Here is a 44,485-nt window from a genome sequence, read left to right as displayed (position 1 = left end):
GAGGCGGGCCGATCACGTTACTGTCGGCCGCATGGCGCGTCAACGTGCACCGGGCTATATCGGCGGTCGGAGGCGCTGAGGCACAAGCGCTTGTAGGCGACCGGAACGGGACGGCATGGACGCGAAACTGCATCTTCTGAAACTTTCGGTCGGATCGGAAAGCGTCGAGGGGCTGATCGACTGGCAGCGCAACCGCTCTGAGCAGCGGATCGGCGGACGCTATTACCATCTGACGCGGATGTGGCCGCGCCGACAGGCCGAATTGCTGGCAGGAGGGTCGATCTTCTGGGTGATCCAGGGGCTGATCCTGGCCCGCCAGCGCGTCCTGTCGCTGCACGAGGTGACGGGGCAGGACGGCATCCGGCGCTGCGGGCTGGTGCTGGACGCCGAAGTGGTGCGGACCGAACCCGTGGCGCGACGCCCCTTTCAGGGCTGGCGCTATCTGGAAGCGGCCGATGCCCCGGCGGACCTGGGTGGCGCGCGCGGTGGCGATGCGGACCTGCCGCCGTCGCTAATGGCAGCACTGGCGGAAATCGGCGTGCGGTGACGGTGAACAAAAGTTTCCGTGAGGGCGGCTGTCTTGACGAAAAGTTAGTCTAGCTTGTGACGACGTGACAGTTTGTCACCGACTTTCAGGGAGACTTTTGATGAAAAGCTACAGGATGACGGCGGTTCTGGCGGCGGCCACATTGGCGCTGACGGTTCCCGTGACCGGCTGGGCCGCGACCTTCAAGGCGGCGTTGACGGAACTGAACGGTTCGGGCGTCAGCGGATCGGTGATCTTCGATGTGGACCGCACCGCAAACACGCTGCGCGCCCGGGCCGAGATCTTCGGCTTGACGCCGGACCGGCTGCATGTCAATCACATCCATGGCCGCTTCAACGACGACGGAACGCCGCGCGATTCGATCCTGCCGACGATGGACCTGGACGATGACGGCGACGGGTTCGTCGAGGTGCTGGAAGCCGCGCCGAATTATGGCGACATTCTGCTGTCCCTCGAACCGGCGCTGGCGCTTCCCGATCCCGACCCGAGCGCCGTCCATTCGGGGCCGTTCGCCGATGCCAGCGGCGTGCTGCGATACGACCTGCTGTTCGACCTGACCGACGATTCCATTTTCTTCAGCCCGGTTCTGGGCAACGACTATACCTCGGCGGACATCTTTCCGCTGCATCTGCGGGAATATGTGATCCACGGGCTGATCGTGCCCGGAGGCATCGACCCGTCGGCGCCTGACGGCGGCTTTGTCGCGACGATGCCCGTGGCCGCCGCCGAGATTTCGCCGGTGCCGCTTCCGGGTGCGGCCGGTCTGCTGCTGCTTGGCCTGTCGGGAATGGGCATCCTTGGCCGTCGCCGGATGAAGCGCCCGGCCTGACGCCCCGCACGGACCGTCAGGCGTCGAGGCCGAGGCGCTTCTTCAGCCTTTGCAGCGTCTGACGGTCTTCGTCGGTCCATGCCGCGTTGCGCGCGCGATAGAGCGTGGCCTGACTGGCATGGACCAGCCCGTCGGCCAGCGGCCGGAGATGGTTGTCGCGCAGCGTCTCGCCGGACGACGTGATGTCGGCGACGGCCTCGGCGGTGCCGTTGCGCACGGTGCCTTCGGTGGCGCCCTGGCTGTCGATCAGCCGGTAATCGGCGACGCCGTGGTGGCGCAGATGGTTGCGGACCAGGCGGTGATACTTGGTGGCGATGCGCATGCGAAAGCCATGATCGCGCCGGAAGGCCGCCGCCGCCGCGTCGAGATCGTCGAGCGTTTCCACATCCGTCCAGAAGGTCGGGACGGCGATCACCAGGTCGGCCTGACCGAAACCCATCCTCGCCAGCTCCTCGACCTGCGCATCCCAGGCGACCAGCCGGTCGCGCACCAGATCGGATCCGGTGACGCCTAGATGGATCCGCCCGGCGGCCAGATCGCGCGGGATCTCGGCGGCGCTGAGCAGAACCAGTTGCAGATCGGCGCCGTCCACGCTGCCGGCATATTCGCGGTCGGCGCCGTCGCGGGCCATGGCAAGGCCGCGTTCGCCGAACCACTGGAACGTCTTGTCCATCAGCCGGCCCTTGGACGGCACGCCCAGTTTCAGCATGACGCCCCCCGGCCCGCCGCAAGCAGCGTCAGCGCCGGGCGGATGACGCCGCCCACGGCGCGCACGGCGCGGCCCGATCCCAGCACCCGCGTCAGCGCGTCATAGCGCCCCCCCGTCGCCACAGGCGGCAGATCGCCCCGCTGCGGCGCGCGGAACGAGAAGACGAAGCCGTCGTAATATTCCATCGTCGCACGGCCATGCGCCGTTTCGAACGGCAGGGCGGCCACGTCGATGCCGCGCGCCGTCATCGCATCCAGCCGGCGCGCCAAACCGTCGACGGCATCGGCTATCCAGGGCATATCCATCGCCATATCCTCGAGCCGGCCGAGAACGGCGGGGGCGGCATCGTGGAGTTCGAGCAATTCGTCGATCAGCCCGACCAGCGCCGGATCGAGCGGCGGTTCGTCCGCGTCGGCATTCAGGGCCGCGAGACGCGCGCGCACCTCGGCCAGGCTGCGCAGGCCGATCTGTGGTGAGTTCGACGGGGCCGGGCGGCGGGGCCGGGTCCGGTGCGAGAACCGTTCCGTCAGCGCGCGGAACCGGCGCGGCCGCCAGATGTGCCGCAGCAGCGCGGCGCGGCGCGCATCGCTGACGGGCAGCCCCGCGACGGCGGCCATCAGCAGGCCGGTATCGCCGGTGGCGATCCGCAGGCCCAGGGGCGCCAGCAGGTCGTGAAACAGCGCGAAAACCTCGGCGTCGGCGGCGGCGGGATCGTCGCCGCCGAAAAGCTCGAACCCCGTTTGAAGGTATTCGGGCGCGCGGTCGGACAGGTCTTCTTGACGGCGGAAAACCTGCCCCGAATAGGCATAGCGCGCGATGCCGCCATCATCGGCCCCGCCGGCCATGTGCATCTGCACGATGGGCACGGTGAAATCGGGGCGCAGCATCATTTCGCCCCGCTGGGGATCGAAGGTGGTGAAGGCGCGGCCGCGGATATCCTCGCCGTAAAGGTCCAGCAACGTCTCGGCGGGTTGCAGGATGTCGGTTTCGACCGGCTGCGCGCCGGCAGCCTGAAATGCGGCGAGAAAGCGCGCGGCCTCGGCCTTTTCGGCGAGATCGGTCATTGCAGGCGCTTGGCGATCCCGGCCACCAGATCGGCGCGCGGCAATTCGAACTGCGCGGGCTGGGCGCGCCATTCCTCGTGGGTGACTTCGCCCGCCAACCGCGCCCCGAGCGCCAGATCCTTGACCTGCACCACGCCGCGCGCGCGTTCGTCGGCCCCCTGGATCACGGCCAGCGGGGACGCGCGGCGATCGGCGTATTTCAACTGGTTGCCGAAGTTTCTGGGATTTCCCAGATAGACTTCGGCGCGGATGCCGGCGCGCCGAAGCTCGGCGGCCATGGCCTGATAGTCCGACATGCGGTCGCGGTCCATGACGGTCACGATGACCGGACCCGCCGCCGCGTCGTCGACGCGCCCCCTGGCGTCCAGCGCGGCCAGCAGGCGGTCCACCCCGATTGACACGCCGGTGGCGGGCACGTCCTGGCCGGTGAAGCGGCGCACCAGATCGTCATAGCGCCCGCCCCCCGCGACGCTGCCGAATTGGCGCGGGCGCCCGTCCTCGTCCGCGATCTGGAACGTCAGCTCGGCCTCGTAGACGGGGCCGGTATAGTAGCCGAGGCCGCGCACGACCGAAGGGTCGATCACCACGCGGTCGGGGCCGTAGCCCAGCGCGGCGAGGGCGTCGGCGATCTGCGACAGCTCCTCCACCCCGTCGGCGCCGATGGCGGAATCGGCCACGAGATCGCGCAGCCGGACCAGCGTGGCGGCGTTGTCGTCGCGCCGCGCCTCGCAGAAATCGAGCAGCAGCGCCGCCTGCGCGTCGTCCAGCCCGGCGCCGCTGGTGAAGTCGCCGCTTTCGTCGCGCCGGCCCGCGCCCAGCAGATCGCGCACGCCGTCGCGGCCGAGGCGGTCCAGCTTGTCTATGGCGCGCAGGACGATGCCGCGGGCGGCGTCGTGGTCGGGCCCGGCAAGCCCCGCGACCTGCATCACACCGTTGAGGATCTTGCGGTTGTTCACGCGCACGATGTAATCGCCGCGCGCGATGCCGACCGCTTCCAGCACATCGGCGGTCAGGGCGCAGATTTCGGCATCGGCCGCCATCGAGGGCGCGCCGACCGTATCGGCATCGCATTGATAGAACTGACGAAAGCGGCCCGGACCGGGTTTTTCGTTGCGCCAGACCGGACCCATGGTGAACCGCCGGTAGGGGCTGGGCAGGGTGTCGCGGTATTGCGCGGCGACGCGGGCCAGGGGCGCCGTCATGTCGTAACGCAACGCCAGCCAGTCGCCCTTGTCGTCGGCATCCTCCTGCCAGGCGAAGACGCCGGCATTGGGGCGGTCCACATCGGGCAGAAACTTGCCCAGCGCCTCGACCGTCTCGACCGCCGAGGTTTCCAGCGCATCGAAGCCGTAAAGGTGATAGACATCCGCGATGCGGCGCAGCATCTCGGTCCGGCGGGTGACTTCGGGGCCGAAATAGTCGCGAAAGCCCTTGGGGGTGGCGGCCTTCGGTCGCGGTTGTTTCTTCGGCGCCATCACTGTCCCCGGCGTTGCAGTCGCGCGCTGCCTAGCGGATGCCCCTTGTGGGGGCAAGCCGCCGGGATGGGGCGCCGGGCGTGCAAGCCCGACGCCAAGACGCGATCAGGCGCGCGATCAGGCGGCCTTGCGCCGCCGGGCGGCCCAGCCCAGACCGCCCATCGCGGCCAGCAGCATCGGCAGCGCGGCGGGCAGCGGAACGGCCGCCACCTGAAGCGCGTCGAAGCCGCCGGAGCCGCTGTAGGTCAGGGTGAACGACTCGCCCCGGTTGATCTGGAACGGATCGAAGGCGATCGTCGCCGTCTGGCGATCCTTGGCGATGTTCGCCGAACCCAGCGTCTTGCCGCCGGCCACGACACCGAAGATGCCGTCATCGACCGCCGAGGCGCCCGAGAGCAGCAGCGCCGGACCGTCGAGCAGGGTGAAGGTGATGGTGCCCGCGGCGGCCGCGTCGTTCGGCGTCGGCTTGCCGTTGCCCGCGTCCTGAAGGATCAGGACGTTGCCGGCGACGCCGTTGTCGCCCTGGTTGCGCGGCCGCAGATCCTTGTCGTCGTTACACTTCTTGTAGCCCTTGCAGAGGGTGTCGAAGATCGCCGGCCCCTTGGACGGGCCAGTCCAGGTCAGGCCGAAGGTGAAACCGGCTTCGGTGAAGGTGGTCAGCGGCACATTCTGCATCGCGCCGGCATCCAGCCCCTCGAATCCGATGGTGGCGGCATTCGCAGCGCCGCCGAGCAATGCCGCCGCGACAAACGCGCCGGCCAGAGTTTTCTTTTTCATCGTATCACTCGCTTGAAAGGGCCGCATGAATCGACCGGCCATGGAATTGTCGGTCTGTCCGGGATACGGTCAATTTGAGACGGGTTGAAGTTTATCGCCCCAGATCAGTCAGTTGTGGCGATAATGACTGCGTGATCTGGCCTATTGTTTCTTCCGAGGACCGATGACCGATCCACGTTACAATCTAGAAGAGAAAGTCGCGCATCTTCTGCGTGTGCAGGACGAATTGTCGGATATCGTCGCCGAGCAGGCCGGCCGAATCGAGCGGCTGGAGCGGCGGATCGAGATGCTGATGCGCCGCGAGGCCGAGCGCGACCTGGACGCGGGCGGGTCGGTCCCCCTAGCCGACCAGCGCCCGCCGCATTGGTAGCTGGGCGTCAGACGTCCTCGACCTCGAACCCCAGCGATTTGATGGCGGCGCGGATGCGGGGCGAGACGGGGAAATCGGCACCCAGATCGACCTCGACCTCGCCGGGAAGGGCGGGGTCGGACAGGCACAGGGTGATGGGGCCGCGCCCGCTGCGGACGTTGCGGTCGGCGCGCGCGCCTTCCAGCAGGTCGCGCACGGCCTCGATCGCGCCCGCCTCGTCCACGAAGACGCGCAGGCCCGAGCCGCCCGCATCGGCCACGATGTCGTCCACGGCGGCGATGCTGCGGCCCAGCAGCTTGAGGGTGTCGGCCTCCATCGTCGCCTCGACCTGGACGACCACGCGGCTGCCCGCCTCGAGCAGGTCGCGCGAGGATTCGAGCACATCGGAAAAGACCGTTACTTCGCAAAGCCCGGTGGGATCGGACATCTGCACGAAGGCAAAGCGGTTGCCGCGCGCGGACTTGCGTTCCTGCCGGCCGCTGACGGCACCGGCGATGCTGGCGACATGCGGGCCCTGGGCGGCGCGCGCGCGGACCTCTTCCAGCGTCATCACCTTCTTGCGGCGCAGAGGCGCCATGTAATCGTCCAGCGGATGGCCCGAAAGGTAGAAGCCGACAGCGGCGTGTTCCTCGGCCAGACGTTCGGCGGCGGGCCAGTCATCGGCCTGCGCCAGCCGGGGTTCGGGCAGATCGTCGCCCGCCTCGCCGAACAGGCTGACCTGGTTGCTGGCCTTCTGGTCGTGGATCGCCGCCGAATAGGCCACCAGCGCATCCAGCCCGCCGAAGACGCGCCGCCGGTTGCGGTCGAGCTGGTCGAAGGCGCCGGCGCGGGCCAGCATCTCCATCGGGCGCTTGCCGACGCGTTTCAGATCGACGCGGCGCGCCATGTCGTAAAGCGTGGCGAAGGGGCGTTGGCCGCGCCCCTCGACGATCAGGCGCATCGCCTCGACGCCGACGTTCTTGAGCGCGCCCAGCGCATAGGCGATCCGGCCGTCGATGACCCGGAAGGTCGCGTCCGAGCGGTTGACGCAGGGCGGCACGATCTCGATCTTCAGGCCGCGCCGCACCTCCTCGGCATAGACGGCCAGCTTGTCGGTCAGGTGGATGTCGCAGTTCATCACGCCGGCCATGAATTCGACCGGATGGTTCGCCTTGAGCCAGGCGGTCTGATAGCTGACGACGGCATAGGCGGCGGCGTGCGACTTGTTGAAGCCGTAATTGGCGAACTTGTCGAGAAGGTTCCACACTTCGGTCGCCTTGGAAGCATCGACCCCGTTCGCCTTGGCGCCCGCCAGGAACTTGGGCTTTTCGGCATCCATCGCCGCCTGGATCTTCTTGCCCATCGCGCGGCGCAGCAGGTCGGCGCCGCCCAGCGAATAGCCGGCCATGTCCTGCGCGATCTGCATGACCTGTTCCTGATAGACGATGATGCCCTGCGTTTCGTCGAGGATGTGGTCGATGCTGGGATGCAGGCGCTCGCGGTCCGACAGGCCGTTCTTCACCTCGCAGTATTTGGGAATATTCTCCATCGGGCCGGGACGATAAAGCGCGACCAGCGCGACGATATCCTCGATGCAGGTGGGCTTCATCCGGCGCAGCGCGTCCATCATGCCGCTGCTTTCCACCTGGAACACGGCGACGGTCTTTGCACTGGCGTAAAGGCGATAGGTGGCCGGATCGTCCAGCGGGATCGCGCCGATGTCGTTCTCGGTCCCCGGAGCGGGATCGTAGAGCCGCGTTCCGTCCGGCCCGACATGCAGCGGCCGCGAGGCGCGGATCAGGTCGATGGCGTTCTGGATCACCGTCAGCGTCTTGAGACCCAGGAAGTCGAACTTGACCAGTCCCGCCTGTTCCACCCATTTCATGTTGAACTGGGTCGCGGGCATGTCGGATTTGGGGTCGCGGTAGAGCGGCACCAGCGCGTCGAGCGGCCGGTCGGCGATGACCACGCCCGCCGCATGGGTCGACGCGTTGCGCAACAACCCCTCGATCTTGCTGCCGTAATCCAGCAGGCGGCGCACGACTTCTTCGCGGGCTTCCTCGCGCAGGCGCGGTTCGTCCGCCAGCGCCTTTTCGATGCTGACGGGCTTGACCCCCTCGACCGGGATCAGCTTGGACAGCCTGTCAACCTGCATGTAGGGCAGTTGCAGAACGCGCCCCACATCGCGCACGGCCGCCTTGGACAGCAGCGCGCCGAAGGTGATGATCTGCCCCACGCGGTCGGCGCCGTAACGCTGCTGGACATAGCGGATCACCTCCTCGCGGCGGTCCATGCAGAAGTCGATGTCGAAATCGGGCATCGACACGCGTTCGGGGTTCAGGAACCGCTCGAACAGCAGCGAATAGCGCAGCGGATCGAGATCGGTTATCGTCAGCGCATACGCCACCAGCGACCCCGCGCCCGACCCCCGGCCCGGACCCACGGGAATGTCGTGGTCCTTGGCCCATTTGATGAAGTCGGCGACGATCAGGAAATAGCCGGGAAACCCCATGCCTTCGATGATGCCCAGCTCGAAATCCAGCCGGGCCTGATAATCCTCGACCGGGGCGGCGTGGGGGATGACGGCCAGCCGCGCGGCCAGACCCTCGCGCGCCTGGCGGCGCAGTTCGGCGACCTCGTTCTCGGCGAAGCGGGGCAGGATCGGGTCGCGGCGCGACACCGCGAAGGCGCAACGGCGGGCGATCTCGACGGTGTTTTCCAGCGCCTCGGGCAGATCGGCGAAAAGCGCCGCCATCTCGGCCGGGGATTTGAGGTAATGCTGCGGCGTCAGGCGGCGGCGGGGCGTGGATTGATCGACATACGCGCCTTCGGCAATGCAGATCAGCGCATCGTGCGCCTCGAACATGTCGGGCTTGGGGAAGTGCACGTCGTTGGTGGCGACCAGCGGCAGATCCATCGCATAGGCCATTTCGACATGCCCGCGCTCGGTCGCCTGTTCGGCGGGCGTCGGCTGTCCCCCCTCGCCAGGATGGCGCTGCAACTCGACGTAAAGGCGGCCCGGATAGATCGCGGCCAGCCGGGTCAGAAGCGTCTCGGCCCGCTGGCGGTGGCCGGCCTGCAACAACCGCCCCACCGGCCCGTCGGGGCCGCCCGAAAGGCAGATCAGCCCGTCGCCATGCGAAGCCAGATCGTCGGGCGTGACATGCAGCGGCCCGCCATCCGCGCGCATGTAAAGCGCGGTGTTCAGCTTCATCAGGTTGTCATAGCCCGCTTCGGACTGGGCCAGAAGCACCAGCGGCGCGGGGCGCGGCAACTGCCCGCGCGGCGGGTCTTCGCCGAAATCCAGCAGGTCGAGCTGGCAGCCGATTATGGGCTGCACGCCGCCTTCGATGGCGCCGACCGAAAATTCGAGCGCCGCGAACATGTTGTTGCTGTCGGTCACGGCGATGGCGGGCATCCCCATCGCGGCGGCCAGCCCCGGCAGCTTTTTCAGCCGCACGGCGCCTTCGAGCAGCGAATATTCGGTATGGACGCGCAGGTGGATGAATCGGGGGGCGGTCATGGCGCAGTCGTAGCCCGCCCCGCCCGTCCCCGCCAGCCCGCCGATATGCCGGATGCCCCGGAACACCGCGCCGCCCGCGCGCATTGCCGATGGACAACCGAGGAGGGAACCCATGTCCATCAAGGAAATGCTGGCCGAGCACCCCGACGTCGCGGGGCATCTGAACGAACCGCTGGCCGAGGCCGTCCGTCACGCGATGTATTGCGCGGCGATCTGCAATGCGTGCGCCGATGCCTGCGCCGCCGAGGAGGATGCCGGCGAGCGCGGACCGTGCATCCGGCTTTGCAACGATTGTTCGGACATCTGCACGGCGACCTACCGCGTGGGCTCGCGCCGCACGGGCAGCAACGAAGGCGTGCTGAAGGCGATGCTGGAGCTTTGCGCGCAGGCCTGCGACGAATGCGCCGCGATGTGCGAAAAGCACGACGATGCCCATTGCGCGCGCTGCGCCCAGATGTGCCGGGAATGCGCCGAGGATTGCCGCAAGGCGGCGCGGAACCTTTGAACGCACAAAAAACTTGCCAAGGCATGTCCGGCCCGCTTTCATGACCGGCGGGCCGCGCACTCTACGCCGCATCGACCGCGCCGCCTGCTGGGGAAGAGGGTAAGGCGGCGGACTACAGGAACATGCACGTCCGGTTTCGACTGAACGGAGATCCGGTGGCGGCCGATGTCGCCCCGACGGCGACACTTCTGGACTGGCTGCGCGAGACGCGGGGGCTGACCGGCACCAAGGAAGGCTGCAACGAGGGCGATTGCGGCGCCTGCACGGTGATCGCCACCGATGCGGACGGCGCACGGACGCTTAACGCCTGCATCCTGTTCATGGGGCAATTGGACGGCATGGCGATCCGCACGGTCGAGGGGATCGCCGGGCCGGACGGCGCGCTGCATCCCGTGCAGCAGGCGATGATCGACCATCACGGATCGCAATGCGGGTTCTGCACGCCGGGCTTTGTCGTGGCGATGGCCGCCGCGCATCTGAACGGACGCACCGACCACGACGACCAGCTTGCCGGCAACCTGTGCCGCTGCACCGGCTATGCGCCGATCCGCCGCGCCGCCGAAGCCGCCGAGGCTGCGCCGGTGCCCGACTGGATGCGGGATGCGCCGGTGAAGGGCGCGGAGGGTTCCGATGGATCCGAAGGCGGCGCGAAGGAAGCGCCGTCGCACGGCACGGTGTCCGCCGATTGGGGACACCGCGATTCCCTGGCCGCGACCGGCGCATCGGCGCAGGGCGATCCGGGCCGCGCCGGTGCGGGGTTCCGGCCCCGCAACGCCGACGCGCTGGCCGGATGGTATGCGCAAAACCCCGACGCGGTGCTGATCGCCGGGGCAACGGACGTGGGGCTTTGGGTGACGAAGGGGCTGCGCGATCTGGGCCAGGTCGCCTTTCTGAACGGCGTGACGGATTTGCAGCGGATCGAGCAGGGGCCGGACGGGCTGCGCATCGGTGCGGGCGTGACGATGACCCGGATGCTGGAGGCGATGACCGACCGCCATCCGTCCTATGCCGAGCTGATCCGCCGCTATGGCAGCGTCCAGGTTCGCAACGCCGCGACGCTCGGCGGCAACATCGCCAACGGATCGCCCATCGGCGACAACCCGCCCGCGCTGATCGCACTGAGCGCCATGCTGCATCTGCGGCGCGGGGATGCGCGCCGGTCGATTCCGCTGGAGGATTTCTTCGTCGATTACGGCAGGCAGGACCGAGGGCCGGGCGAGTTCGTCGAGGCGGTGACGATCCCCGACGGCCCGGACATCCTGCGCTGCTACAAACTGAGCAAGCGGTTCGACCAGGACATCTCGGCCGTGTGCGGGTGTTTCGCCATCGCGCGCGACGGGGGCCGCGTAACGGCGGCGCGGATCGCCTTCGGCGGCATGGCGGGCATTCCCAAGCGCGCCCGCGCGGTCGAGGACGTGCTGCTGGCGGGCGGGACGGTGGCCGAGGCGCAGGAGGCGCTGGCGCGGGACTTCACCCCGCTGTCGGACATGCGCGCCAGCGCCGCCTATCGGATCGAGGCCGCGCGCGGCATGATCGCGCGCGCCTGCGCCGACAGCCCGCTGCATGTGCTGGAGGTGCAGCCATGAGCGTCGCGCGTCCCCTGCCCCACGAAAGCGCCGCGCTGCATGTCACGGGCGCCGCGCGTTATATCGACGACCTGCCGGTGCCCGCCAACACGCTGCATCTGGCCTTCGGCCTGTCGCCCGCCGCGCATGGCGCGATCGCGGCGCTGGATCTCGAGGCAGTGCGCACCGCGCCGGGCGTCGTGCATGTGATGACGGCGGCCGACCTGCCCTTCGCCAACGACGTGGCGCCCGCCGCGCATGACGAACCGCTGCTGGCCGACGGCATCGTGCACCACATGGGCCAGCCGATCTTCGCCGTCGCCGCTGTATCGCATCTGGCGGCGCGCAAGGCGGTGCGGCAGGCCCGCCTCGAGATCGTCGAGCGGCCCGCGCTTCTGACCATCGACGACGCGCTGGCGGCGGATGCACGATACGAGGACGGGCCGCGCATCTATGCCAAGGGCGACGCCGCCGCCGCCATCGCGGACGCGCCCCGCCGACTGACCGGCCGGATCGAGATCGGCGGGCAGGAGCATTTTTATCTGGAAGGCCAGGTGGCCCTCGCCCTGCCGCAGGAGGGGGGCGAGATGGTGGTCCATTCGTCGTCCCAGCATCCGACCGAGATCCAGCACAAGGTGGCCGAGGCGCTGGGCCTGCCTATGCACGCCGTGCGCGTCGAGGTGCGGCGCATGGGCGGCGGGTTCGGCGGCAAGGAAAGCCAGGGCAACGCGCTGGCCGTCGCCTGCGCGGTGATGGCGCGGGCGACCGGGCGGCCCTGCAAGATGCGTTACGACCGCGACGACGACATGACGATCACCGGCAAGCGCCACGATTTCCGCATCGACTATGACGTGGGGTTCGACGGCGACGGGCGGGTGCGGGGCGTCGAATTCAGGCAATACGCCCGCTGCGGATGGAGCCAGGATCTGTCGCTGCCCGTCGCCGATCGCGCGATGCTGCATGCCGACAACGCCTATCGTCTGGATCATTGCCGCATCGAAAGCCACCGGCTGCGCACGCATACGCAATCGGCGACCGCCTTTCGCGGTTTCGGCGGGCCGCAGGGCATGGTCGGGATCGAGCGGGTGATGGACGAGATCGCCCATGCGCTGGGGCGCGATCCGCTGGAGGTGCGGCGCGTCAACTTCTATGCCGACGCGGATGGCGACCCCGAAGGGGGGCTGTCCGCCCCCCGGCCTTCGGCCCCCCCCGGGGGTATTTCGGGAAAGATGAAGGAGGCCGACATCGCCAGCCGCGGCGCGCTGCACGAGGTGGCCGAGCCGGTCGGTCCGGTCCACGCGCCGCCGCCCGGTGTGCAGACCACGCCCTATCACATGCCGGTCACGGATTTCATCCTGCACCGGCTGACCGCGCGGCTGGCCGAAACGGCGGATTACGACGCCCGGCGCCAGAAGGTGGCGGACTGGAACGCGGCCAACGCGGTGCTGAAGCGCGGAATCGCCCTGACGCCGGTGAAGTTCGGCATTTCCTTCACGCTGACGCATCTGAACCAGGCGGGCGCGCTGGTGCATGTCTATCAGGACGGGTCCGTGCATCTGAACCACGGCGGCACCGAGATGGGTCAGGGGCTGCATTCCAAGGTGCGGCAGGTGGCGGCCGACCGCTTCGGCATCGACGTGTCGCAGGTGCGCATAAGCGCGACCGATACCGGCAAGGTGCCCAACACATCCGCAACGGCGGCGTCTTCGGGGGCGGATCTGAACGGCATGGCGGTCAAGGCGGCCTGCGACACGATCCGCGACCGGATCGCCGCCTATCTGGCCGGGCTGCATCAGACCGATGCCGCCGCGATCCGGTTCGAGGGCGGGCAGGTGCGCGCCGGGGGCGAGGTCTATGATTTTCCGCGCGCGGTGGCCTTGGCCTATATGGGGCGCGTCAGCCTGTCCTCGACCGGGTATTACCGCACGCCCGATATCGAATGGGACCGCATCGCCGGGCGCGGGCGGCCGTTCTATTACTTCGCCTATGGCGCCGCCGTGACCGAAGTGGTCATCGACACGCTGACCGGCGAGAACCGCATCCTGCGCTGCGACATCCTGCACGACGCGGGCGCATCGCTGAACCCCGCGCTCGACATCGGCCAGATCGAGGGCGGCTATGTGCAGGGCGCGGGCTGGCTGACGACCGAGGAACTGGTCTGGGACGACAAAGGCCGGCTGACGACGCATGCGCCGTCCACCTACAAGATCCCGGCCATGTCGGACCGGCCGCGCGTCTTCAACGTGGCGCTGTGGGACGGCGAGAACCGGGCCGAGACGATCTATCGCTCGAAGGCGGTGGGCGAGCCGCCCTTGATGCTGGGGATTTCCGCGCTGATGGCGCTGAGCGATGCCTGCGCGGCCTGCGGCCCGAACTATCCCGCGCTGGACGCGCCCGCCACGGCCGAACGGGTGCTGGCGGCGGTGCGGCGGGCGCGCGGATGAGCTTCGATCTGGACGCCATCGCCGAGGCTGTCGCCCTGCACGGGCGGGTGCTGCGCGTCGCGGTGGCCGAGGCGCGCGGATCCGTCCCGCGCGAACCGGGGGCGGCGATGCTGCTTTGGGATGGCGGACAGGCGGGAACGATCGGCGGCGGCGCGCTGGAATGGCAGGCCGCGCAGGCCGCGCGTGAGGGCGCGCGGGGCGTGACGCGGCATCCGCTGGGGCCGTCGCTGGGCCAGTGCTGCGGGGGGGCGGTGACGCTGTGGACCGAAGCCTGGGACGCGGCGTCGCTGGCGCGGCTGGATACAGGCGGCGGCATCGTGGCGCGCGGGCCGGGCGAGGTTCCGTTGAGCGTCGCGCGACTGCGCAGCCGGGCGCGGGGTTCGGGGGTTCTGCCCGCGCCCGGCCTGCACGGCGGCTGGATGGTCGAGCCGCTGGCGCGGCGCACCCGGCCCGTCTGGATCTGGGGGGCCGGGCATGTCGGGCGGGCGATGGTCGCGGTCCTGTCGCCGCTGCCCGAGCTGGCGCTGACATGGATCGACACGGCGCCGGCCCGCTTTCCGGCCGCGATACCGGACGGCGTCGCGCAACTGGTGGCGGCCGACCCGGTTCTTGCCGTCCGCCATGCGCCCGACGATGCGCGCCATGTGATCGTGACCTATTCGCATGCGCTCGACCTGGCGCTGTGCGACGCGCTGCTGTCGCGGCGCTGTGGCGGGATCGGGCTGATCGGGTCGGCGACGAAATGGGCGCGGTTCCGTAAGCGGCTGCGCGATCTGGGCCATGGCAACGCCGATCTGGCGCGGATCGACTGCCCGATCGGGGATCCGTCGCTGGGCAAGCATCCGCAGACCATCGCCATCGGGGTGGCGGCACGTCTGCTGGACCGCGCCCGCCGGGCGGACGGAAGGCGCGCGCATGGCTGATATCCTGACGCTGGATGGGCTGACCAAGGCGTATCCCGGCGTCGTCGCCAACGATGCGGTGTCGTTCGGGATCGCCGAAGGCAGCACCCATGCCCTGCTGGGCGAGAACGGCGCGGGCAAGTCCACCCTGGTCAAGATGATCTACGGTCTGGTGCGGCCCGATGCCGGCACGATGCGGCTGGCGGGCGCGCCCCACGCGCCGCATTCGCCGAAAGAGGCGCGCGCGGCGGGCGTGGGGATGGTGTTCCAGCACTTTTCGCTGTTCGACGCGCTGGACGTGGCCGAGAACATCACGCTGGGGATGGATACGCCGCCGCCCCGGTCGGAACTGGCGCAGCGCATCCGCGAGGTCAGCCGCGCCTATGGCCTGCCGCTGGAGCCTGCGCGCATCGTCGGCACGCTGTCGGCGGGCGAACGCCAGCGGGTCGAGATCGTGCGCTGCCTTCTGCAATCGCCGCGCCTGCTGATCATGGACGAGCCGACCAGCGTACTGACCCCGCAGGAGGTGCGGCTGCTGTTCGACACGTTGGAAAAGCTGAGCGACGAGGGCACGGCGATCCTCTATATCTCGCACAAGCTGGAGGAGATCCGCGCGCTTTGCGACCACGCGACGATCCTGCGCGGCGGCCGTGTGGTCGCAACCTGCACCCCGGCCGATCACAGCGCCGCCGAACTGGCCGAGATGATGGTCGGCGCAAGGTTGACGGCGCCCGCCCGCATCGCGCGCGATCCGGGCGACGCGGTGCTGACGCTGGACGGTGTGGCGCTGCCTGCGACCCATGCCTTCGGGACGGCGCTGCACGATGTGTCGCTGACCCTGCGCGCGGGCGAGGTGATGGGCATCGGCGGTGTGGCCGGCAACGGTCAGGACGAATTGCTGGCGGTGATCGCGGGCGAACGCCGCGCCGCCGCGGGCCGCGTGACGCTGGCGGGGCGCGACATCACCCGCGACGGGCCGGATGCGCGGCGGCGCGCGGGGTTGCTGACCGCCCCCGAGGAACGTCTGGGCCATGCCGCCGCCCCCGCGATGAGCCTGACCGAGAACGCGCTGCTGACGGCGCACGAACGCAAGGGGTTGGCGCGGCACGGCTTCATCCGCTGGCGCGCCACACGCGATTTCGCCCGTGCCGTGATCGCCGCCTTCGACGTTCGCACGCCCGGTCCGGGCCAGGCGGCGCAGGCGCTGTCGGGCGGCAACCTGCAAAAATTCGTCATCGGGCGCGAAATCCTTCAGGCGCCGGTGGTGCTGGCCGTCAACCAGCCGACATGGGGTGTCGATGCGTCGGCCGCCGCCGCCATCCGCCAAGCGCTGCTGGATCTGGCCTCCGACGGCGCGGGCGTCATCGTCATCAGTCAGGATCTGGACGAGTTGACCGAGGTTTCGGATACGTTCGCCGCGCTGAACGCGGGCCGCCTGTCGGCGCCGCGGCCCATGCGCGGCCTGACGATGGAGGAGATCGGCCTGATGCTGGGCGGCGTCCGCGGGGAAGCGGCATGATCGCGCTGGAGCGCCGCGCAGCACCCAGCCGCGCCTGGCTTTGGGGTGCGCCGCTGCTGGCCGTGGCGCTGACGATGATCGCGGGCGGGCTGATGTTCGCGGCACTCGGAAAGGATCCGGTGGCGGCGATCCGCACGATCTTCTGGGATCCGCTGTTCGACCCGCAATTCGCCGCCTATTCCCGGCCCCAGCTTCTGGTCAAGGCGGGGCCGCTGGTGCTGATCGCCACGGGCCTTGCGCTGGGGTTCCGGGCCGGCGTTTGGAACATCGGCGCCGAGGGGCAATACATCGTCGGCGCGCTTTGCGGCGCGGGCGCGGGTCTGGCGCTTTATCCGATGGAGGCATGGTTCATCTTTCCGCTGATGGTGCTGGCCGGCGCACTGGGCGGATGGGCCTGGGCGATGATCCCCGCAATTCTCAAGACCCGGTTCAACACCAACGAAATCCTCGTATCGCTGCTGCTGGTCTATGTGGCCGAAAGCCTGCTGGCCTCGGCGGCGGTGGGCGTGCTGCGCAATCCCGAAGGCGGCGGCTTTCCCGGCAGCCGCAACCTGTCGCAATGGGCATCGTCGGCCAATCCCGAACTGATCGCGGGAACGGGCGCGCATTGGGGCGTGGTCGCGGCGCTGATCGCGGTGATCCTGGCCTATGTGGTACTGAACCGGCATCTGACGGGGTTTCACATCAAGCTGGCCGGACAGGCGCCGCGCGCCGCGCGCTTCGCGGGGGTGAACCCCGCGCGGCTGGTTCTGTTCTGCTTCGGCACCGCGGGCCTCCTTGCCGGGCTTGCCGGCGTGTTCGAGGTGACGGGCCCGGCGGGGCAGATCGGCATCGACTTCAACGTCGGTTACGGCTTCACCGCGATCATCGTCGCGTTTCTGGGGCGGCTCGACCCTTTGGGCATCCTGCTGGCCGGACTGCTGATGGCGCTGACCTATATCGGTGGCGAGTTGGCCAGCTTCATGCTGGGGATCCCCGTCGCGGCGATCCAGGCGTTTCAGGGGATGCTGCTGTTCTTCCTGCTGGCGGTGGACGTGCTGACGAACTTCCGCATCCGCGTCGGCCGCAGGGACATCGCATGACCGCGCCCTTCATCTTTCTTCAAATACCCTCGCCGAAGGCGAACGCCGCCATGCGGGGGCCGGCATGGATCTGAGCGTCATCTCGCCCACGCTGCTGGTGGCGTCGCTGATGGTGGCGTCCACCCCGCTGCTGCTGGCCGCCCTGGGCGAGCTGGTGGTCGAGAAGGCGGGCGTGCTGAACCTGGGCGTCGAAGGGATGATGATCGTCGGCGCCATCGGCGGCTTCGCCATCGCGGTCGAGACCGGATCGCCCGTCGCGGGCTTTGTCGCGGCGGCGGTGGCGGGCGCGGCGCTGGCGTCGGTCTTCGGCGTGCTGACGCAGTTCCTGCTGGCAAACCAGGTGGCGACGGGGCTGGCGACGACGCTGTTCGGCCTGGGGATTTCATCGCTGATGGGGCAATCCTACAGCGGCATCCGTCCGCCCGCCACGCCGCGTCTGGATCTCGGGCCGCTGGGCGATCTGCCCTTCGTCGGCCGCGTCGTCTTCGGCCATGACTGGGTGGTCTATTTCTCGCTGCTCCTGACCTTCGCGGTCTGGTGGTTCCTGAACCGCAGCCGGGCGGGGCTGACGCTGCGCGCGGTGGGCGAAAACCACGCGGCGGCGCATGCGCTGGGAATCAAGGTGGTGGCGATCCGCATGGCGGCCATCGCCTTCGGCGGCGCCTGCGCTGGGCTGGGCGGGGCGTATCTTTCGCTGGTGCGGGTGCCGCAATGGACCGAAGGCATGACGTCGGGCGCGGGCTGGATCGCGCTGGCCATCGTCGTCTTCGCGTCGTGGCGCGCGGGCCGGGTGCTGCTGGGCGCGTATCTGTTCGGCGGGGTCACGGTGCTGCAACTGAACCTTCAGGCGGCGGGCGTGGCGTTGCCCGTCGAATACTTGTCGATGTCCCCCTACCTGATAACGATTGCGGTGCTGGTCCTGATGTCGGCGCGCCGCAGGGGGGCCGCGGCCGCGCCCGCATCGCTGGGCCAATCATTCCACGCGTCGCAGTGACGCGATCAACAGGGGAACACGACATGATCCGCAGAACTTTCCTGGGCACCACGCTGCTCGGTGCGGCGGCGCTGGCCTTCATGCAGCCCGCCTTCGCGCAGGACGACAAGGTGAAGGTCGGCTTCGTCTATGTCGGACCGATCGGCGACGGCGGCTATACCTATGAACACGACCAGGCCCGCCTGAAGGTCGAGGAGCATTTCGGCGACAAGGTCGAGACCGTCTATCAGGAAAGCGTTCCCGAAGGCGCCGATGCCGAGCGGGTGATGACGCAGATGGCGCTGTCGGGGGCCGACCTGATCTTCGCCACGTCCTTCGGCTTCATGGATCCGACGATCAACACAGCCAAGAAGTTCCCGGACGTGAAGTTCGAACATGCCACCGGCTACAAGCGGGCAGACAACGTCGGCACCTATTCGGCGCGCTTTTACGAAGGGCGCGCGGTGCTGGGCCATATCGCCGGCAAGATGACCGAGACGAACAAGATCGGCTATATCGCGTCCTATCCCATCCCCGAGGTGATCCGCGGCATCAACGCGTCCTATATCGCCGCCAAGAAGGCCAACCCGGATGTCGAGTTCAACATCGTCTGGGCCTTCACCTGGTTCGACCCCGCCAAGGAGGCCGACGCCGCCAAGGCGCTGATCGAACAGGGCGCCGACGTGATCCTGCAACACACCGATTCGACCGCGCCCCATGCCGCCGCGGCCGAGGCGGGCAATGTCATCGCCTTCGGCCAGGCCAGCGACATGGCCGAATACAAGCCCAGCCCGCGCGTCAGCTCCATCATCGACAACTGGGCGCCCTATTACATCGACCGGGTCCAGGCGGTGATGGACGGCACTTGGGAAAGCGACGACACCTGGGACGGGATCGGCCCCGGCATGGTCGAGATCGGCGAGATCACGGCCGTCCCCGACGACGTGAAGGCCGAGGCGCTGGAGATCCGGGACAGGATCGCGGCGGGCGAATACCATCCCTTCACCGGCCCGCTGAACCGGCAGGACGGCAGCGAATGGCTGAAAGAGGGCGAGACCGCCGACGACGCGACGCTGCTGGGCATGGATTTCTATGTCGAGGGGCTGACCGGCGACATTCCCAACTGATTCCACCCCGACTGACCCTGCGACGCGGGCCGGCAGCGACGCCACAACTGGCCCGGCCCGCGATCCTGACCTAGAAGGCCCCTCAACCGAAGGAGCCTGCCATGGTCCGCCAGATTCTGCCGATCAGCGCCCTGCTGATCGGATCCGCCTTTCTGCTGTTCGCGGGCGGGATCAACGCGCTGCTGCTGCCGGTGCGCGGTTCCATCGAAGGGTTCACCGCCTTTTCGCTGGGCCTGCTGGGGACGGGATGGGCCATCGGCTATGTGTCGGGCTGCGCGCTGACATCGGGGCTGGTGGCGCGGGTCGGGCATGTGCGCGCCTTCAGCGCCATGTCGGCCATTGCGGCGGTGTCGATCCTGGGCTCGGCGCTGCTGCTGACGCCGGTGGCGTGGATCGTGCTGCGCGGCGTCTGCGGCTTCTGCTTCGCGGGCGCCGCGATGATCGTCGAAAGCTGGCTGAGCGAACGCGCCGCGCCCGAAACGCGCGGCCGTATCTTCGGCATCTATACGATGGTCAACCTGGCGGCCAGCACGGCGGGCCAGTTGATGCTGACGCTGGGCGATCCGGCGGGGTTCACCTTCTTCGCGCTTGGGGCGATCTTCTATTGCCTGGCGCTGGTGCCCACGGCGATCAGTTCGACCAGCACGCCGGCGCCGCTGGTATCGGTTCGCCTGGATCTGCGGGGATTATGGCGCAATTCGCCCGTGGCGGTCTTCGCCGTTTTCTGCGTCGGCATCTCGAACGCGGCCTTCGGCGCACTGGCGGCGGTCTATGCCGAACGGGTCGGCCTGATGCTGACCGCGGTGGCCGTCTTCACCTCGGTCCCGATTCTTGCAGGGGCCGTCGCTCAGATCCCGGTGGGGATTCTGTCGGACCGGACGGATCGCCGCAAGGTGCTGGTGGGGGTCGCGGTGCTGGCGCTGATCGCGGATCTGGCGTTCATCTTCTGGGCGCCCACGGGCCGGACCGAGAACCTGTTGCTGGCCGCGCTGCTGGGCGGGTCGATCTTCGCGCTCTATCCGATCATCGTGGCGCACGCGAACGACCACGCGGCCCCCGGCACCGCCATCCAGATTTCGGGCGGCCTGCTGCTGATCTTCGGTCTGGGGTCCGTCGTGGGGCCGCTGGTGGCCGGATGGGGCATGACGAACGTGGGCAATTCGGCGCTTTACTGGGTCACGGCCGGGGCGCACATCCTGATCATCCTCTATACGCTTTACCGCATGTCGCGGCGCGCGCCCGTGGCCGAAGCGGCGAAGGGCAGCTTTCAGCCGGTGCCGGGCGGTCGCATCTCGACCCCGCAGACGGCGCTGCTGGCCGAGACGGACCAAGGCGAGATGGCGGCGGCCCGCGACGATGCCGAGGCCGCCCACGATGCCGCCCGCCAGGACGAGAGCGAGGCGCACCCCCAGAACGCGCCCCGCTGAGGATGCGTCACTTCATGGTGATGCGGCCATCGGTGTAGGGCCGATAGGCGCCGTCCTGCGCGGCCATGTACTCGGCCGTGACATCCGCCAGGTCCGGCCCGAAATCATAGGCGTTCGCGGCATCGACGAACATGGAATACCCGTCGCCGCCGTTGCGGACATAATCGTTGCTGACCACGCCATAGGTCCTGTCCATGTCCAGCGGTTCGCCGCCCACCGTCACGTCGCTGACGCGTTCGCCCACCGGCGCGGACGGATCGACCGCATAGGTCATGCCCGCGACCTGCGCGAAGCGGCCCGCTTCCTCCTCGATCTGGCTCGCGCCGTTCTCCAGCGCCTCTTTCAGCGTGGCACCGTCGACCTGGAAGGTGGACAGCGTGTTCTGGAACGGCAGCACCGTCAGAACGTCGCCCATCGTCACCTCGCCCGCCTCGATGCTGGCGCGCAGGCCGCCCGAATTGGCGATGGCCACGTCGATGCCCTGATCGGCGACGCGGGCCAGCATCGCATCGGCCACGAGGTTGCCCATCGAACATTCCTGCACGCGGCAGATCGTGCGATCGCCCTCGATCGGCTCGGCGGCTTCGGCGACCACCTTGTTACGGATCTCGTCCAGCGGGATCGCCGCCTCGCGGATCCGCTCGACCACGGCCGGATCCTCGGCCATGGACCTGTCGATGAGGATGGGCGCGCCGCTGGCGCTGACGATCTTGCCCTCGTCGTCGAAGGTCACGTTCAGTTCGCCCAGATACTTTCCATACGCATAGGCCTGAACGATGGCGGTGTCGCCCACCATCGTCGGATAGGGCCCTTCCGCCCCCTCCATGTCGCCCAGCAGCGTGTTGGAATGACCGCCCACGATGACATCGACGCCGGTGGTGTTCTTGGCGACATCGAGGTCGGTCTTGTAGGACGAATGCGACAGCACGACGATCTTGTTGACCCCCTGCTCGGTCAGCTTGTCCACCTCGGCCTGCACCGCCTCGGCGGGGTCGGTGAACACTACGTTGGGGCCTGGGCTGGCCAGCTCGTCCGTATCCAGCGGCGTCAGGCCGATCAGGCCGATCTTCTCGCCGTTGCGCTCGATCACGGTGGATTTCTGGATGGTGTCCTTCAATAGCGGTTCGGACGTGAGATCCGCGTTCGACATCAGGATCGGGAATTCGATCGTCTCGGCGAAGGTCTTGAGCACTTCGGGTCCGTCGTCGAATTCGTGGTTGCCCACGGTCATCGCGTCATAGCCCAGCGCGTTCATCATCTCGGCCGACAGGGCGCCCTTGTAATAGGTGTAGAACAGCGTGCCCTGAAACTGGTCGCCGCCATCGACCAGCAGCGGGTTGTCCGCGCGTTCTTTGGCGTCCTGGATCGCCGTCACCAGCCGCGCCCATCCGCCGAAGCATTCGCCGGCCTCGTTATCCTCGGGCGAACAGGTGTTGTCGCGCGAGGTGATCGGCTCGAACCGGGAATGGAAGTCGTTGGTGTGCAGAATCGTCAGGTCATAGGCCGAAGCGGCGCCGGTCATCAGCGCCAGCGTCGCGGTGGTCGTCGCTAGTCGGATCATGTCTTTCCCCCCGTGTTGGAACATGCGCGCAGCGTGGCGCGCGCGACCGCCGCTGTCAAAAGGTTCGCGCCTGCCCGGCGCCCTTGTGACCCTACGGCACCCCTTCATCTTTCCCGAAATACCCCGGGGAGCGCGAGGGGCTGGCCCCTCGCCCCGCCAGATGTCAAAAGGACGCCATGCTGATCTACAAGATCCTTCGCGCCGACGAATGGGCGCAGCTTGCCGCCGATGGCCGCACGGACGGCGCGCCGGTCGATCTGGCCGACGGCTTCATCCATTTCTCGACCGCCGATCAGGTGGCCGAGACGCTGGCGCGGTATTTCGCGGGGGCGGCCGGCCTGACGATCTGCGCCTGCGACACCGACGATCTGGGCGATGCCCTGAAATGGGAGCGGTCGAGGGGCGGCGACCTCTTTCCGCATCTCTATCGCCCGCTGGGGCTGGACGAGGTGCGCTGGCATGCGCCGCTGGCTTTGTCGGGCGGCATCCACGTCCTGCCCGACGCCGTGCGATGAGCTTGCCCGAACGTCTGGCCGAACGTCTGGCGCTGCCCGCCCTGCGGCGGCTCGACCCCGAACGCGCGCATGGGCTGGCGCTGCGGGCGATCCGCGCCGGACTGGCCCCGCGCCCCGGCCCCGTCGCGTCCGACCGTCTGCGTACCCGCATCGCCGGGCTGGACCTGCCGAACCCTGTCGGGCTGGCGGCGGGGTTCGACAAGAACGCGGTCGCGGTGGCGCCGCTGTCGCAGGCGGGCTTCGGCTGGATCGAGGTCGGCGCCGCCACGCCCCGCCCCCAGCCCGGCAATCCCCGCCCGCGGCTGTTCCGCCTGCCCGAGGACGGCGCGGTCATCAACCGCTTCGGCTTCAACAACGATGGCGCCGACGCCATCGCCGCGCGGCTGGCCCGGCGGGCGCGCGGCATCCCCGTGGGCCTCAACCTCGGGGCCAACAAGGACAGCGCCGACCGGGCGGCGGATTTCGGACAGGTTTTGCGGATCGTCGGGCCGCATGTCGATTTCGCCACGATCAACGTCAGTTCGCCCAACACGGAACGGCTGCGCGACCTTCAGGGGCGCGACGCGCTGGCGGCCTTGCTGGACGGCGCGCGGGCCGCGAACGGGACGGGCATTCCGCTGATGCTGAAGATCGCCCCCGACCTCGACGAGGCGGCATTGGCCGACATTGCGGCAGTGGCCGAGGATGCCGGGCTGGCCGCCATCGTCGCCACCAACACCACACTTGCGCGCGACGGGCTGCGCAGGACGCACCGCGATCAGGCGGGCGGCCTGTCGGGACGGCCGCTTTTCGACCGGTCCACCCGCGTGCTGGCGCGGCTGTCGACGCTGACCGCGCTGCCGCTGATCGGGGTGGGCGGCATCGCCAGCGGCGCGGATGCCTATGCCAAAATTCGCGCGGGGGCGTCCGCGGTGCAACTCTATACCGCGCTGTCCTATCGTGGCCTGTCGCTTGCCGCCCGCATCGCCCGCGACCTCGACGCCGCTTTGGCGCGCGACGGGTTCGCCAATGTCGCCGATGCGGTCGGCAGCGGACGGGACGCCTGGCTTTAGCCGATGGACCGTTCCAACGCGGGGTACTTCCAGCCCAGCGTCGCGGCCCGCGCGACATAGCTGACCGACAGCGCCATCCACAGGCCGTGATTGCCGAAGACCGGCAGCAGCGCGACCAGCGCCAGCGCATAGATCGCCACCGACAGCGCCATCATGTTGCGCATGTCCTTCGTCCGCGTGGCGCCGATGAAGATGCCGTCCAGCATGAATGCCGCGACCGCCAGCACCGGGGCGGCCACCATCCACGGCAGATAGGCGCGCGCGGCCTCGCGCACCTCGGGCGATGTCGTCATCGTGTCGATCACCGCACCGCCGCCCAGCGCGAAGGCCGCGGCCAGCAGCAGGCCGCCGATGCCGCCCCAAAAGCCGGTCACGACCGCCCCGCGCCGGAACAGGTCGCGCCGCCCCGACCCGACGGCGGCGCCGACGATCGCCTCGGCGGCGAAGGCGAAACCGTCCAGCGCATAGGCGGTGATGTTCAGGAACTGGATCAGGATCTGGTTGCCCGCCAGCCGCACGTCGCCGAACCGCGCCGACAGGAACAGGAACGACACCAGCACCGATTGCAGCAGCAGCGACCGCACCAGGATGTCGCCGTTCACCTGCGCGAAACGCCGCAGGCGTGCGGGGTCCAGCACACGCGCCCGGTCGCGCCATGCGGGCGTGGCGAACGCGTCGCGGCACAGCCACAGCCCCAGCGCCAGACCCGACCATTCGGCGATGACCGTGGCGGCGGCGACGCCCCGCACGCCCCAGCCCAGACCCAGCACGAACCACAGGTCGAGCGCGATATTCGCGCCGTTCATCGCCAGCTGGATGCCCAGCACCCCGCGCGTGCGTTCCGCCGCGATCAGCCAGCCGGTGATCGCATAGATCGCGATCAGCGCGGGCGCCGACCAGACGCGGATGCCCATATAGGCGCGCGCCAGCGTCTCGACCTCGGCGCTGGCGGGGGCCACCGCGAAGGCCGCGGCGAAAAGCGGCCATTGCAGCGCGACGATGGCGCCCCCGCCCAGCGCCGCGATGGCCAGCGCGCGCGACAGGATCGCAGCGCCCTCGTCCTTATCGCCCCGTCCCAGCGCCTGCGCCGCGAATCCGGTCGTGCCCATGCGCAGGAACCCGAAGATCCAGTAGAAGGCCGTCAGGATGACCGCGCCGATCCCCACCGCGCCGATGGGGGCGGCCTGGCCCAGCTGCCCCACGACGCCGGTATCGACCGCGCCCAGGATCGGCACGGTGGCGTTCGACAGCACGATGGGCAGGGCGACGGCCAGAACCCGGCGATGCGTGACCGGACGCGGTTCAGCCATCGTCCCGCGGCGGCATCAGGAAATGCCCCGTCGCCTGCGCGAAAAGCCGGGCGCGGTTATCCTGCCACGCCTCGACATTCACGCTGGCATAGCGGCGTCCCGACCGGTTGACCGTCGCCCGCGCATAGGCGTCGCGCGGCAGGCCCGACCGCAGGTAATCCACGGTGAAGTCGATGGTCTTGGGCAGTCGCGGCATGGCTTCGGGCGCGCCGTGCTCGGGGGCGCCGGCCTCCATCCCCGACCAGACCTGCTGCCAGCCCAGCTCGATGATGGCCGTCACCTCCATGAAGGCGGCCGTCACGCCGCCGTGGATCGCCGGCAGGCGGGGGTTGCCGATCAGCTTGTCGTCATAGCGCAGCAGCGCCGTCAGCTCGTCGCCGCGCCGGTCGAAGGTGATGCCCAGATAGCGGATATAGGGCACGCCGCCGACCAGGGCGGCCAGGGCCGCGTCGCGCCGCTGCTTGACGACCTGCACGGGTTCGGGAATGGCGCGGCTCATGCGGCACCGGCCGGACGTTCGACCGTGAAGGCGCCCGATGCGGTGGCGACCGGCCGGTCCTCGTCGTCATCGGTCGCCACGGCGCGCACAAACGCGACCGAACGCGTCACATGATAGCAGTCGGCGCGCGCCCGCACGGTCTGGCCGGGCGTCGCGCTGCGCATGTAGTCGATGCGCAGATCCAGTGTCGCGGTGCTGGTGGCGCCGGTCGGATGCGCCATCACCGCCGCCCCGCCGCAGGTATCCATCAGCGCCGACACCGCCCCGCCGTGGATCACCCCCGTCGCCGGATCGCCGACGAACCGCGCGTCATAGGGCATCTCGATCGTGGCCGTACCCTCGCCGATGGCGGTCAGGCGCATTCCCAGCGATCGGGCATGGGGGATCGCCTCGATGAATTGCGCGGCGATACGGGTCAGCTTGTCGGTCATGCGGTCCTCGGGACAGGGTGCCGGTCCCTCTTGCCGTGCCGAAGGGCGCGCGGACAAGCGCAAACTGACCGGCGCACCCGCCCCGCGCGATTGAACGCAGGCCCCAACCCGGCTAGCGTTGCGTAAAGAGGCCGGAGGCGATGGACGAGACCGCACTGACATTCAAGCAGATGTGCGCGCGCTTCGACGTGACCCCGCGCACGCTGCGCTATTACGAATACATCGAACTTCTCAAGCCCCAGCGCGAGGGGCGCGCGCGCTTTTACGGCCCGCGCGAGGTGGCGCGCATGAAGCTGATCCTGCGCGGCCGGCGCTGGGGATTCAGCCTGGAAGAAATCCGCCAGTGGCTGGAAATCTACGACAGCCAGGGCACCGAGGCGCAGATGCGCGAATGGGTGCGCCTGGCCGACCGGCAGCTTGCCGACCTGCGCGCCCAGCGCGACCGGCTCGGCCGGACCATCGACGAATTGCAGGCCACCCGCGACGAGGTCGCGCGCACGCTCTGACGCGCCCTCGGGGCTTGCATCGGGCGTCGGTTCGGGCTTCAGCGCGGTTGTCGGTGGGATGACGCGACGTCCCGCTTACGTGAACGTAAGGCACGGTTGTATCAGATGATTCGGAACACATCTGAGGCCCATGCCGCCTTGGAAGGACACAAGATGAACGACCCGGTGATGACGATCAGGCAGATGTGCGAAACCTATCAGGTGACGCCCCGGACCTTGCGCTTTTACGAGGCCAAGGAATTGCTGTCGCCGATCCGCGAAGGCCAGAAGCGCCTTTTCACCCGCCGCGACCGCGCGCGTCTGACGCTGATCCTTCGCGGCAAGCGCTTCGGCTTCAGTCTGGAAGAAATCCGCCAGCTGCTCGACCTCTACGATGCCGACGACAAGCAGGAACTGCAATTGTCGCGCGCCTGCGAGATCGCGAAGGTCCATCTGGCGGACATGGAACGCCGCCAGGAAGAACTGGACGCGGCCATCACCGACCTTCGCGCCCAGCTCGACTGGGGAGCGCGCAAGCTCGAAGAGCTGCGCCGCACCGACGCCGCCTGAACCCAACCCCGCAAGGAGCCGCCGATGCCCGTCTACAACGCCCCCGTGAAGGACATGCAGTTTCTTCTGCACGAGGTTCTCGATATCGGGTCCAGCGCCATTCCGGGCTATGCGGATCTGGATCGCGACTTCACCGCCGCGATCCTGGGCGAGGCGGGCAAGCTGGCCGAGAACGTGCTGGCGCCGCTGAACGCGGTGGGCGACGAACAGGGCTGCACGCTGGAAAACGGCGTCGTGCGCACGCCCGAGGGATTCCGCGCCGCCTATGACCAGATGCGCGACGGCGGCTGGATCGGGCTGGATTGCGACCCGGATTATGGCGGCCAGGGAATGCCCTATCTGCTGAACTCGGCCGTGGGCGAGATGTTCGTCAGCGCCAACATGGCGTTCAACATGTATCAGGGCCTCAGCCACGGGGCCTATAACGCCATCCACACCCACGGGACCGACGCGCAGAAGGCGATGTATCTGCCGAACATGGTCGAGGGATCGTGGTCGGGCACGATGAACCTGACCGAACCCCAATGCGGCACCGATCTGGGGCTGATCCGCACCCGCGCCGAACCGCAGGACGACGGCACCTATCGCATCACCGGCCAGAAGATCTGGATCTCGGCCGGCGAACACGACCTGACCGACAACATCGTGCATCTGGTTCTGGCGCGCATTCCGGGCGGCCCCGAGGGCGTGAAGGGCATCAGCCTGTTCATCGTTCCGAAGTTCCTTGTGAACGACGACGGCAGCCTGGGGGATCGCAACGCGCTGTCCTGCGGCGGGCTGGAGCGCAAGATGGGCATTCACGGCAACGCCACCTGCGTGATGAACTACGACGGCGCGACCGGCTGGCTGCTGGGCGAGAAGCACAAGGGCATGCGCGCCATGTTCACCATGATGAACGAGGCGCGGATCGGCGTCGGGCTGCAAGGCTATGCGCAGGGCGTCGTCGCCTACCAGAACGCCGCCGCCTTCGCGCATGACCGGCTTCAGGGGCGCGACGTGACCGGCGCGCAGAATCCCGACGGCCCTGCCGATCCGATCATCGTTCACCCCGACGTGCGCCGGAACCTGCTGCACCAGAAAAGCTTCGTCGAGGCCGCGCGCGCCTTCGTCCTCTGGGCCGCGTCGCTGATCGACGCCGCGCGCCGCCGCGACGATGCCGAAGCCGAGGCGATGGTGTCGCTGCTGACCCCGGTGCTGAAGGGCTTCCTGACCGACAAGGGGTTCGAGACGACGGTGCTGGCGCAGCAGACGCTGGGCGGCAGCGGTTTCGTGCGCGAATGGGGGCTGGAACAATTTGTCCGCGATGCCCGTATCACGATGATCTACGAAGGCACCAACGGCATCCAGTCGCTCGATCTGGTCGGGCGCAAGCTGGGGCTGAACGGCGGCAAGACGGTGATGGCGTTCTTCCAGATGGTGAAGGATTTCTTGAAGGAGAACGAGGGCAACGCCGCTATCAAGGCCGATTTCTTCGACCCGCTGAAGGCATCGAGCAAGGATTTGCAGGCCGCCGCGACGTGGTTCATGCAAAACGGCATGAAGGATCCCGAAAACGCGCTGGCGGGCAGCTATGACTTCATGCACCTTTTCGGCCATGTCTGCCTGGGGCTGATGTGGGCGCGCATGGCCCGCGCGGCGCAGGCGGCACTGGACGGCGGCGCGTCCGATGCGGACTTCCATCGCGCCAAGCTGGCGACGGGACGCTACTACATGGCCCGCCAGCTTCCCGCGACGGCACTGCACCTGGCCCGCATCCAAAGCGGCGCGGCCCCGGTGATGGACCTGGACGCGGCCGGTTTCTGATGGAAACCCCGGCGCATCGGCGGCCCGGTCCACGCGCGCGGCACCGGCGGACGCCTTCGGCGCGAGGGTATTTGAAGAAAGATGAAACCGCCCCGCCCCCCGCGACCGACCTGCCCTTCGGCATCGGAAAGCGCGGGCCGGGGCGGCGTCTTCACCTTTCGCGGTCATCGGCTCCCCAGCCTGTACCGCAGCGCCATGCTGGACCGGTCGCCCTTAACATCGCGTTACCGTTCTTCATCTTTCCGAAAATACCCCACGGGGGTCCTGGGGTGTGAAACCCCCGGTCCGCTTCATGCAAAGGGCGCCACGATGAGTATCGACCTCTATTGCTTCGGCGAAAGCGGCAACGCCTACAAGGCCGCGCTCAGCCTCGAGCTGGCCGGGATGAACTGGCGGCCGCGTTTCGTCGATTTCTTCAACGGCGAAACGCGCGGCGACGATTACCGCAGCCGCCTCAACCCGATGGGCGAGGTGCCGGTCATGGTGGACGGCGACCTGACGCTGACCCAGTCGGGCGCCATTCAGCAATACGTCGTGGACCGCAGTGGCAGGCTGGGCCATCCCGACCGTCTGGAACTGCTGCGCTGGATCCTGTGGGACAATCACAAGCTGTCGGGCCAGGCGGGCATGACGCGGTTCCTGATGAACTTCGTGCCGCCCGAAAAGCGCCCCCAGCCGGTCATCGACTTCATGCAGGCCCGCCTGCGCGCGGCCTATGCCGTCCTCGACGCGCATCTCAAGGACCGCGACTGGATCGTGGGCGATGCCGTCACCATCGCCGACACCGCCTGTTGCGGCTATCTGTTCTACGAAGAACCGTTCGGCTTTGCGCGCGCCGACTGGCCGGCGATCGACCGCTGGCTGACCTGCATCGCCGCCCTGCCCGGCTGGAAGCACCCCTACGACTTGATGCCGCGTTCCGCGGACGAAGGAGGATCGACATGACCGACGCCTATATCTACGACGCAATCCGCACCCCGCGCGGCAAGGGCCGCAAGGACGGCGCCCTGCACGAGGTGACGTCGGCACGCCTGTCGGCCGTGGTGCTGAACGCGCTCAAGGACCGCAATGGCCTGGACGGGCATGCGGTCGAGGACGTGATCTGGGGCAACGTCACGCAGATCGGCGAACAGGGCGGCTGCCTTGCGCGGACGGCGGTTCTGGCGTCGGATCTGGACGAAAGCATCCCCGGCGTCAGCATCAACCGCTTCTGCGCCAGCGGGATGGAGGCGGTGAACATGGCCGCGGCCCAGGTGCGCGGCGGCAGCGGCCAGGCCTATATCGCCGGCGGGGTCGAGATGATGGGCCGCGTGCCGATGGGCAGCGACGGCGCCGCCATCGCTGTCGATCCGTCCATCGCGATGAAGACCTATTTCGTCCCGCAGGGGATCAGCGCCGACCTCATCGCCACCGAATACGGGTTCAGCCGCGACGATGCCGACGCCTTCGCCGTCGAAAGCCAGAAGCGCGCGGCACAAGCCTGGGAGGAAGGCCGCTTCGACGGATCGGTGATCCCGGTGCGCGACATCAACGGGCTGACCATCCTCGCGCATGACGAATACATGCGCCCCGGCACCGACATGCAGAGCCTGGGCGCGCTGAACCCGTCCTTCAAGGATATGGGCGAGACGATGCCCGGCTTCGACCGCATCGCGATGATGAAATACCCGCATCTGGAACGCATCCGGCATATCCATCATGCCGGCAATTCGTCGGGCATCGTGGACGGCGCGGCGGGCATTCTGGTCGCCAGCCGCGAATGGGGCGAAGCGCGCGGGCTGAAACCGCGCGCCCGCATCCGCGCCACCGCCAAGATCGGCACCGATCCCACGATCATGCTGACCGGCCCCGTCCCCGTGACCGAGAAGATCCTGCGCGAATCGGGCATGGAGATAAACGACATCGACCTGTTCGAGGTAAACGAGGCCTTCGCATCGGTCGTGCTGCGCTTCATGCAGGCGTTCGACATCGACCCGGCGCGGCTGAACCCCAATGGCGGGGCCATCGCGATGGGCCATCCGCTGGGCGCCACCGGCGCGATGATCCTCGGGATCCTGCTGGACGAAATGGAACGGACCGACCGCGAGACGGGCCTTGCCACGCTTTGCATCGCCAGCGGCATGGGCGCCGCGACCATCCTGGAACGTGTGTGAGGAGACCGGACATGACCGATTTCACGATGCAGAAGGACGCCGACGGCGTCGCGATCATCACCTGGGACGTTCCGGGCAAGTCGATGAACGTCCTGTCGCGCGATGCCTTCGCCACGGTCGAGGCGCTGCTCGACGACGCGCTGTCGGACGATGCCGTCAAGGGCATCGTCATCACCAGCGGCAAGAAGGATTTCGCCGGCGGCATGGATCTGAACGTGCTGGCGACGATCCGCGACCAGGCGGGCGACGATCCCGCGCGGGCGCTTTTCGACTTCACGATGGAAGGCCACCGCATCCTGCGCAAGCTGGAACGCGCGGGTGCCGACCCCAAGACCAACAAGGGCGGCAAACCCGTGGCCTGCGCCATTCCGGGCCTCGCCGCCGGGATCGGAACGGAAATCGCGCTGGCCTGCCATCACCGCGTCATGGCCGAGGGCAAGGGCCGCATCGGTCTGCCCGAGATCATGGTGGGCCTTTTCCCCGGCGGCGGCGGCACGACGCGCTATTCGCGCATGGTGGGCGCGATGGCCGCGGCCCCCGTCCTGCTGGAAGGCAAGATGCTGGATCCCGCCCGCGCCAAATCCGCCGGGCTGATCGACGCCGTGGTTCCCGCGAACGATCTGATGCAGGCGGCGAAGGACTGGGTGCTGAATGCCGGCCCCGCCGACATCGTCAAGCCCTGGGATCAGAAGGGCTGGAAAATGCCGGGCGGCGCGCCCTATCATCCGGCGGGCTTCATGACCTTCGTGGGCGCCTCGGCGATGGTCAACGGCCAGACCCAGGGCGTCTTTCCGGCCGCCAGGGCGCTGCTGTCGGCGATCTACGAAGGCGCGCTCGTGCCGTTCGACACGGCGCTGAAGATCGAGGCGCGCTGGTTCACGTCGGTCCTGATGGATCCGACCAGCACCGCGATGATCCGCAGCCTGTTCATCAACAAGCAGGCGCTTGAAAAGGGCGCCAACCGCCCCGACGCGCCCGACCAGTCGGTGCGCCGGCTGGGCGTGCTGGGCGCGGGCATGATGGGCGCGGGCATCGCCTATGTCGCCGCCAATGCCGGGATCGACGTGGTGCTGCTGGACCAGGACCAGGACGCCGCCGACCGGGGCCGCGCCCATTCCGAATCGCTGCTAGACAAGGGGATCCAGCGCAAGAAGGTGACGCCCGAAAAGAAGGCGCAGGTCATGGGGCGCATCACCGCCACCACCGATTACGAGGCGCTGAAAGGGTGCGACCTGATCGTCGAGGCGGTGTTCGAGGATATCGGCGTCAAGGCTCAGGTAACGAAAGCCGTCGATGCGGTGACGGATGCGGATTGCATCTTCGCCACCAACACCTCGACCCTGCCGATCGGCGAACTCGCCAAGGCCAGCAAGGATGCCGGAAACTTCATCGGCATCCACTTCTTCAGCCCCGTGGACAAGATGCTGCTGGTGGAGATCATCAAGGGCGAGGCGACGGGCGACCGGGCCGTCGCCAAGGCGCTGGATTTCGTGCGCCAGATCCGCAAGACGCCCATCGTCGTCAACGATGCGCGCTTCTTCTACGCCAACCGCTGCATCATCCCCTACATCAACGAAGGCGTGCGGATGGTGAAGGAAGGGGTCGAGCCTGCCCTGATCGAGAACGCGGCCAAGCTGCTAGGCTTTCCGCTGGGGCCGCTGCAACTGGTGGACGAGACCAGTATCGACCTGGGCGTCAAGATCGCCAAGGCCACGCGCGCCGGGATGGGCGACGCCTATCCCGACGCCGAGGTGGACGAGGTTCTGTTCTGGCTGGCCGATCAGGGCCGTCTGGGCCGCAAGGCCGGCGCGGGCTTCTACACCTATGACGACAAGGGCAAGCGCGGTCTGCTGTGGGACGGCCTAGAAGGGCAGTATCCCGTTGCCGGCGACCAGCCGGACCTAACCCGCGTGCAGCACCGCCTGATGATGGCGCAGGTGCTCGAAGCCGTCCGCGCGTTCGAACAGGGCGTGCTGGAGGATATCCGCGAAGGCGATGTCGGCGCGGTGCTGGGATGGGGCTTCGCGCCCTGGTCGGGCGGCCCCTTCGGCTGGCTCGACATGATTGGACCCGCCCGCGCGGTGGCCATCTGCGAGACGCTGGAACGGGAGTACGGCGCGCGCTTCGCCGCCCCCGACCTGCTGCGCCGGATCGCGGATGACGGGACGATCTTCTATGGCCGCTTCGGCGGCGGCGCGGCTGCACGGGCGGCCTGACGCGGCGGGCCGGGCGTGCCGACGCGCCCGGCCCTTGCAATACCTGCCCATGCGCGAATACTCGGGCCATCCGACAGGGGGGCGCGCGCATGGGCTGGCTGGACGACGAAACCGGGCTTGACCGCGATCCTGCGAACCACGTTCCGCTGACGCCGCTGTCCCATCTCGCCCGCGCCGCCACCGTCTTTCCGCAGGCCGAGGCGCTGGTGCATGGCGACCGCCGCTGGACATTCGCCCGCTATCATGCCGATGCCTCGCGCCTTGCGGGCGCGCTGGCGGTGGCGGGCATCGGGCCGGGCGACGTGGTGGCGACGATCCTGCCCAACGTCGCGGCGCAGGCCATCGCGCATTTCGGCGTGCCGGCGGCGGGCGCGGTTCTGAACGCGATCAACGTCCGCCTCGACGTGGATACGGTGGCCTATATCCTGGATCACGGCGGCGCGCGTCTGATCCTGTGCGATACCGCCTTCGTCCCGCTGGCCGAAGCCGCCATCGCCGCGATGGACGGTCCCGCCCCCCGCATCGTCGAGGTGCCCGATCCCGGCGCGGGCCATACCGCCACCGGCCGCCACATCGACTGGGACGCGTTCCTTGCCGACGGCGCGGCGCACCATCCCTGGCACATGCCGCGGGACGAATGGGAAAGCATCGCGCTCAACTACACATCCGGCACCACCGGGCGGCCCAAGGGCGTCGTCTATTCGCATCGCGGCGCGTATCTGATGACGATGGGCACCGCCGTCGCCTGGCAGCTGCCGCCCCGCGCGCGGCTGCTGACCATCGTGCCGCTGTTTCACTGCAACGGCTGGCATCACGTCTGGACGATGCCGATGCTGGGGGGTGCCGCGATCTGCTGCCGCGACATTACCGCCCGCGCGATCCACGACGCCATCGCCGACGAGGGCGCGACCCATTTCGGCGGCGCGCCCATCGTGCTGAACCTGCTGGTCAACGCGGACGAGGCCGACCGCCGCCCGATGGACCATCCCGTTCACGTCTATACCGCCGGCGCGCCGCCCGCCGCCGCGACCTTGGCCGCGATGGAGGGGCTGGGGTTTCGCGTCACCCATGTCTACGGCCTGACCGAAACGCACGGGCACGTCACCGAATGCCCCTGGTCGCCCGAATGGCACGACCTGCCCCCGTCCCAGCGGGCGGCGCTGCAGGCCCGTCAGGGCGTCGGCATGCCGATGATGGAGGAAATCACCGTGCTGGACGATGTCGGCCGGCCCGTCGCCCTGGACGGGACCGCGCAGGGGGAAATCGCGATGCGCGGCAATTGCGTGATGAAGGGCTATTACCGCGACGATGCCGCCACCCGCGCCGCCTTCGATGGCGGCTGGTTCCGCTCGGGCGATCTGGCCGTCCGGCATCCCGACGGCCACATGCAGATCGTGGACCGCGCCAAGGACATCATCATTTCGGGCGGCGAAAACGTCAGCTCGGTCGAGGTCGAGGGCGTGCTGATGCACCATCCGGCCGTCTCGCTCTGCGCCGTGGTCGCGCGCCCCGATGCCCGCTGGGGCGAGGTGCCGTGCGCCTTCGTCGAACTCAAGCGCGGCGCGACGGTGGACGAGGCCGCCCTGATCGCCTTCGCGCGCGAAAGGCTGGCGGGCTTCAAGACCCCGGCGCGCATCGTCTTTCAGGAACTGCCCAAGACGGCCACCGGCAAGATCCAGAAATACGACCTGCGCCGCCGCGCGGCCGATCTGTAGGGCGGTCGCGCATTGAAGCGATCCGCGTCCCGGCCTAGTGTGCCGCCCGATCGGGGAATGGCGGCATCGGGACCGCCCGCAGGCACATGACCGCATTGACAAGCTATCAGCGGCTCGAAGCACCGGGCCTGTGGCGCGAGGCGCGTGGCGCGCAGCGGCGCGATGTCTATGTCTCGCTCGGGGATGCGACGCTGTCGATCCTCGACGGCTCGGAACGGCCGCTCGCCCACTGGTCGCTGCCGGCCATCGAGCGGACCAATCCCGGCACCCTGCCCGCGCTCTACACCCCCGGCCCCGATGCCGGAGAGGAGCTGGAGCTTTCGGACGAAACCATGATCGACGCGCTGGCGACGCTCACCGCCGCCATCGACCGCCGCCGTCCGCGTCGGGGCCGGCTGCGCGGCGCGGTCCTCTGGACGGCGCTGCTGGCCGCTGTCCTGTCGGCGGTCCTCTGGCTGCCGGGCGCGCTGGTGCGCCATGCGGTGTCGGTCGTGCCGCTGGCCGCGCGGGCCGAGACCGGCCAGCGGCTTCTGGCCGCGATGGCCGACTATACCGGCCCGCCTTGCCGCGCCGACGCGGCGCGACCGGCGCTCGACCGGCTGACCGAACGCCTGCTGGGGCGGGGCGGCGGGCAGATCGTCGTCGTGCGCGGCGGGATCGAGACCGCCGAACACCTGCCGGGCCGGATCTTCGTCGTTGGCCATTCGTTGCTGGAACGGTATGACGGTCCCGAACAGGTGGCGGGATACGTCACCGCCGAACGCCTGCGCGCCCGCGACACCGACCCGCTGGCGCGGATGCTGCATGCGACCGGACCGTTCGCCGCGCTGCAATTGCTGACGCGGGGCGCGGTGCCGCAATCCGCGATCGACGCCTATGCGCTGCATCTGCTGCAACCGGACCCGCTGCCGCTGGACCCGCAGACGCTGACGGCGGGCTTTGCCGAAGCGGGGATCGACCCCGCCCCCTGGCTTGCCGCGTCGCCGGGCGCGGCCACGACGACCCCCCGCGCCGATCCCGCCACCCTGCGCCCGATTCTCGACGATGGCGCCTGGGTGGCGCTTCAGGGCATCTGCGGGCGCTAGGCTATTTCGTTCCGAACATCCGGTCGCCCGCATCGCCAAGGCCCGGCACAATATAGCCGCGCTCGTCCAGCCTTTCGTCCAGCGCGGCGGTGACGATGGGCACGTCCGGGTGCGCCTCTTTCATGCGCGCGACGCCCTCCGGGGCGGCCAGAAGGCACAGGAACCGCAGGTCGTTGGCGCCGGCCGCTTTCAGCCGGTCGATGGCGGCGGCCGACGAATTGCCGGTCGCCAGCATCGGATCGACCGCGATGACCAATCGGTCGGCCAGATCCATCGGCACCTTGAAATAGTATTCGACCGGCTTCAGCGTCTCCTCGTCGCGGTAAAGGCCCATGAAGCCGACCCGCGCCGACGGGATCAGTTCCAGCATCCCGTCCAGCAGCCCGTTCCCCGCCCGCAGGATCGAGATCAGCGCCAGCTTGCGCCCCTCCAGCACCGGCGCCTCCATCGGGCACATCGGCGTCTCGATCCGGCGCGTCGTCATCGCCAGCCCGCGCGTCACCTCATAGGCCAGCAGCAGGCTGATCTCGCGCAGAAGCTGCCGGAAGACGGCGGTGGACGTGTCGCGGTCGCGCATCAACGTCAGCTTGTGCTGCACCAGCGGATGCCGCACCACCGTCAGATGTCCGTCGTCCCGTTCGGTCATGCCCCGATCCTTTCCAGCAGCGTGTCGCGTGTGGCAGCGTCGCAGAAGGCCGCCCGCGCCGAGGTGGCGGCGATGTCGCGGAACACGCCCTCGTCCCAGTCGAACGTCCGGTGCAGCGCGTCGTATTCCTGCCGCATCGTCGTATGGAAGAAGGGGGGATCGTCGGTCGAAACCGTCACTTTCACCCCCGCCTTTCGCAGCCGCTCGATGGGATGGTCGCGCATCGACGGATAGACGCCCAGCGCCACGTTGCTGCCCGGACATACTTCCAGAACGATGCCGTCCTCGGCCAGCCGGTCGACCAGCGCCGGATCCTCGATGGCGCGCACGCCGTGGCCGATGCGTTCGACGCGCAGATGGTCCAGCGCGTCGCGCACCGAATCGGGGCCGCCCCATTCGCCCGCATGGGCCGTCAGCCGCAGACCCGCCTCGCGCGCCATGTCGAAGGACCAGGCGAAATCGGCCTTGCTGCCCTGCCCTTCGTCCCCCCCGATGCCGAAGCCGGTGACGAAATCGCCCGCCGTCTCGGCCGCGCAGCGGGCGGTCTGCCGCGCGGCGTCGGGACCGAAATGACGGATGCAGGTGACGATGACGCGCAATCCGATGCCCAGCTCGCGCTCGGCCTCCTCGGCCGCCTCGCGGATGGCGGCCAGGTATTCGCGCCACGCGCCCAGATCGCGGCCGCCGCAGAAATCGGGCGACACGAACGCCTCGGTATGGATCACGCCGTTCTCGGCGCTTTGCTCCAGCACGGCGCGGGTCAGGCGGCCGAAATCGCGCGGCGTCCGCAGCACCGTGCAGGCGGCTTCGTAGACGCGCAGGAAATCCACGAAACCGCGATAGGCGTAATTGCCCTGCGCGTCGAAGATCCCCGACAGATCGACGCCCTGTTCCCGCGCCAGCCCCCGGATGAAGGCGGGGGGCGCCGCGCCTTCCAGATGCAGATGCAGTTCAACCTTCGGCAATTCGTTCACAAGAAGCTCCTTCCCGGCCCGTCGCCGGCCACGCCCAGATGCGCCGCGACGCTGGCCCCCACATCGGCAAAGGCGACATGGCCCAGCGCGCCGTCGCCCAGTCCCGCCACCAGCACTGGCACCCGTTCGCGGGTGTGATCGGTGCCGCGGAACGTGGGATCGTTGCCGTGATCCGCTGTCACCACCAGCATGTCGCCGTCGCGCATCGCGCCCAGCAGGCGCGGCAGCGCGGCATCGAACCATTGCAGATGCCGCGCATAGCCCTGCGGATCGCGGCGATGACCGTATTCGCTGTCGAACTCGACGAAATTGGCGAACGTCAGGCTGCCGCCGGGCGCGTCGTCCAGCCTTGCGGCAAGATGGTCCAGCAATTCGGCATCCGTGCCCTTGTCCACCCGGTCGATTCCCCGCATCGAGAAGATATCGCCGATCTTGCCCACCGCGTTCACCCGGCCCCCCGCGGCCTGCACCCAGTCGCACAAGGTGGGCGCGGGCGGGGCAATTGCATAGTCGCGCCGCCGGGGCGTGCGGCGGAAATCGCCCGGCTGCCCGACGAAGGGCCGCGCGATCACCCGCCCGACCTTCATCGCATGCAGATCGGGCGCCAGCCGCGCGCACAAGGTCAGCAGCCGGTCCAGCCCGAACGCATCCTCGTGCGCCGCGATCTGCACCACGCTGTCGGTCGAGGTATAGACGATGGGCCAGCCCGTTTCGATATGCCGCGCGCCTTCGGCGTCGATGATGGCGGTGCCCGAAGCGGGGCGGTTGCCCAGAATGCCGTCCGTCCCCGCCAGATCGCGAATCCGCGCGACCAGCTCGGCCGGAAAGCAACCCTCGACCTGCGGGAAATAGTGCCAGTCCCACGGCACCGGCACGCCCGCCAGTTCCCAATGCCCCGACGGCGTGTCCTTGCCCCGGCTCACCTCGGTCGCCGCCCCCCACATGCCCGGCGCTTCCGCCGCCTCGCCCTTCGCCAGCTTCTGCGCCGCCGCCAGCCCCAGCGCGTCGAGGTTGGACAGACGCACGCCCGTCGCTTTGCGGATATGGCCCACGGTATCGGCCCCCTCGTCGCCGAAGGATGCCGCGTCGGGCGCGCCGCCGATGCCGACGCTGTCCAGCACGATCAGAAAGGCCCGCCTGCTCATCCCGCCTCCTCGTGAATCAGCGGCGGCACGGCGCGCGCGTCGCCCACATGGATCGCCGCCAGCACCGCCGCCGCCGCCCGGTCCGCCGCATCGGCATCCGCCGCGTGGATGCGGGCCAGCGGCGCCCCCGCCTCCACCCTGTCGCCCAGACGCGCGATGCGGTCCAGTCCCACCGCGGGGTCGATGCGCGCGCCCGGCACCTCGCGCCCGCCGCCAAGGGCGATGACGATGCGCCCCAGCGCCGTGCCGTCGATCCGCGCCACATGCCCCGCGACCGGCGCCGGAACCTCGCGCACGACCGGCGCCGAGGATAGCGCACCGCGCCAGCGATCGGCGAAATCCACCGGCCCGCCCTGCGCTGCCACCATGCGGCCGAAGCGGTCCATCGCCCCGCCGGATGCCAGCGCCGCGCGCAACCGCGTCTCGGGCGCGTCGATCCCGGCCAGCGCCAGCACCCGCGCCCCCAGCGCGACCGACAGATCGGCCAGCCTTCCGCCGCCGCCCTCCAGCACCTCCATCGCCGCCGCGACTTCCAGCGCGTTGCCGCAGGCGGGGGCCACCGGCCGATCCATGTCCGTCAGCAGCGCCGCCGTCGGGCACCCCGCGCCGTTCGCCGTGGCCACCAGCGCCCGCGCCAGATCCCGCGCGGCGGCGATGTCGCGCATGAAGGCGCCCGATCCCACCTTCACGTCCAGCACCAGCGCGCCCAGCCCCGCCGCCAGCTTCTTCGACAGGATCGACGCAGTGATCAGGTCGATCTGGTCCACCGTCCCCGTCTGGTCGCGGATGGCATAAAGCCTGCGATCGGCCGGCGCGACGCGCACGCTGGCCGCGACGATGGCGCATCCCGCCGCATCGACGATCCGCCGCAGCCCGTCCTCGTCCTGCTCGACGCTCAGGCCCGGTATCGCGTCCAGCTTGTCCAAGGTGCCGCCCGTATGCCCCAGCCCCCGGCCCGAGATCATCGGCACCGCCGCGCCGCAGGCCGCCAGCATCGGCGCCAGCACCAGCGACACCGCGTCGCCCACGCCGCCCGTCGAATGCTTGTCCACCACCGGCCCCGGCGCATCGGGCCAGGCCAGCCTGTCGCCGCTATCGGCCATCGCGCGGGTCAGCGCCACGCGCCCCGCCTCGCCCAGCCCCGGCCCGGTGCAGACCGCCATCGCAAACGCCCCCGCCTGCGCGTCGCTGACGGTGCCGTCCGCCAGCCCGCGCGCGAACGCGGCCAGCGCATCGGGCGCCACGTCGCGCCCGTGCCGCAGATTGTCCAGCAGCGCGCGCACGCCCATGAAGCTCAGGTCCGGTCCATATGCGCCGCGCCGAAGGCCCCCGGCAGCAGGTCGGCCACGCTCGTCCGCAGGGTCGCGCCGTCGGTGGTGGCCAGCGTCACCGCCACGTCGCCATCCGCGAATTCGGCCAGCTTCTGACGGCATCCGCCGCAGGGGGGCACGGGGGCGGGGCTGTCGGCGATCACCGCGATCTCGGCAACGCGCCGGTCGCCCGCCGCGATCATCGCCGCGATGGCCCCCGCTTCGGCGCAGGTGCCTTCGGGATAGGCCACGTTCTCGACGTTGCAGCCGACATGGATGCGGCCCTCGCGCGACAGCAGCGCGGCCCCGACCTTGAACCCCGAATAGGGGGCGTGGGCATTGTCGCGCACGGCGCGGGCGGCGTTCAGCAGGTCCATGCCCCACCCTGTCCCGCCGGCCGCACGGGTGCAAGCGGAACCCGGCCGCCTTCCCCGCCATTGGGCTGCACAAGGGAGGGACGACAATGACCGACCGCAAGAAGGCCGACCCCATCGCCGCCGCCGAATTTCCCATCGGCGGCACCGTCGTGTCGGGCGAAAGCCCCACCGCCGAGGAGCCGATGACCGAAGTGCAGGCCGTCCGCCTGCGCGAGCTTTGCCAGAAGCTGGACGAACCGTTCGACGGCAACCTGACCCAGGCGCAGGCCGACGCCCGGATCGAGGCGCTGGAAAACCGCGACAAAGGGTGACGGGAACCGCCGGGGCCGCGAAACATTAGGGGAACGAAACTGCCCCGAAAGGATTTCCGATGGACAAGCCGACCGACACCCCCAAGACCGACGCGCCCGGCAATGCCGACAAGCCCGTGGACGATTGGGTCACGGGCGACGAACCGATGACCGGCGCGCAGGCCTCGTATCTCAAGACGCTGAGCGAGGAGGCGGGAGAGGAGTTCGATCCCGACATGACCAAGGCCGACGCGTCGCGCCGCATCGATGCGTTGCAAGCAAAGACCGGGCGCGGCGCGAACGACTGACGCGACCGCCCTTCCCCACGGCCCGCCGATCCGCTATCGCAGGGCCGTTAAAGGGAGGGTCGCGCTTTGACCGACGACAAGCACGCCGCCGCGCGTCAGGCGGCGCTGGACTATCACCGCTTGCCGAAGCCCGGCAAGCTGGAGATCCGGGCGACCAAGCCCATGGCCAACGGCCGCGACCTCAGCCGCGCCTATTCCCCCGGCGTGGCCGAGGCGTGTCTGGAAATCCGCGACGATCCCGCCACTGCCCGCGACTATACCGCGCGCGCCAACCTGGTGGCCGTGGTCAGCAACGGCACCGCCGTTCTGGGCCTCGGCAATATAGGCGCGCTGGCGTCCAAGCCGGTGATGGAGGGCAAGGCCGTCCTGTTCAAGAAATTCGCCAATATCGACTGTTTCGATATCGAACTGAACTGCGCCGACCCCGAGAAGCTGGCCGACATCGTCTGCGCGCTGGAACCCACCTTCGGTGCCATCAATCTGGAAGATATCAAGGCGCCCGACTGCTTCATCGTCGAACGCCTCTGCCGTGAGCGGATGAACATCCCGGTCTTCCACGACGACCAGCACGGCACCGCCATCGTCGTCGGCGCCGCCGCCACCAACGCCCTGCGCGTCGCCGGCAAGGACTGGGCCGACATCAAGGTCGTCTCGACCGGCGGGGGCGCCGCGGGCATCGCCTGCCTGGACATGCTGCTGAAACTGGGCGTGCGGCGCGAAAACGTCTGGCTCTGCGACCTGCACGGCCTGGTCCACGAGGGGCGCGAGGCCGACATGACCCCGCAGAAGGCCGCCTATGCCCAGCCGGGCGGCCCGCGCGCGTTGGGCGACGTCATCGACGGCGCGGACCTCTTTCTGGGGCTGTCCGGCCCTGGCGTGCTCAAGGCGGAAATGGTCGCCCGCATGGCGCCGGGTCCGATCATCTTCGCGCTGGCCAACCCTAATCCGGAAATCGACCCCGACATCGCGCGCAGCGTCGCCCCCGGCGCGCTGATCGCCTCGGGCCGCTCGGATTTTCCCAATCAGGTCAACAACGTCCTCTGCTTTCCGTTCATCTTCCGTGGCGCGCTGGATGTGGGCGCGACCGAGATCAACGACGAGATGAAGCTGGCCTGCATCGAAGGCATCGCCGCCCTCGCCCGCGCCACCACCAGCGCCGAGGCGGCGGCCGCCTATCAGGGCGAACAACTGACCTTCGGACCCGATTACCTGATCCCAAAACCGTTCGATCCGCGCCTGATGGGCGTCGTCGCCACCGCCGTCGCGCGGGCCGCGATGGAAACCGGCGTCGCCACCCGCCCGCTCGACGATCTGGCGGCCTACAAGCTGCGGCTCGACGGGTCTGTCTTCCGCTCGGCCATGCTGATGCGCCCGATCTTCGAAGCGGCGGCCAAGGTCAACCGCCGCATCGTCTTCGCCGAGGGCGAGGACGAGCGTGTGCTGCGCGCCGCCAACGCGATGCTGGAGGAAACGACCGACATCCCCATCCTCATCGGCCGCCCCGACGTGATCGAGGCGCGGGCCGAACGCTCGGGGCTGGCGATCCGCCCCGACCGCGACTTCCAGATCGTCAACCCCGAGGACGATCCGCGCTACCGCGAATATTGGACCACCTATCACGCCATCATGCAGCGGCGCGGCGTCACCCCCGACATCGCCAAGGCGATCATGCGCACCAACACAACCGCCATCGGCGCGGTGATGGTGCATCTGGGCCAGGCCGACAGCATGATCTGCGGCACTCTGGGCCAGTATCTGTGGCACCTGAACTACATCACGCAGGTGCTGGGCGACGCCACCCACCGCGCCACCGGGGCGCTGTCGCTGATGATCCTCGAGGACGGTCCGCTGTTCATTGCCGACACCTATGTCAATCCGGTCCCGACGCCGCGCCAGATCGCCGACACCGCGATCGGGGCGGCGCGCCATGTCCGCCGCTTCGGGCTGGAGCCGCGCGTCGCGCTCTGCTCGCATTCGCAATTCGGCAATTACGATTGCGATACCGGCCTGCGGATGCGCGCCGCGCTGGATATCCTCGATTCCGAGGAACGGTCCTTCGTCTACGAAGGCGAGATGCATGCCGACGCCGCGATGGATCCGGCCGTGCGCGACCGCCTGTTCCCCAACAGCCGGATGCAGGGTCCGGCCAACGTGCTGGTCTTCGCCAATACCGATGCCGCGTCGGGCGTCAGCAACATCCTCAAGGTCAAGGCAAACGGGCTGGAGGTCGGGCCGATCCTGATGGGCATGGGCAACCGCGCCCATATCGTCACCAATGCGATTACCGCGCGCGGCTTGCTGAACATGAGCGCCATCGCCGGCACGCCCGTCGCCGCCTACGGCTGACGATGCGCGGGGCCACGACGGCCCCGCACGGCCGCTATCCGCGGCGGCGGCGCAGGAACGCCAGCGCCCCGAAACCGCCCAGAAGCAGCGGCAGACCGGCTGGCAAGGGCACGACTGGCGGGGTGCCGCCATTGCCGTCACCGTTGCCGTTGCCATTACCGCCGTCACCGTCGGCGTCATAGGTATAGGTCAGCACGACGGACGAATCGGCGGTATAGGTCAGGTCGAACGCACCCGGTCCGCCGCCGCCCCCGAAGACGTATTTCACGAACACGTCCGTCTGCCCGCTGCCGAGGAAGTTCGACAGGTCGCTGGCCGACGCGGTGCCCGAAATGCCGGCCGCGATGTCCACGCTATCGGATCCGCCGCCCGGACGACCGTTGCCGTCGCCGTCGCCGTCACCGTCGCCGAACCCGCCGGCATCCCATCCAAGATTCACGTTGGTATTCGCGTTCCAGCTTCCGCCGTCGCCGGCATAGTCGAACGTGCCCGTCAGGTCGGTGGACAGGCTGTAATCCAGCGTCACGCCGGTCAGCTTGCCAAGGCTGGGATCGAACTTGTCGAACGACAGACGCGTGTCGTCCTCGATGTCGAAGTTGCCGTCGCTGATTGTACCGGACGCGCCGAACGGCGCCCCGTTCAACACCAGCGTCGCCGCACCCGCCTGACCCGCCAGCAGGGCCAGCGCCGCACATGCGGCCGGGATGGCCAGTTGTGTCTTGTTCATGTCGAAATCCTCGAATTGTCTCGAACTGTGGTCGAGTGATCGACAATCCCGCCCGCTTGCGGTTGTTCCAACGGTTCAGGGCGTTTCCCATCCGGCGCCGCCCGGCTTACTCGGCCGCCAGCCGCATCCCCGGCGCGCCGATCGCGGCGA

41 protein-coding genes (1 of these 41 running past the window's edge) are annotated in these 44,485 nt (G+C 68.9%); 25 read left to right on the top strand and 16 right to left on the bottom strand.

Going from position 1 to position 44,485, the window contains the following annotated elements:
- The first annotated feature begins 115 nt into the window (after positions 1 to 115).
- Positions 116 to 547 (top strand): DUF1489 family protein, encoded by a 432-nt coding sequence (locus OCGS_RS06000; RefSeq protein WP_007426336.1) that lies wholly within the window; start codon positions 116 to 118, stop codon positions 545 to 547.
- A gap of 100 nt (positions 548 to 647) precedes the next feature.
- A complete protein-coding gene (locus OCGS_RS05995; RefSeq protein ID WP_007426335.1) occupies positions 648 to 1,376 on the top strand; it encodes a hypothetical protein in 729 nt (242 codons plus the stop codon).
- Positions 1,377 to 1,392: 16 nt separating this feature from the next.
- On the opposite strand, the gene hisG is transcribed toward OCGS_RS05995, so the two are convergent.
- The 4 genes from hisG to OCGS_RS05975 all read right to left on the bottom strand — a co-directional run bounded on the left by hisG (position 1,393) and on the right by OCGS_RS05975 (position 5,401).
- On the bottom strand, positions 1,393 to 2,085 hold the full coding sequence (gene hisG / locus OCGS_RS05990; RefSeq protein ID WP_007426334.1) for an ATP phosphoribosyltransferase: 693 nt from the start codon (positions 2,083 to 2,085) through the stop codon (positions 1,393 to 1,395).
- Positions 2,079 to 3,149: an ATP phosphoribosyltransferase regulatory subunit gene (locus OCGS_RS05985; RefSeq protein ID WP_007426333.1), complete on the bottom strand. Its 1,071-nt coding sequence runs from the start codon at positions 3,147 to 3,149 to the stop codon at positions 2,079 to 2,081. Before OCGS_RS05985 ends, hisG begins: the two co-directional genes overlap by 7 nt.
- Positions 3,146 to 4,624, bottom strand: a complete 1,479-nt coding sequence (gene hisS, locus OCGS_RS05980; protein WP_007426332.1) for a histidine--tRNA ligase — start codon at positions 4,622 to 4,624, stop codon at positions 3,146 to 3,148. Before hisS ends, OCGS_RS05985 begins: the two co-directional genes overlap by 4 nt.
- A gap of 117 nt (positions 4,625 to 4,741) precedes the next feature.
- A complete protein-coding gene (locus tag OCGS_RS05975; protein ID WP_007426331.1) occupies positions 4,742 to 5,401 on the bottom strand; it encodes a VPLPA-CTERM sorting domain-containing protein in 660 nt (219 codons plus the stop codon).
- A 163-nt stretch (positions 5,402 to 5,564) separates the two neighbouring features.
- Here OCGS_RS05975 and OCGS_RS05970 point away from each other — a divergent pair, with 163 nt between their 5' ends.
- A complete protein-coding gene (locus tag OCGS_RS05970; RefSeq protein WP_007426330.1) occupies positions 5,565 to 5,771 on the top strand; it encodes a SlyX family protein in 207 nt (68 codons plus the stop codon).
- A gap of 7 nt (positions 5,772 to 5,778) precedes the next feature.
- On the opposite strand, the gene dnaE is transcribed toward OCGS_RS05970, so the two are convergent.
- Entirely contained in the window at positions 5,779 to 9,273 is a 3,495-nt protein-coding gene (dnaE, locus tag OCGS_RS05965; protein WP_040610640.1) for a DNA polymerase III subunit alpha, read from the bottom strand.
- 112 nt (positions 9,274 to 9,385) lie between these two features.
- Between dnaE and OCGS_RS05960 the strand changes: the two genes are divergently transcribed.
- From OCGS_RS05960 to OCGS_RS05920, 9 genes are all read left to right on the top strand, one after another.
- Positions 9,386 to 9,778 (top strand): four-helix bundle copper-binding protein, encoded by a 393-nt coding sequence (locus OCGS_RS05960; protein WP_007426328.1) that lies wholly within the window; start codon positions 9,386 to 9,388, stop codon positions 9,776 to 9,778.
- Between the two features lie 122 nt (positions 9,779 to 9,900).
- Positions 9,901 to 11,364: a xanthine dehydrogenase small subunit gene (xdhA, locus tag OCGS_RS05955; protein ID WP_040610633.1), complete on the top strand. Its 1,464-nt coding sequence runs from the start codon at positions 9,901 to 9,903 to the stop codon at positions 11,362 to 11,364.
- Entirely contained in the window at positions 11,361 to 13,787 is a 2,427-nt protein-coding gene (gene xdhB / locus OCGS_RS05950) for a xanthine dehydrogenase molybdopterin binding subunit (protein ID WP_007426326.1), read from the top strand. Before xdhA ends, xdhB begins: the two co-directional genes overlap by 4 nt.
- The gene (gene xdhC / locus OCGS_RS05945; protein ID WP_007426325.1) at positions 13,784 to 14,710 is read left to right on the top strand and encodes a xanthine dehydrogenase accessory protein XdhC; all 927 of its coding nucleotides are present in this window, start codon (positions 13,784 to 13,786) and stop codon (positions 14,708 to 14,710) included. Before xdhB ends, xdhC begins: the two co-directional genes overlap by 4 nt.
- Positions 14,703 to 16,208, top strand: coding sequence for an ABC transporter ATP-binding protein (locus OCGS_RS05940; RefSeq protein ID WP_007426324.1), 1,506 nt, complete (start codon positions 14,703 to 14,705; stop codon positions 16,206 to 16,208). The genes xdhC and OCGS_RS05940 overlap by 8 nt, the downstream gene beginning before the upstream one ends.
- A complete protein-coding gene (locus OCGS_RS05935) occupies positions 16,205 to 17,290 on the top strand; it encodes an ABC transporter permease (RefSeq protein WP_007426323.1) in 1,086 nt (361 codons plus the stop codon). The genes OCGS_RS05940 and OCGS_RS05935 overlap by 4 nt, the downstream gene beginning before the upstream one ends.
- Positions 17,291 to 17,354: 64 nt before the next feature.
- Positions 17,355 to 18,284, top strand: a complete 930-nt coding sequence (locus OCGS_RS05930) for an ABC transporter permease (RefSeq protein ID WP_007426322.1) — start codon at positions 17,355 to 17,357, stop codon at positions 18,282 to 18,284.
- A gap of 23 nt (positions 18,285 to 18,307) precedes the next feature.
- Entirely contained in the window at positions 18,308 to 19,390 is a 1,083-nt protein-coding gene (locus tag OCGS_RS05925) for a BMP family ABC transporter substrate-binding protein (RefSeq protein ID WP_007426321.1), read from the top strand.
- Positions 19,391 to 19,491: 101 nt separating this feature from the next.
- Positions 19,492 to 20,817 (top strand): MFS transporter, encoded by a 1,326-nt coding sequence (locus OCGS_RS05920; protein WP_007426320.1) that lies wholly within the window; start codon positions 19,492 to 19,494, stop codon positions 20,815 to 20,817.
- 7 nt (positions 20,818 to 20,824) lie between these two features.
- Here the strand turns inward: OCGS_RS05920 and OCGS_RS05915 are convergent, their stop codons facing one another.
- Positions 20,825 to 22,378 (bottom strand): bifunctional metallophosphatase/5'-nucleotidase, encoded by a 1,554-nt coding sequence (locus OCGS_RS05915; RefSeq protein ID WP_007426319.1) that lies wholly within the window; start codon positions 22,376 to 22,378, stop codon positions 20,825 to 20,827.
- A 176-nt stretch (positions 22,379 to 22,554) separates the two neighbouring features.
- Between OCGS_RS05915 and OCGS_RS05910 the strand changes: the two genes are divergently transcribed.
- Together OCGS_RS05910 and OCGS_RS05905 are read left to right on the top strand one after the other, a co-directional pair.
- The gene (locus OCGS_RS05910; RefSeq protein ID WP_007426318.1) at positions 22,555 to 22,893 is read left to right on the top strand and encodes a DUF952 domain-containing protein; all 339 of its coding nucleotides are present in this window, start codon (positions 22,555 to 22,557) and stop codon (positions 22,891 to 22,893) included.
- The gene (locus OCGS_RS05905; protein ID WP_007426317.1) at positions 22,890 to 23,945 is read left to right on the top strand and encodes a quinone-dependent dihydroorotate dehydrogenase; all 1,056 of its coding nucleotides are present in this window, start codon (positions 22,890 to 22,892) and stop codon (positions 23,943 to 23,945) included. Before OCGS_RS05910 ends, OCGS_RS05905 begins: the two co-directional genes overlap by 4 nt.
- Here the strand turns inward: OCGS_RS05905 and OCGS_RS05900 are convergent.
- From OCGS_RS05900 to OCGS_RS05890, 3 genes are read right to left on the bottom strand one after another with little or no spacing between them, the layout of a single operon-like run.
- Positions 23,942 to 25,255, bottom strand: coding sequence for an MATE family efflux transporter (locus tag OCGS_RS05900; RefSeq protein WP_007426316.1), 1,314 nt, complete (start codon positions 25,253 to 25,255; stop codon positions 23,942 to 23,944). The two genes, OCGS_RS05905 and OCGS_RS05900, sit on opposite strands and share 4 nt — an antisense overlap.
- Entirely contained in the window at positions 25,248 to 25,754 is a 507-nt protein-coding gene (locus tag OCGS_RS05895; RefSeq protein ID WP_007426315.1) for a PaaI family thioesterase, read from the bottom strand. The genes OCGS_RS05900 and OCGS_RS05895 overlap by 8 nt, the downstream gene beginning before the upstream one ends.
- The gene (locus OCGS_RS05890; protein WP_007426314.1) at positions 25,751 to 26,185 is read right to left on the bottom strand and encodes a PaaI family thioesterase; all 435 of its coding nucleotides are present in this window, start codon (positions 26,183 to 26,185) and stop codon (positions 25,751 to 25,753) included. The genes OCGS_RS05895 and OCGS_RS05890 overlap by 4 nt, the downstream gene beginning before the upstream one ends.
- A gap of 140 nt (positions 26,186 to 26,325) precedes the next feature.
- Between OCGS_RS05890 and OCGS_RS05885 the strand changes: the two genes are divergently transcribed.
- The 8 genes from OCGS_RS05885 (at position 26,326) to OCGS_RS05850 (ending at position 36,212) form a co-directional block, all read left to right on the top strand.
- Positions 26,326 to 26,691, top strand: a complete 366-nt coding sequence (locus tag OCGS_RS05885; protein WP_007426313.1) for a MerR family transcriptional regulator — start codon at positions 26,326 to 26,328, stop codon at positions 26,689 to 26,691.
- A 153-nt stretch (positions 26,692 to 26,844) separates the two neighbouring features.
- The gene (locus OCGS_RS05880; protein ID WP_007426312.1) at positions 26,845 to 27,240 is read left to right on the top strand and encodes a MerR family transcriptional regulator; all 396 of its coding nucleotides are present in this window, start codon (positions 26,845 to 26,847) and stop codon (positions 27,238 to 27,240) included.
- A 24-nt stretch (positions 27,241 to 27,264) separates the two neighbouring features.
- Positions 27,265 to 29,043, top strand: a complete 1,779-nt coding sequence (locus tag OCGS_RS05875; protein WP_007426311.1) for an acyl-CoA dehydrogenase C-terminal domain-containing protein — start codon at positions 27,265 to 27,267, stop codon at positions 29,041 to 29,043.
- A gap of 309 nt (positions 29,044 to 29,352) precedes the next feature.
- Positions 29,353 to 29,988, top strand: coding sequence for a glutathione S-transferase family protein (locus OCGS_RS05870; RefSeq protein WP_007426310.1), 636 nt, complete (start codon positions 29,353 to 29,355; stop codon positions 29,986 to 29,988).
- On the top strand, positions 29,985 to 31,196 hold the full coding sequence (locus OCGS_RS05865) for an acetyl-CoA C-acetyltransferase (RefSeq protein ID WP_007426309.1): 1,212 nt from the start codon (positions 29,985 to 29,987) through the stop codon (positions 31,194 to 31,196). Before OCGS_RS05870 ends, OCGS_RS05865 begins: the two co-directional genes overlap by 4 nt.
- Before the next feature lie 11 nt (positions 31,197 to 31,207).
- Positions 31,208 to 33,412 (top strand): 3-hydroxyacyl-CoA dehydrogenase NAD-binding domain-containing protein, encoded by a 2,205-nt coding sequence (locus tag OCGS_RS05860; RefSeq protein ID WP_007426308.1) that lies wholly within the window; start codon positions 31,208 to 31,210, stop codon positions 33,410 to 33,412.
- A gap of 89 nt (positions 33,413 to 33,501) precedes the next feature.
- On the top strand, positions 33,502 to 35,127 hold the full coding sequence (locus OCGS_RS05855) for an AMP-binding protein (RefSeq protein ID WP_007426307.1): 1,626 nt from the start codon (positions 33,502 to 33,504) through the stop codon (positions 35,125 to 35,127).
- Between the two features lie 86 nt (positions 35,128 to 35,213).
- The gene (locus OCGS_RS05850; RefSeq protein ID WP_007426306.1) at positions 35,214 to 36,212 is read left to right on the top strand and encodes a hypothetical protein; all 999 of its coding nucleotides are present in this window, start codon (positions 35,214 to 35,216) and stop codon (positions 36,210 to 36,212) included.
- A 1-nt stretch (position 36,213) separates the two neighbouring features.
- Here the strand turns inward: OCGS_RS05850 and upp are convergent, their stop codons facing one another.
- Genes upp through OCGS_RS05825 form a run of 5 tightly spaced genes read right to left on the bottom strand, consistent with a single transcriptional unit; the run spans position 36,214 to position 40,664 of the window.
- Positions 36,214 to 36,858, bottom strand: a complete 645-nt coding sequence (gene upp, locus OCGS_RS05845) for a uracil phosphoribosyltransferase (RefSeq protein WP_007426305.1) — start codon at positions 36,856 to 36,858, stop codon at positions 36,214 to 36,216.
- A complete protein-coding gene (locus OCGS_RS05840) occupies positions 36,855 to 37,832 on the bottom strand; it encodes an adenosine deaminase (RefSeq protein WP_007426304.1) in 978 nt (325 codons plus the stop codon). The genes upp and OCGS_RS05840 overlap by 4 nt, the downstream gene beginning before the upstream one ends.
- Positions 37,829 to 38,977: a phosphopentomutase gene (locus tag OCGS_RS15430; RefSeq protein WP_007426303.1), complete on the bottom strand. Its 1,149-nt coding sequence runs from the start codon at positions 38,975 to 38,977 to the stop codon at positions 37,829 to 37,831. Before OCGS_RS15430 ends, OCGS_RS05840 begins: the two co-directional genes overlap by 4 nt.
- Positions 38,974 to 40,266 (bottom strand): thymidine phosphorylase, encoded by a 1,293-nt coding sequence (locus tag OCGS_RS05830; RefSeq protein WP_007426302.1) that lies wholly within the window; start codon positions 40,264 to 40,266, stop codon positions 38,974 to 38,976. The genes OCGS_RS15430 and OCGS_RS05830 overlap by 4 nt, the downstream gene beginning before the upstream one ends.
- A 5-nt stretch (positions 40,267 to 40,271) precedes the next feature.
- Positions 40,272 to 40,664: a cytidine deaminase gene (locus OCGS_RS05825; RefSeq protein WP_007426301.1), complete on the bottom strand. Its 393-nt coding sequence runs from the start codon at positions 40,662 to 40,664 to the stop codon at positions 40,272 to 40,274.
- An 86-nt stretch (positions 40,665 to 40,750) separates the two neighbouring features.
- Between OCGS_RS05825 and OCGS_RS05820 the strand changes: the two genes are divergently transcribed.
- The 3 genes from OCGS_RS05820 (at position 40,751) to OCGS_RS05810 (ending at position 43,608) form a co-directional block, all read left to right on the top strand.
- Entirely contained in the window at positions 40,751 to 40,975 is a 225-nt protein-coding gene (locus tag OCGS_RS05820) for a DUF3072 domain-containing protein (RefSeq protein ID WP_007426300.1), read from the top strand.
- Between the two features lie 59 nt (positions 40,976 to 41,034).
- The gene (locus tag OCGS_RS05815) at positions 41,035 to 41,262 is read left to right on the top strand and encodes a DUF3072 domain-containing protein (RefSeq protein ID WP_007426299.1); all 228 of its coding nucleotides are present in this window, start codon (positions 41,035 to 41,037) and stop codon (positions 41,260 to 41,262) included.
- Between the two features lie 66 nt (positions 41,263 to 41,328).
- A complete protein-coding gene (locus OCGS_RS05810; protein WP_007426298.1) occupies positions 41,329 to 43,608 on the top strand; it encodes an NADP-dependent malic enzyme in 2,280 nt (759 codons plus the stop codon).
- Positions 43,609 to 43,642: 34 nt separating this feature from the next.
- Here OCGS_RS05810 and OCGS_RS05805 read toward each other — a convergent pair whose 3' ends face one another.
- The gene (locus OCGS_RS05805; protein WP_007426297.1) at positions 43,643 to 44,335 is read right to left on the bottom strand and encodes a choice-of-anchor E domain-containing protein; all 693 of its coding nucleotides are present in this window, start codon (positions 44,333 to 44,335) and stop codon (positions 43,643 to 43,645) included.
- Between the two features lie 106 nt (positions 44,336 to 44,441).
- Positions 44,442 to 44,485: the final stretch of an N-formylglutamate amidohydrolase gene (locus tag OCGS_RS05800; protein ID WP_040610631.1), read on the bottom strand. 811 nt of this gene lie beyond the right edge of the window; 44 of the gene's 855 nt are visible here — the last part of the coding sequence; its start codon lies beyond the right edge, outside the window; it ends in the stop codon at positions 44,442 to 44,444.

Origin of the sequence: Oceaniovalibus guishaninsula JLT2003, from assembly GCF_000299575.1 — a bacterium.
GTDB lineage: Bacteria > Pseudomonadota > Alphaproteobacteria > Rhodobacterales > Rhodobacteraceae > Palleronia > Palleronia guishaninsula.
The sequence above is the reverse complement of the archived record's forward strand: the minus strand, read 5'-3'. Positions and strand labels throughout refer to the sequence as shown.

Excerpts from the sequence above, each read along its gene's own strand:
- OCGS_RS05875 (WP_007426311.1), top strand. The coding sequence starts at position 27,265 with ATGCCCGTCTACAACGCCCCCGTGAAGGACATGCAGTTTCTTCTGCAC.
- OCGS_RS05870 (WP_007426310.1), top strand. The coding sequence starts at position 29,353 with ATGAGTATCGACCTCTATTGCTTCGGCGAAAGCGGCAACGCCTACAAG.
- OCGS_RS05895 (WP_007426315.1), bottom strand. The coding sequence starts at position 25,754 with ATGAGCCGCGCCATTCCCGAACCCGTGCAGGTCGTCAAGCAGCGGCGC.
- OCGS_RS05920 (WP_007426320.1), top strand. The coding sequence starts at position 19,492 with ATGGTCCGCCAGATTCTGCCGATCAGCGCCCTGCTGATCGGATCCGCC.
- OCGS_RS06000 (WP_007426336.1), top strand. The coding sequence starts at position 116 with ATGGACGCGAAACTGCATCTTCTGAAACTTTCGGTCGGATCGGAAAGC.
- OCGS_RS05855 (WP_007426307.1), top strand. The coding sequence starts at position 33,502 with ATGGGCTGGCTGGACGACGAAACCGGGCTTGACCGCGATCCTGCGAAC.
- OCGS_RS05900 (WP_007426316.1), bottom strand. The coding sequence starts at position 25,255 with ATGGCTGAACCGCGTCCGGTCACGCATCGCCGGGTTCTGGCCGTCGCC.
- OCGS_RS05825 (WP_007426301.1), bottom strand. The coding sequence starts at position 40,664 with ATGGACCTGCTGAACGCCGCCCGCGCCGTGCGCGACAATGCCCACGCC.
- OCGS_RS05865 (WP_007426309.1), top strand. The coding sequence starts at position 29,985 with ATGACCGACGCCTATATCTACGACGCAATCCGCACCCCGCGCGGCAAG.
- hisG (WP_007426334.1), bottom strand. The coding sequence starts at position 2,085 with ATGCTGAAACTGGGCGTGCCGTCCAAGGGCCGGCTGATGGACAAGACG.
- OCGS_RS05820 (WP_007426300.1), top strand. The coding sequence starts at position 40,751 with ATGACCGACCGCAAGAAGGCCGACCCCATCGCCGCCGCCGAATTTCCC.
- OCGS_RS05995 (WP_007426335.1), top strand. The coding sequence starts at position 648 with ATGAAAAGCTACAGGATGACGGCGGTTCTGGCGGCGGCCACATTGGCG.
- hisS (WP_007426332.1), bottom strand. The coding sequence starts at position 4,624 with ATGGCGCCGAAGAAACAACCGCGACCGAAGGCCGCCACCCCCAAGGGC.
- OCGS_RS05905 (WP_007426317.1), top strand. The coding sequence starts at position 22,890 with ATGAGCTTGCCCGAACGTCTGGCCGAACGTCTGGCGCTGCCCGCCCTG.
- OCGS_RS05860 (WP_007426308.1), top strand. The coding sequence starts at position 31,208 with ATGACCGATTTCACGATGCAGAAGGACGCCGACGGCGTCGCGATCATC.
- OCGS_RS05805 (WP_007426297.1), bottom strand. The coding sequence starts at position 44,335 with ATGAACAAGACACAACTGGCCATCCCGGCCGCATGTGCGGCGCTGGCC.
- xdhA (WP_040610633.1), top strand. The coding sequence starts at position 9,901 with ATGCACGTCCGGTTTCGACTGAACGGAGATCCGGTGGCGGCCGATGTC.
- OCGS_RS05910 (WP_007426318.1), top strand. The coding sequence starts at position 22,555 with ATGCTGATCTACAAGATCCTTCGCGCCGACGAATGGGCGCAGCTTGCC.
- OCGS_RS05985 (WP_007426333.1), bottom strand. The coding sequence starts at position 3,149 with ATGACCGATCTCGCCGAAAAGGCCGAGGCCGCGCGCTTTCTCGCCGCA.
- OCGS_RS05970 (WP_007426330.1), top strand. The coding sequence starts at position 5,565 with ATGACCGATCCACGTTACAATCTAGAAGAGAAAGTCGCGCATCTTCTG.
- OCGS_RS05830 (WP_007426302.1), bottom strand. The coding sequence starts at position 40,266 with ATGGGCGTGCGCGCGCTGCTGGACAATCTGCGGCACGGGCGCGACGTG.
- OCGS_RS05975 (WP_007426331.1), bottom strand. The coding sequence starts at position 5,401 with ATGAAAAAGAAAACTCTGGCCGGCGCGTTTGTCGCGGCGGCATTGCTC.
- OCGS_RS05935 (WP_007426323.1), top strand. The coding sequence starts at position 16,205 with ATGATCGCGCTGGAGCGCCGCGCAGCACCCAGCCGCGCCTGGCTTTGG.
- OCGS_RS05815 (WP_007426299.1), top strand. The coding sequence starts at position 41,035 with ATGGACAAGCCGACCGACACCCCCAAGACCGACGCGCCCGGCAATGCC.
- OCGS_RS05880 (WP_007426312.1), top strand. The coding sequence starts at position 26,845 with ATGAACGACCCGGTGATGACGATCAGGCAGATGTGCGAAACCTATCAG.
- OCGS_RS05940 (WP_007426324.1), top strand. The coding sequence starts at position 14,703 with ATGGCTGATATCCTGACGCTGGATGGGCTGACCAAGGCGTATCCCGGC.
- dnaE (WP_040610640.1), bottom strand. The coding sequence starts at position 9,273 with ATGACCGCCCCCCGATTCATCCACCTGCGCGTCCATACCGAATATTCG.
- upp (WP_007426305.1), bottom strand. The coding sequence starts at position 36,858 with ATGACCGAACGGGACGACGGACATCTGACGGTGGTGCGGCATCCGCTG.
- OCGS_RS05925 (WP_007426321.1), top strand. The coding sequence starts at position 18,308 with ATGATCCGCAGAACTTTCCTGGGCACCACGCTGCTCGGTGCGGCGGCG.
- OCGS_RS15430 (WP_007426303.1), bottom strand. The coding sequence starts at position 38,977 with ATGAGCAGGCGGGCCTTTCTGATCGTGCTGGACAGCGTCGGCATCGGC.
- OCGS_RS05960 (WP_007426328.1), top strand. The coding sequence starts at position 9,386 with ATGTCCATCAAGGAAATGCTGGCCGAGCACCCCGACGTCGCGGGGCAT.
- OCGS_RS05890 (WP_007426314.1), bottom strand. The coding sequence starts at position 26,185 with ATGACCGACAAGCTGACCCGTATCGCCGCGCAATTCATCGAGGCGATC.
- xdhC (WP_007426325.1), top strand. The coding sequence starts at position 13,784 with ATGAGCTTCGATCTGGACGCCATCGCCGAGGCTGTCGCCCTGCACGGG.
- OCGS_RS05930 (WP_007426322.1), top strand. The coding sequence starts at position 17,355 with ATGGATCTGAGCGTCATCTCGCCCACGCTGCTGGTGGCGTCGCTGATG.
- OCGS_RS05850 (WP_007426306.1), top strand. The coding sequence starts at position 35,214 with ATGACCGCATTGACAAGCTATCAGCGGCTCGAAGCACCGGGCCTGTGG.
- OCGS_RS05885 (WP_007426313.1), top strand. The coding sequence starts at position 26,326 with ATGGACGAGACCGCACTGACATTCAAGCAGATGTGCGCGCGCTTCGAC.
- OCGS_RS05915 (WP_007426319.1), bottom strand. The coding sequence starts at position 22,378 with ATGATCCGACTAGCGACGACCACCGCGACGCTGGCGCTGATGACCGGC.
- xdhB (WP_007426326.1), top strand. The coding sequence starts at position 11,361 with ATGAGCGTCGCGCGTCCCCTGCCCCACGAAAGCGCCGCGCTGCATGTC.